Source organism: Micromonospora sp. Mcm103 (assembly GCF_024519755.1).
GTDB classification, from domain to species: domain Bacteria; phylum Actinomycetota; class Actinomycetes; order Mycobacteriales; family Micromonosporaceae; genus Micromonospora; species Micromonospora aurantiaca.
Genome location: NZ_JALJRJ010000030.1, coordinates 1 through 57,671 on the forward strand (window position 1 = coordinate 1; position 57,671 = coordinate 57,671).

52 protein-coding genes and 1 CRISPR repeat array (1 of these 53 running past the window's edge) are annotated in these 57,671 nt (G+C 70.1%); of the genes, 26 read left to right on the forward strand and 26 right to left on the reverse strand.

The window, feature by feature from the left end:
• The 9 genes from OC439_RS27725 to OC439_RS27765 form a co-directional block, all read right to left on the reverse strand.
• The coding region (locus tag OC439_RS27725) for a tetratricopeptide repeat protein (protein ID WP_262015993.1) at nucleotides 1–412 on the reverse strand (412 nt) is incomplete at its 3' end.
• A gap of 222 nt (nucleotides 413–634) precedes the next feature.
• Nucleotides 635–979, reverse strand: coding sequence for a hypothetical protein (locus OC439_RS27730; RefSeq protein ID WP_262015994.1), 345 nt, complete (start codon nucleotides 977–979; stop codon nucleotides 635–637).
• A gap of 59 nt (nucleotides 980–1,038) precedes the next feature.
• Nucleotides 1,039–2,175, reverse strand: coding sequence for a toprim domain-containing protein (locus tag OC439_RS27735; RefSeq protein ID WP_262015995.1), 1,137 nt, complete (start codon nucleotides 2,173–2,175; stop codon nucleotides 1,039–1,041).
• Nucleotides 2,176–2,202: 27 nt separating this feature from the next.
• Entirely contained in the window at nucleotides 2,203–4,038 is a 1,836-nt protein-coding gene (locus OC439_RS27740) for a type IV secretory system conjugative DNA transfer family protein (RefSeq protein WP_262015996.1), read from the reverse strand.
• On the reverse strand, nucleotides 4,035–5,462 hold the full coding sequence (locus OC439_RS27745; RefSeq protein ID WP_262015997.1) for a hypothetical protein: 1,428 nt from the start codon (nucleotides 5,460–5,462) through the stop codon (nucleotides 4,035–4,037). Before OC439_RS27745 ends, OC439_RS27740 begins: the two co-directional genes overlap by 4 nt.
• A gap of 22 nt (nucleotides 5,463–5,484) precedes the next feature.
• Nucleotides 5,485–6,975, reverse strand: coding sequence for an SCO6880 family protein (locus tag OC439_RS27750; RefSeq protein WP_262015998.1), 1,491 nt, complete (start codon nucleotides 6,973–6,975; stop codon nucleotides 5,485–5,487).
• Nucleotides 6,972–8,306, reverse strand: a complete 1,335-nt coding sequence (locus OC439_RS27755) for a hypothetical protein (RefSeq protein ID WP_262015999.1) — start codon at nucleotides 8,304–8,306, stop codon at nucleotides 6,972–6,974. The genes OC439_RS27750 and OC439_RS27755 overlap by 4 nt, the downstream gene beginning before the upstream one ends.
• Before the next feature lie 91 nt (nucleotides 8,307–8,397).
• Nucleotides 8,398–8,988 (reverse strand): hypothetical protein, encoded by a 591-nt coding sequence (locus OC439_RS27760; RefSeq protein ID WP_262016000.1) that lies wholly within the window; start codon nucleotides 8,986–8,988, stop codon nucleotides 8,398–8,400.
• A 159-nt stretch (nucleotides 8,989–9,147) separates the two neighbouring features.
• A complete protein-coding gene (locus OC439_RS27765; protein WP_227457385.1) occupies nucleotides 9,148–9,348 on the reverse strand; it encodes a hypothetical protein in 201 nt (66 codons plus the stop codon).
• Between the two features lie 259 nt (nucleotides 9,349–9,607).
• Between OC439_RS27765 and OC439_RS27770 the strand changes: the two genes are divergently transcribed.
• Together OC439_RS27770 and OC439_RS27775 are read left to right on the forward strand one after the other, a co-directional pair.
• A complete protein-coding gene (locus OC439_RS27770) occupies nucleotides 9,608–10,189 on the forward strand; it encodes a hypothetical protein (protein WP_262016001.1) in 582 nt (193 codons plus the stop codon).
• Nucleotides 10,190–10,209: 20 nt separating this feature from the next.
• Entirely contained in the window at nucleotides 10,210–11,235 is a 1,026-nt protein-coding gene (locus OC439_RS27775; protein ID WP_262016002.1) for a C40 family peptidase, read from the forward strand.
• A 1,401-nt stretch (nucleotides 11,236–12,636) separates the two neighbouring features.
• Here OC439_RS27775 and OC439_RS27780 read toward each other — a convergent pair.
• The 4 genes from OC439_RS27780 to OC439_RS27795 all read right to left on the reverse strand — a co-directional run bounded on the left by OC439_RS27780 (nucleotide 12,637) and on the right by OC439_RS27795 (nucleotide 15,861).
• Complete coding sequence (locus OC439_RS27780; protein WP_262016003.1) at nucleotides 12,637–13,524, reverse strand: oxygenase MpaB family protein; 888 nt, start codon at nucleotides 13,522–13,524, stop codon at nucleotides 12,637–12,639.
• Nucleotides 13,521–14,759 (reverse strand): MAB_1171c family putative transporter, encoded by a 1,239-nt coding sequence (locus OC439_RS27785; RefSeq protein ID WP_262016004.1) that lies wholly within the window; start codon nucleotides 14,757–14,759, stop codon nucleotides 13,521–13,523. The genes OC439_RS27780 and OC439_RS27785 overlap by 4 nt, the downstream gene beginning before the upstream one ends.
• Before the next feature lie 5 nt (nucleotides 14,760–14,764).
• A complete protein-coding gene (locus tag OC439_RS27790; protein ID WP_315985954.1) occupies nucleotides 14,765–15,241 on the reverse strand; it encodes an ImmA/IrrE family metallo-endopeptidase in 477 nt (158 codons plus the stop codon).
• Between the two features lie 98 nt (nucleotides 15,242–15,339).
• Nucleotides 15,340–15,861: a hypothetical protein gene (locus tag OC439_RS27795; protein WP_262016006.1), complete on the reverse strand. Its 522-nt coding sequence runs from the start codon at nucleotides 15,859–15,861 to the stop codon at nucleotides 15,340–15,342.
• 396 nt (nucleotides 15,862–16,257) lie between these two features.
• Here OC439_RS27795 and OC439_RS27800 point away from each other — a divergent pair, with 396 nt between their 5' ends.
• The 19 genes from OC439_RS27800 (at nucleotide 16,258) to OC439_RS27890 (ending at nucleotide 34,807) form a co-directional block, all read left to right on the forward strand.
• A complete protein-coding gene (locus OC439_RS27800) occupies nucleotides 16,258–16,845 on the forward strand; it encodes a hypothetical protein (protein WP_262016007.1) in 588 nt (195 codons plus the stop codon).
• The gene (locus OC439_RS27805; RefSeq protein ID WP_262016008.1) at nucleotides 16,839–17,711 is read left to right on the forward strand and encodes a hypothetical protein; all 873 of its coding nucleotides are present in this window, start codon (nucleotides 16,839–16,841) and stop codon (nucleotides 17,709–17,711) included. Before OC439_RS27800 ends, OC439_RS27805 begins: the two co-directional genes overlap by 7 nt.
• On the forward strand, nucleotides 17,708–18,388 hold the full coding sequence (locus tag OC439_RS27810) for an SAF domain-containing protein (protein WP_262016009.1): 681 nt from the start codon (nucleotides 17,708–17,710) through the stop codon (nucleotides 18,386–18,388). Before OC439_RS27805 ends, OC439_RS27810 begins: the two co-directional genes overlap by 4 nt.
• Nucleotide 18,389: 1 nt before the next feature.
• Entirely contained in the window at nucleotides 18,390–19,196 is an 807-nt protein-coding gene (locus OC439_RS27815) for a ParA family protein (RefSeq protein ID WP_209961275.1), read from the forward strand.
• Nucleotides 19,189–20,697: a CpaF family protein gene (locus OC439_RS27820; protein ID WP_262016010.1), complete on the forward strand. Its 1,509-nt coding sequence runs from the start codon at nucleotides 19,189–19,191 to the stop codon at nucleotides 20,695–20,697. The genes OC439_RS27815 and OC439_RS27820 overlap by 8 nt, the downstream gene beginning before the upstream one ends.
• Nucleotides 20,694–21,599, forward strand: coding sequence for a type II secretion system F family protein (locus OC439_RS27825; RefSeq protein WP_262016011.1), 906 nt, complete (start codon nucleotides 20,694–20,696; stop codon nucleotides 21,597–21,599). The genes OC439_RS27820 and OC439_RS27825 overlap by 4 nt, the downstream gene beginning before the upstream one ends.
• Nucleotides 21,596–22,453, forward strand: a complete 858-nt coding sequence (locus OC439_RS27830; RefSeq protein WP_262016012.1) for a type II secretion system F family protein — start codon at nucleotides 21,596–21,598, stop codon at nucleotides 22,451–22,453. Before OC439_RS27825 ends, OC439_RS27830 begins: the two co-directional genes overlap by 4 nt.
• Nucleotides 22,454–22,484: 31 nt before the next feature.
• Entirely contained in the window at nucleotides 22,485–22,685 is a 201-nt protein-coding gene (locus OC439_RS27835; protein WP_262016013.1) for a hypothetical protein, read from the forward strand.
• Nucleotides 22,686–22,768: 83 nt separating this feature from the next.
• Nucleotides 22,769–23,110 (forward strand): TadE family protein, encoded by a 342-nt coding sequence (locus OC439_RS27840; protein WP_262016014.1) that lies wholly within the window; start codon nucleotides 22,769–22,771, stop codon nucleotides 23,108–23,110.
• Nucleotides 23,107–23,541, forward strand: a complete 435-nt coding sequence (locus tag OC439_RS27845; RefSeq protein ID WP_262016015.1) for a TadE family protein — start codon at nucleotides 23,107–23,109, stop codon at nucleotides 23,539–23,541. Before OC439_RS27840 ends, OC439_RS27845 begins: the two co-directional genes overlap by 4 nt.
• Nucleotides 23,538–23,960 (forward strand): pilus assembly protein, encoded by a 423-nt coding sequence (locus OC439_RS27850; protein WP_262016016.1) that lies wholly within the window; start codon nucleotides 23,538–23,540, stop codon nucleotides 23,958–23,960. The genes OC439_RS27845 and OC439_RS27850 overlap by 4 nt, the downstream gene beginning before the upstream one ends.
• Nucleotides 23,961–23,980: 20 nt before the next feature.
• A complete protein-coding gene (locus OC439_RS27855; protein WP_262016017.1) occupies nucleotides 23,981–27,397 on the forward strand; it encodes a LysM peptidoglycan-binding domain-containing protein in 3,417 nt (1,138 codons plus the stop codon).
• A gap of 78 nt (nucleotides 27,398–27,475) precedes the next feature.
• Nucleotides 27,476–27,856 (forward strand): hypothetical protein, encoded by a 381-nt coding sequence (locus tag OC439_RS27860; RefSeq protein ID WP_262016018.1) that lies wholly within the window; start codon nucleotides 27,476–27,478, stop codon nucleotides 27,854–27,856.
• On the forward strand, nucleotides 27,853–29,208 hold the full coding sequence (locus OC439_RS27865) for a hypothetical protein (RefSeq protein WP_262016019.1): 1,356 nt from the start codon (nucleotides 27,853–27,855) through the stop codon (nucleotides 29,206–29,208). The genes OC439_RS27860 and OC439_RS27865 overlap by 4 nt, the downstream gene beginning before the upstream one ends.
• A 221-nt stretch (nucleotides 29,209–29,429) precedes the next feature.
• Entirely contained in the window at nucleotides 29,430–30,917 is a 1,488-nt protein-coding gene (locus OC439_RS27870) for a hypothetical protein (RefSeq protein ID WP_262016020.1), read from the forward strand.
• Between the two features lie 10 nt (nucleotides 30,918–30,927).
• Nucleotides 30,928–32,157 (forward strand): type VII secretion-associated serine protease mycosin, encoded by a 1,230-nt coding sequence (mycP, locus tag OC439_RS27875; protein ID WP_262016021.1) that lies wholly within the window; start codon nucleotides 30,928–30,930, stop codon nucleotides 32,155–32,157.
• 452 nt (nucleotides 32,158–32,609) lie between these two features.
• Nucleotides 32,610–33,179 carry a hypothetical protein gene (locus tag OC439_RS27880; protein ID WP_262016022.1) on the forward strand — a complete coding sequence of 190 codons (570 nt, stop codon included), beginning with the start codon at nucleotides 32,610–32,612 and terminating at the stop codon, nucleotides 33,177–33,179.
• A 9-nt stretch (nucleotides 33,180–33,188) separates the two neighbouring features.
• A complete protein-coding gene (locus OC439_RS27885) occupies nucleotides 33,189–33,494 on the forward strand; it encodes a hypothetical protein (protein ID WP_262016023.1) in 306 nt (101 codons plus the stop codon).
• A complete protein-coding gene (locus OC439_RS27890; RefSeq protein WP_262016024.1) occupies nucleotides 33,491–34,807 on the forward strand; it encodes a hypothetical protein in 1,317 nt (438 codons plus the stop codon). The genes OC439_RS27885 and OC439_RS27890 overlap by 4 nt, the downstream gene beginning before the upstream one ends.
• Nucleotides 34,808–34,967: 160 nt before the next feature.
• Here OC439_RS27890 and OC439_RS27895 read toward each other — a convergent pair whose 3' ends face one another.
• The 11 genes from OC439_RS27895 to OC439_RS27945 form a co-directional block, all read right to left on the reverse strand.
• Complete coding sequence (locus OC439_RS27895; protein ID WP_262016025.1) at nucleotides 34,968–35,555, reverse strand: hypothetical protein; 588 nt, start codon at nucleotides 35,553–35,555, stop codon at nucleotides 34,968–34,970.
• Nucleotides 35,556–35,633: 78 nt separating this feature from the next.
• A complete protein-coding gene (locus tag OC439_RS27900) occupies nucleotides 35,634–36,758 on the reverse strand; it encodes a hypothetical protein (protein WP_262016026.1) in 1,125 nt (374 codons plus the stop codon).
• Nucleotides 36,755–38,815, reverse strand: a complete 2,061-nt coding sequence (gene fxlM, locus OC439_RS27905; RefSeq protein WP_262016027.1) for a methyltransferase, FxLD system — start codon at nucleotides 38,813–38,815, stop codon at nucleotides 36,755–36,757. Before fxlM ends, OC439_RS27900 begins: the two co-directional genes overlap by 4 nt.
• Before the next feature lie 9 nt (nucleotides 38,816–38,824).
• Nucleotides 38,825–40,111, reverse strand: a complete 1,287-nt coding sequence (locus tag OC439_RS27910) for a lanthionine synthetase C family protein (RefSeq protein WP_262016028.1) — start codon at nucleotides 40,109–40,111, stop codon at nucleotides 38,825–38,827.
• Nucleotides 40,108–43,215 (reverse strand): lantibiotic dehydratase, encoded by a 3,108-nt coding sequence (locus OC439_RS27915; protein WP_262016029.1) that lies wholly within the window; start codon nucleotides 43,213–43,215, stop codon nucleotides 40,108–40,110. Before OC439_RS27915 ends, OC439_RS27910 begins: the two co-directional genes overlap by 4 nt.
• Before the next feature lie 97 nt (nucleotides 43,216–43,312).
• Nucleotides 43,313–43,471 carry an FxLD family lanthipeptide gene (gene fxlA, locus OC439_RS27920; RefSeq protein WP_187692502.1) on the reverse strand — a complete coding sequence of 53 codons (159 nt, stop codon included), beginning with the start codon at nucleotides 43,469–43,471 and terminating at the stop codon, nucleotides 43,313–43,315.
• Nucleotides 43,472–43,554: 83 nt separating this feature from the next.
• The gene (locus OC439_RS27925; RefSeq protein WP_262016030.1) at nucleotides 43,555–44,253 is read right to left on the reverse strand and encodes a GNAT family N-acetyltransferase; all 699 of its coding nucleotides are present in this window, start codon (nucleotides 44,251–44,253) and stop codon (nucleotides 43,555–43,557) included.
• Nucleotides 44,254–44,267: 14 nt separating this feature from the next.
• The gene (locus OC439_RS27930; RefSeq protein ID WP_262016031.1) at nucleotides 44,268–45,761 is read right to left on the reverse strand and encodes an APC family permease; all 1,494 of its coding nucleotides are present in this window, start codon (nucleotides 45,759–45,761) and stop codon (nucleotides 44,268–44,270) included.
• Between the two features lie 36 nt (nucleotides 45,762–45,797).
• On the reverse strand, nucleotides 45,798–46,535 hold the full coding sequence (locus OC439_RS27935) for a GOLPH3/VPS74 family protein (protein ID WP_262016032.1): 738 nt from the start codon (nucleotides 46,533–46,535) through the stop codon (nucleotides 45,798–45,800).
• Entirely contained in the window at nucleotides 46,532–46,765 is a 234-nt protein-coding gene (locus OC439_RS27940) for a hypothetical protein (RefSeq protein WP_262016033.1), read from the reverse strand. Before OC439_RS27940 ends, OC439_RS27935 begins: the two co-directional genes overlap by 4 nt.
• On the reverse strand, nucleotides 46,762–46,950 hold the full coding sequence (locus tag OC439_RS27945) for a hypothetical protein (protein ID WP_262016034.1): 189 nt from the start codon (nucleotides 46,948–46,950) through the stop codon (nucleotides 46,762–46,764). The genes OC439_RS27940 and OC439_RS27945 overlap by 4 nt, the downstream gene beginning before the upstream one ends.
• A 563-nt stretch (nucleotides 46,951–47,513) precedes the next feature.
• On the opposite strand from OC439_RS27945, the gene OC439_RS27950 reads away from it, so the two are divergent.
• Together OC439_RS27950 and OC439_RS27955 are read left to right on the forward strand one after the other, a co-directional pair.
• Complete coding sequence (locus tag OC439_RS27950; RefSeq protein WP_262016035.1) at nucleotides 47,514–48,749, forward strand: helix-turn-helix domain-containing protein; 1,236 nt, start codon at nucleotides 47,514–47,516, stop codon at nucleotides 48,747–48,749.
• A complete protein-coding gene (locus OC439_RS27955) occupies nucleotides 48,746–49,447 on the forward strand; it encodes a creatininase family protein (RefSeq protein WP_262016036.1) in 702 nt (233 codons plus the stop codon). Before OC439_RS27950 ends, OC439_RS27955 begins: the two co-directional genes overlap by 4 nt.
• Before the next feature lie 100 nt (nucleotides 49,448–49,547).
• Nucleotides 49,548–52,137: direct repeats of the CRISPR family, unit length 28 nt; unit sequence GGATCACCCCCGCGTGCGCGGGGAGCAG.
• Between the two features lie 335 nt (nucleotides 52,138–52,472).
• Here OC439_RS27955 and OC439_RS27960 read toward each other — a convergent pair.
• Complete coding sequence (locus OC439_RS27960) at nucleotides 52,473–54,572, reverse strand: N-6 DNA methylase (protein ID WP_262016037.1); 2,100 nt, start codon at nucleotides 54,570–54,572, stop codon at nucleotides 52,473–52,475.
• A 100-nt stretch (nucleotides 54,573–54,672) separates the two neighbouring features.
• Here OC439_RS27960 and OC439_RS27965 point away from each other — a divergent pair, with 100 nt between their 5' ends.
• Together OC439_RS27965 and OC439_RS27970 are read left to right on the forward strand one after the other, a co-directional pair.
• Complete coding sequence (locus OC439_RS27965; RefSeq protein WP_262016038.1) at nucleotides 54,673–54,843, forward strand: hypothetical protein; 171 nt, start codon at nucleotides 54,673–54,675, stop codon at nucleotides 54,841–54,843.
• Nucleotides 54,844–54,939: 96 nt separating this feature from the next.
• Nucleotides 54,940–55,575: a hypothetical protein gene (locus OC439_RS27970; protein ID WP_262016039.1), complete on the forward strand. Its 636-nt coding sequence runs from the start codon at nucleotides 54,940–54,942 to the stop codon at nucleotides 55,573–55,575.
• Here the strand turns inward: OC439_RS27970 and OC439_RS27975 are convergent.
• Complete coding sequence (locus OC439_RS27975) at nucleotides 55,532–56,836, reverse strand: serine/threonine-protein kinase (RefSeq protein WP_262016040.1); 1,305 nt, start codon at nucleotides 56,834–56,836, stop codon at nucleotides 55,532–55,534. The genes OC439_RS27970 and OC439_RS27975 overlap by 44 nt on opposite strands.
• 215 nt (nucleotides 56,837–57,051) lie before the next feature.
• Between OC439_RS27975 and OC439_RS27980 the strand changes: the two genes are divergently transcribed.
• On the forward strand, nucleotides 57,052–57,671 hold the beginning of the coding sequence (locus tag OC439_RS27980; protein WP_262016041.1) for a UvrD-helicase domain-containing protein. Its footprint extends 1,486 nt past the window's final position; the window shows 620 of its 2,106 coding nt (coding positions 1–620); it begins with the start codon at nucleotides 57,052–57,054; its stop codon lies beyond the right edge, outside the window.

The window sequence follows — 57,671 nt, forward strand, 5'->3', positions numbered from 1 at the left end:
TGCCGATGTTGGTGAGGGTGGTGGCTTCGCCGGCGCGGTTGCCGACGTCGCGTTGGATGGGTAGGGCTTGCTGGTAGTAGGTCAGGGCCTGCTGCCGGTCCCCCAGGCCGTCGTACACGAGGCCGATGTTGGTGAGGGTGGCGGCTTCGTTGCCGCGATGGCCGGCCTCGCGATACAGAGTCAGGGCCTGCTGGTAGTCGGCCAGAGCCTGCCGGGGTTGCCCCGTGGAGGATCGGGCCCAGCCCCGGTCGTAGAAGGCGCCGGCATCCGGGCCCAAGGTCAGGGTCGCGCTCGCGAGGGCCGCGACGTCGGCGAACCGGGAAGTGCGCAGCCACACCCGAGCCACCAGCCGCCCGACGTCTCGGGCGATGACCGGTTCCCGACCGGCCACCGCCAGCCGGTGCACCTCCACCGCCTGGGCGACCCTGACAGCAGGCCCACCGCGAACCAGAGGTTCCGGTCTCGCCGACCCTGAGCCATCCATCAAACCTGGCGCCCTCCTGCCTCGGATCCGCAATCCTGCGACATCGCACAGTCTCCGAACGGCACCTACCCCTGCTTCGGCACCGAGGCCGCTTCCGTCAACCGCTGCACCGTGCCAGACACTGAGTCCCGACCCCCTAACGCCGCCTGCTCATACAGCAATCACCTGCAACAGCGGCGATGTGGGCTCCGACCCGACCACCGACACCGACGTCTCCTCGACCAGCACCTCGACCCCGCCGAACCGCACCGAGACCACGAACGCCGCACCATCACCCATAGGCAAACGCACCCTGACACACCGCGTCATCATCAACAACCGCGAACCCGACAGCCAGCCCAGCACGCACAGCCCACCACCACACACCGAACGGACACCACACCCCGAACGACCACCGCCGCTCGCCCACAAGATCAGATGCACGCTATCGGCGGCAGGAGTGGTCGTGGGTGGACGCTCCGTCCGGACATCCAGGTTCACTACCCGTCCGGTCACCCGGCCACCGTCGTGATGGAAAGCGATCAGGCGACGTGCGTGGCCCGTGTGAGCAGGTGTCACCAGACTTCTGCGGCTGTGCCGAGGCGGAATGAGAGGCCATACAGCGATTCTTCGAGGTGCGTGAGCGCGGCGATTGCGACGGTGTCTGCCTCGGCACCAGTGAGGGCAACGATGCGTCGTCCGACTCGGACCGCCTCGTCCGGATTCGCCGCCTCGTACATCAGTGGCACCAAGGCGCGTACCCCAGCGCACCTGCCATCGATGTCCTCTAGCAGGCGTGGATGCCGCTCGACGAGCCGGGCCAGACGGTGATCCAGCACTGCGTCGAGCATCGGCCTTGCTCGTCGCTGCAACGCGGCCCGTAATTGGGCGCTCCCGTGCGGCCGTCGCAGCAGGTCCGCTGGGTCAGCGCCGGCAGCGAACTCAGCCACCAATAACGGCCCGGGTGGCCGTGGCTGCCGGAGCATCTGCCAGGCTCGGTCCACTGCGTCACGACCGGGCGGATCCGCATCGAACGCGGCAACAATCCCGTCTGCGGCGCCAGGCAGCTCTCGCAACATCCCGGCTTGGTGGTCCGTCAGCACGGTGCCGCCAGGCGCGAGGGCCACGGTTCCGGGTCGGCCAGACTTCGCGTAGGACAGCCACACTGCGAGGACATCCACAGGCCCTTCCACCAGGACCGGCGTCCACCGCGCATCGAGGCGGTCCTGCTGCTCCATCATCCCGAACAGTAGTCGTCCCTTGTCGTAGATCGCAGACTTAGGACTGTTGATGTACTTGGGCACACCGTCACCGGCGCCAGGGCCGGCGCGTCCCAGGAACGCCACCGCGTGCCCAGCTGGATCGCGCACCGGAAACACGATCCGGTCCCGAAACACGTCGACGAGCCGCCCCGATCGAGTGCCAGTCGACAGACCCGCACCGAGCAGTTCATCGTCGCTGAAGCCCACTGAACGCAGGTGGCGCGCCAGCGAACTCCAGCCGGGCGGCGCATACCCGACTCGCCATGGCCACTCCCGGTCAACGAGAACACCGAGACCGCGACCGGCGAGATACGCGCGAGGACCGTCAGCGCCGGCGAGCTGGTCGCGGTAGTACGACACGGCCGCTTCGACGGCCGCGATCAGCCGTCCGGGATCGAGCCCGAAGCCGCGTGTCGCAGAGGACGGGGGAGTGAGTCGAGGTTCGCCCATCGACTACCTCCGATGTCCAAGCTAGCTTCAGCGGTCCCACCCCCGCCAGGAGCGTTGCGCCATCCGAACCCGCCGTGCGGCGCGCGTGCGCTCCGCATGACGGGTCATCTCGGCCGTGGAAGCGGCGACGGCGCTGGTCAGCCGATCGGCGCTCGGCTCGTCGTACCATGGCAGCAGGTTGAGCATGGCCACCTTGACTCCGGTGGCGAACAGCAGCGCGGTGCCCTTCGGCAACGCCCGGATCCGTGCGGCGTCGAGGATCCGCTGCCGACGCACCGACGTCTGGTACGAACTGCGGCCCTGTCCGTCACGGCTGCGGGAGGCGACGGTGACGTCGTGTTCGCCGACGAGGCGGGACAGGTCTTCGGCGAAGCGTGCGTCGTCGATGCCGGCACCGACCAGCTTGACCGTGGCTGCGGACCACAGAGCATCCATGCCGTGTTCGCCCCAGACCCGGATGCCTTGGCGGTAGGACTGCAGGATGGTCAGCGGGATGATGCCGCGGCTGCCGAAGTGGCTGTACAGCTCCGGCAGGTCTCTGATTTTGCAGATGTTCGCGGCCTCGTCGAGGCAGGCGACGAGCGGTGGATCGAGCCGACCACCGTGCGCCTCGGCGACGGTGACCGCGGCGCGCAGCACCTGGTCTGTCAGCCCAGCGACGAGGGGTGCCGCCGCACCTGCGCCATCCTTGGACAGCAGGTAGAGCGTGTCGGTGCTCTCGACGATCGCCTCGACGTCGAGCGCAGGCAATGGCAGATCAGGTGGGGTGACCCAGGCCATGATGGTGGGATTGGCGAGGCATGCGGCGGCGGTGCGGGCGGTCTCGTAGAGCCCTTCTCGGGTCTCAGGAGCGCCGGCTTGCCGGCCGGACATGGCGCGGGCGGAGGCGCCGAAGCCATGGCTCTTGAGGATCGTGGCCGGCTCGCGAGAGGTGGAGTCCGACAGCCACGCCTGCACCGATGTCAGGGTTCGGCCCTCGATGGCGGCGGCGAGGATCAGCGAGGTGAGCAGGTCCAACGCGCCCTGGATCCAGAAGTCGTCGCTGCCGTGGGAGTTGCGTACCTGTTGGACGAAGTGGTTGGCCAGTCGGTGGGCGTCCTCGACGTCCTCTACGGCGGCGAGGGGGTTCCACCACCAGCTCTGCGGCACGTGGGCGATGGCCTGCGGGTCGAACACCCACACCCTGCCGTGCTCGGCGCGTGCGGTGGCGGTGGTGGCCCACAGGTCGGGTTTGTTGCTGGTGGCGAGTGCCGCCCCGGGCGCGTTGAGGATCGATTGCACGGCCAGTGCGGTGGTCTTTCCGGCGCGCGGTGCCATCACTGCGAGGATGACGTCTTCCCAGGTGGAGTAAAGCCGAGGTCTCGAGCCGCGCCGCCGTCGGTGCGCGCCGAGCACGACCCCGGCCGCCTCGGCCGGGATCTCCTTCGCCGGCACGTCGGCCAGCCCACGCCGCAGGCGGCGGGCCTTGGCGGCGACCGCCGGCAGCGTCATCGCCCGAACCTCGGTCACGCCGGCCAGCGACGGCAGCGGATCCTCCGCGTCGGGCTTGCGCCCCTGCCACCACATCGCCGCGACGGTAACCACACCGACCAGCACCAGCAGCAGCGCCGCGTAGACGACGCCGACCGCGGTGAGCGAGACCCCGGGCCACAGCGCAGCCCAGTCAGCACGCAGCAGGTGCTCCAGGTACGTGGACCCGAAGCCCATGTCAGCGCCAGGCTGCCCGGTCATGGTGGCGGCGATCTGCCCTGCCAGCCAGGACAGCCACATCAGCGCGATCACCGCCCACGCCAGGCCGAGCAGCATGAGCGGGGTGAGCGGGCCGCCGGCGGTGCCGCGGGGCTCGACCGGTCGGGTGCTCATGGCTGCACCTGCCGGATCGCCGCGTCGGTGTCGTAGAGCTCCCATTCCTCGCCGACGAGGGTCAGCGACACCGGCAGTCCGTTGCGCTCGCCGGTCTTGATCAGATATTTGCCCCGGCCCGGGTGCACGGAGCCGGCGAACCACGCCTCGGGCGCGGCCCAGGACGCCACCAGCTCCCGCTCAGGGCCGGACAGTTTGATGACGTCGTTGACGCGGTTCAGCTCGCGTGGCGGCAGGCCGGCGAGGATTTTGATGGCGGAGCGTTCGATGAAGCCCTGTGCCTTGGCGCGGTCCTCTGGTGTGGGGAGGGCGTCGAGGTCGGCGAGGGAGTGGGTGACCATCACGCTGGCCATGCCTCGCTGCCGGTTGAGTCGGGTGAGCGCGTCGGCGTGCTCGACCAGCCCTGATGCGCCGCGCAGTGCCCGCCACAGCTCGTCCATGACGCCGAGGTACTGCCGGCGCGGTGCCAGGCCCTGGTCGGCAAGCACGGAGGCGGCGTCGACCATGCCGAAGCCGTACGCCCAGGTGCAGAGCATCGCCGCGGCGACCAACTGGTCGCCGGCGGCGGCGACCTGGGAGATGTCGACGCTGACGGCCGGTGCGTCCAGGTCCAGCGCTTGGGTGGTCGGGCCGTCGAAGACCCCGCGCAGGCTGCCCTCGCACAGTAGCGCCAGCGTGGGCACGAGCTGGTCGACGCGGCGGCGGTACTCGCCGTCGGTGCGTGCCCGGGCCGCGGTCTGCAGTTCGTCGGCGCCGGCTTCGACCAGGCTGAGCACGTCGGTCACCGTCGGGTCGCGGTCGAGACGATCGGCGAGTACGTCGATAGCACGGCCGAGGATGACCTCTTCGGTGTTGTTTAGCGCCTGTCCGCGTACGAGGGCGCACAGCGCGAGCAGCAGTGACATGCGCCGGCCGCGGATCTCCAGCCGCAGCTGTCGGGCGTCGGCGCTGCCCATGCGGGCCAGTGCGCTGCCCAGCGGGCCGGAGTCCAGGGGGTTGAGCCGGTCCAGGCCGCGTCCGACCCGGATAACCTGCCCGCCGAGGTGCTCGACGAGCCGGGTGTAGTCAGGCTTGGTGTCGCCGAGGATCAGCGCGCTGGTGCCGAACCCGGTCATGCCGGTGATGAGCCGTTTGACCACGGTGGACTTCCCGACGCCGGGCTGCCCGAGGACGAATACACCGGGATTGGTGATGAGGCCTTCGCGGAGCCATTCGAGGGGGTCGAGGCAGACGACCTCGCCCCACAGCATGTGCCGTCCGATCGGCACTCCGATGGTGGGCGCCCCGGAGCCGGCGACGAAGGGGAACAGCCCGCATAGCTGGACGGTGGTGCCCTGGTACTCCATGCCCGGGGCGATGTGGCTCGCCCGGCCGGCGCCGGGCGCTCGCACGCCCCAGGCCGGGGCGGTAACGGTGCTCTGCATCGAGTTTCTCCTGGTGGTGAGGTCAGTGGGGCCAGTGGCGGGCCAGCTGCGGTGGGCACACGCCGCAGGGCAGGGTGGTGGCGAAGCCGGCGGCCTGGCTGGCGCGCAGCCGCCGTAGCCGGATCTTGGCCACGTCGGCGCGGGACTCGACGTCGGCTACGGCCCGCCCCAGATCCTCGGCGGAGACCACGGTGGTGGTGACGAACAGCGACATCAGCCCCACCCCGGAGCCGGTCGCCTCCTCGCGTGCGGTCTGCAGGGCCCGTTCCCGGTCGGCGTGGTCGCGGGCGGACTCGTCGCGCTTCTGCGCCTGGTGGTACGCCGCCCGGAACGCCGCGGCGTTGACCTCGCTCTCGACGATCCGCGCGGCCTCCCCGGCGGGGAAGGGCCGGTAGAGCAGCGACACCCGCTTCGGATACGGGCCGGGGGCGAGTAGCCGGGCGAGGACGTCGGCGTGCACGTGCTGACGTGGCGCCTCGTGCCACGCCCACGACACGGACGTTCCGGAGTCGTGGACGTACCGGTCGAGGTGCTCCTCGGCCATCACGGGTCCGGCGCTGTCCCAGTCCACCCACCGGCCCAGATCGAGCCCGGGCGTCGCCGCAAGCCGCGCGACGTCGCCGCGGGCGGCCGGGTCGAACGCCGTACGCACGATGGCCGAGATGGTGTCGGCGCTGGCGCGGTCGAGCACGGTCAGGCCGCAGCTGCCCACGGAGTCCTGCAGACCCGGCAGGGTGCGGCTGATCTCGTCCAGGGCCTCGTCGAGGTTCTTGGGCTTGCTGGGGGAGGAGCCGGGCTTGAACGTCACCGACACCCGGGTCTCCACGTCGGCGGCAGCCGCCGGGGACACCTCCACCAGCCGCTGCAGCACCCGCCGAGCCGACGCCGGCCCGTGCGGCACGATCCGACGGCTGACATGGTCAGCCAACCGGGAGCCCGGGTCCGGTGCGGTGTCCACGGTGACCGCGACGTGGTCGACGATCGGCAGATAGCCCAGGTTCGCCAGCCAGCCGCCCCAGTTGGCCACCCACGCCGCGCTCGCGTCCGGGTCGGCCAGCCAGGTCGAGGTAGCCGCGCAGCGCAGCGTCACCGTCATGGTGCCCAGCCGCTGGTTGTAGACCACCGCGTACCCGCCGCCGCTCTCGTCGGCGACGGTCAGCAAGGTGGTGGGCGCCAGCACGCCCGGCAGCTGCCAGGCGTGCTCGCCGGCCACCATCACCCCGGAGCGGTACGAGGTGTAGCCGCGGCTGGTGCCGACCAGCCACCGCAGCCGCTGGGCGATCACGGCCGACAGCGGCACCCCGTCCCACCGCAGCACCAGCAGTGCTACCAGCAGCGCACACGGGCCGGCGGTAACGGCCACCGCCCGCAGCCCGAGCGAGCCAGAGACGATCAACGCGGTGATCGCTACGAGCACCGTGAACGTCTGCATCGGCCCGAGGCCGAACAAACCCATGCCGCGAGCGCGCCGCCAGCCGCCGTACGTGCGTACCTGCGCTTGATCGCTGCTCACGACGGCGAGCTCCCGTCTCGCATCGCGGAGCCGGCGGTGTTCGCAGCGCCCTTTGCCACTGCGGTCCCGGCCTGAGCGGCCAGCACGGTGCCGATGACCACTGGTGCCGCCGGCCCGGTCGCCGCTCCCGCCGCACCGGCTCCGGCCATCCCCCCGGTAGCTGCGCTACCACTGACGGTAGCGGTAGTGCCGCTACTGGCCGGCCCTGTGGCTGCGGACGTTGCCGGCCCGGTCGAGCTGCCGGTGACGGTGCCGTCCATGACCTTCGGCGCGCTACCGCTCGTACCTCCGGGGCCACTCGTGGGTGCGGGTGCCGAGGGGACCGTTGCCGCCCCGCTCGGACCGCTGCCTCCACCGCTACCAGGTCCCCGCGAGTCGAGGTAGCGGGCGTGGTCGCCGGCGTTGTGGCCACCGACCGCACCGCGCACCGACGATGCGGCGTGTAGGCCGGCTGCCGCGCCGGCGCCGGCCATGCCGAGGCCACCGCCCGCGGACGCGACGCCACCGGTGAAGGTCGTGAAGAACTTCATCAGCGCGGGTAGGGCGATCACGGACAAGGCGAGCATGCCGAGGCCCATCAGCCAGTCGCGCCCGTTGCCGCGCATCATCACGAACGAGGTGGCGTATACCGACACGGCTGCTGGCTTGTACAGCGCGAGCGCCAGCGACCAGCCGAGGGTCTTGTTCAGCCACTGGCTCGTGCCCCGGCTGACGGATCCGGCCGCGGCCAGTTGCAGCAGCCCGGCCAGGATGACCACCGAGCCTTCGCGGAAGACCATCAGGATGGTCTGCACGACGGCGGCGAGTATGACCACGATGCCGACGAGGATCATCACGAACGGCGCGACCGCCGCGCCGGGGAGCAACACCCCTCCGAGCGCCGTGGTCATCGCCTCGTTGGGCGGCTTGTTGGAATCCTTGAAGATCGCCTCGTTGAGCAGCCACATGGAGTAGCTGTCCCCGGCCTTGAGGACCAGGTGGGTACCGGCGACGCCGATGCTGCCCCACAGCGCGGTGTTCCAGACGCCGCGTACGGCCTGCAGAAGCGGCTCGCCCCGGCGGCTGACGACGATCGTGATGCCCTGCCAGACCAGACCACCGACCAGAACCAGGACCGTCAGCGGCAGCATGAATCCGCGCAGCTGCTGCGCCGGGCCACCGGCCGAGTTGCATTGGGCCATCCAGTCGGAGGCCCATCGCCCTGGATCCGAGCCATTGGTAGGGCACAGATTGTTCGACGGGATCAACGTCCAGCTGGTCAGCAGGCCGGCGACCCACTCGATCCCCTCCCGGACCGCGTTGGCCAGCCCGTCGAGGACCGCGCCGACCATCGAGTCGCGGACCGCGGCACCCGGGTTGACACCGCCGACAATGACGCCGGAGCAGGTGGCGGGCAGGAACGGATTGCAGAGCGGCATCAGGTCACCCACCTACGCGGAAGGGAAGGAACGTCGCGGCATCGGCGTCCGACGCCGCCATCACGGTCTGCTCGAACGTCCCGCCGGCGGGCGCCAGCAGCGCCCAGTCGGAGCCGATCCACCGCACGCGCACCTCGGCGACCACCAGCAGGGGTACGCCGTTGGCGCCCGGCGCCCCAGTCAGCAGCCGCACGGCCGCCTCGTCATCCCGGTAGCTGACGATCCGGTAGCCCCGCAGGATGGCGTTCAAGCGTCCGAGAGGTTGCCCGTCCAGTTGTGCACGCAGCTCGTCGTACGCCTGCGCGACCTGGACTCGCATCGCGGCCGCATGCGGCCCGACCACCTGGTCGCGCAGCGTCGGTCCGAAGACGGCCGGGCCGACCTGCGGGTTGATGCGTACGACGATGTGCACGGCGGCGAGCAGCGCGCCGACCTGGTCGTGCGCGAACCCGCGCGCCTGCCCTCCGTTGGTGATGCGAGGACCGGAACGGCTCGACACGGGCACCGAGACACCGGCGACGTCGACCCACTCGAGATCGGTGAGCCTCTGCGTCTCGCTACCGGGGGTCGCGCCGGTGACGGCGAAGGTCGACATCGCGCGACCCGGGGGTGAGTCGGCAGGCCGGCTCGGGGCCGTGGTGGCGACAACGGCGGCGCCCACGGCAGCGCTGAGTGCCACCGCGGTCGGGCAGATGGTGGTGAGCCGGCGGCGCATGGCGCGGCGGGCGCGGTCGATGACGTCGTAGGTCATGGCTCAGCCCGGGATAACCGTGCCGACTACGACCGCGGCGACCGCCCCGCACGTCAACCCCGCCAGCACCCACGGGATGCCGGCGGCGCCGTCGGCAGCGAATGCCGACCGGTTGCGTCGACCGACGGCCATCATGATCCCGCAGATGAGCAGGCCACCGACGCCCGCCACGATGAGGATCCACTTCATCCAGCCGATGAACATGTTGCCGGCGCTCTCCAGACCCGGGGGAGGGAGAGGAGCCGGAGTCGGAGCGGCCAACAGCTCGGCCGCGGCGCCGGCGAGGTGGTGAGCAAGCACAGCAATCTCCTGACGGTCAGGACACCCGGGCGGGCGTCTGCCACGGACCCTGGCTAGGAGCTGCTGACGGCAGAGTTGATGCCGGAGTGGCCTTCTCCGCTACCGCTGCTGCTTGCAGCCGACGGCAGCGGTAACGGCCCCGACGGCCCGACAGGGTCGTGCCATGAATGCGCCACAACGAGTCGCGGCGGAAGTGATCATGGCGCTGGCCGTTACCGGCTGCGCTGCCAAGACCGAGCCGACACCGCCCGAACCGAGCGCTGGCGGCTCGTCCGTTCCCGTGCCGGCCATCGTGGCTGTCCCGGTGCCGCCGCCCACGCAGCCCGGCTTCTGGTATGTAGACCCGGGCCAGGTGTGCCAACGGTTCGTAATGTCCGTCTACAGCGCCGACACCCGCCGCGACGCGCGACCGGGCGACGCCTATCGGCGGGCCATGCGATTCGCCAGCGGCACCCTGGTCGGCCAGAGCGCCGCAGCCGACCATGACGGCCGTTGGACGACCTGGACCGCTCACCGCGCCTACATCCAGGCCCTCGTGACGCCCTTCGCCGACGTGCCACCGGCGGCCGAGGGCGGGATCACCGCTCGGCGGGCCTGCCAGGTGAATGCGACCCAGGTGGGAGAACGTGGCTGGCGCGGTCGGACCGAACACAGCGTCGTCTACTGCGCCCTGCGCCGCGGCGGCGCTGTCGGTCCAGGCTGGCGAGTCACCAGCTACGAGATCCGCCTGGCCGGCCTGCGATGACCCGCCGTTGGCTGATCATTGTGGGCGGACTCGTCGTTGTTGTGCTGGCGTCGATGGCGCTGGTCGTAATGGTCCCAGTCTCGATCCTGAACGCAGACCCCGCAATGGCCTGCACCATCAGCCCACCCAGCACCTCGCCCGATGCGACAGCCACGCCGCCGGTCTGGCCCGAGCAGGGCTCGTGGACCTCCGAGCAGGTCGCCAATGCCGCCGCCATCGTCGCCGTCGGCGCTGAGCTGAATGTGCCGCGCTACGGCTGGGAAATCGCCGTCGCCACCGCGATGCAGGAATCCACCCTGCGTAACCTCGGCCACCTCGGCGCGGACAACGACCACGACTCACTCGGCCTGTTCCAGCAGCGTCCCAGCCAGGGCTGGGGGACACCCGAGCAGATCCTGAATCCGCGATACGCCAGCCGGAAGTTCTACGAGCGCCTGCTCGACATCGACGGCTGGCAGACCATGCCCCTCACCCAGGCTGCGCAAGCGGTGCAGCGTTCGGCGTTTCCCGATGCGTACGCGAGGTGGCAGTCAGAGGCCGAGCAACTGGTGGCGGCGATCAGCGACGGCCTGGACATCGTCTGTACCAGTGACGGCGGTGACGGGATGCCGCCGGTGGACGACGAGGGCCTGCCGGAGGGCTTCATGCTGCCGGCGGACCCGCAGCTTCGGGCCGTTGTCGCGTTCGCGCTGGCCCAGCGAGGCAAGCCGTACGTCTGGGGCACCGAAGGACCCGACAGCTATGACTGCTCGTGTCTGATGATGGCCGCCTGGGCCAAGGGCGGTGTACGGATCCCTCGGGTGACCGCAGACCAGGTGCACATCGGCGTTGCTGTTCCATCGCTGGCGGCTATGCAGCCCGGTGATCTGATCTTCATCCCGGGCTCGGATGGCACGATGTCCCGGCCTGGTCACGTCGGCATGTACATCGGGACCGATCAAAGGGGCACGCAATACCTCATCCAAGCCCCGGGGACCGGCGACCGAATAAAGATCATCGCGGTTCAGATCTGGACTAGACAGGTGGCGGCAGTCCGCAGGCCTTAGCGCTGTAGAACCTTAACAACTTCGCCAAGGGCTGGAAGGCATGAGGTCTGTACGGAGAAGGCGGCGCGTGTGTCGCCCTGTGGCCGCTCCACGCTGGTCCTGCAAGACGTCAGATGGCTGGCGCGGCGAGCGGAGAGTCCGGGGCCGCCACAAACGAAAAGGGGAGTGGTTGAGGCTCACAGTCCAGCAGCCGCGACTGTCCGCGTCCAAGCGACACGGCGCAGTAAAGGCCACGCCGTGGCCCGCACGAGGGTTGCGGCGGGAACGCGGTCGCGTCATTGCGCCTCCGCCTATGCCCTCAATGACTCCAGGACGGTCTGGCTTCGTGGGCGCGTAGCGGTTCGTGGGTAGGTGCTCAAGGCTAGCCAGATGTCTGTCGACTCAGCCAAGCCGAGCAGAGAGCCTGCGGATCCCCTAGCGCCCGTACGAGCCGTCAAGGTCCGCTTAACGTCGCGCGTCAGGAGGCGACACCGATCCACTGTAGGGCGGATCAGAGACAGACGGAGGGCAGCAGTGTGCCGTCCGTCTGGCAGCCCAATGACCGACCGAGCAATCAGGGCTGTGTCATCGCCCTCGTAGGCAGTTCGTTTGGCGATTGCGTTGCTATCCAGGATTACAGCGGCTGCTGCCGGGTCCTTCGCGTTAGGTGCTACGGCCGTCAGCGGTCCACTAAATCTATCGATGCTCTCGCGTTTGCGCAGGTCAGAGGCTGTGTGTCGGCTGATGATGTCGTGTCGGTGATAGTGGTTGTCCTCGCCGTCGTTTGGTGATGGCGTCGCGAATCCCGGGTCGTTGCGGCGGCTGCTGGGTCTTTGGTGTTAGCGCTACTGCCGTTGGCGGCATATTGGCAATCCATCGAGCTTCTTGCATACAAGCAGCTCAGGGGCTATCCTTCGGCTGTTGGCGGGTCGGGTTCGCGACTGCTGGTTGCCCGCCTGCGTGATGCAGCGCAATGACGTGCTGTAGACTCGTCTACAGCTTCCAAAACAAAGGAGGGGCGCCGCCGAAGCGACGCCCCTGGTGGGGAAGTTACCGCCTGCGCGAGTTGCAGCTCGCTGCAAGCAACAAGATCAGCAGGATGAGGAGTCCGATCGGTAGATCGGGCTCCTCGCTGCTGGCAAGCGACTGCAGAGCAGACGCTGCCTCGCAGAGGAGAAGGAACTCGGCAAGCCGGTTCCCATCCCCGGGAGGATCTTGTTCCCCGCGTGGTTCGTTCATCGCAGGCCTCTCGCTCGGGTACCTCTCTACGGGTTCGCAGAGGGACCTGGACCCTGCGGGTCGCCGAGGTCGGTACGCCGAGTAATCGGACGATGAACTACACGGGTGACATCCTACGCGACGCAGGGGGCGGGTTACGAACCGGGCTCAGTCGGCTGAATTGATCTTCACGAGCTAGTCGACTTATCGGTTTTTGCGGCTTTTGCCCGCCCGGCTGGAGCTTGGGCCCGCCTCGGGCCCGAGCTTGCTGATCTCATACCCGTCGCAGTAGGTCTTGGTCTTGATCCCGTCGGCGAACAACGATGCCTTCGGCGGGGCCCCGAACGACCGCTGCAGCCGGGCCCGCAGCTTGAGCGCCACGTGCAGGCCGGCCCGGATCGGTCTTGCCGGTGCGTCAACCCGGGTCGCGCGCCGCAGCCGATCGTCGTACATGGCACTGACCAGCCCGTCGCCCAGCGGCGCGAGAAGCCGGGGGATCCGGCCGAGCAGCAGCGACCGGGTCGCGCGCTCGATGGCGGCAGCGTCGTCGTTGGGCGTCAGGTGCACAGCGTCGTACGCGTCGAACCAGACCTCGAGCTCCTCGAACGAGCCGGGGATGTCGCTGATCCCCATCCGCCGGCCTAGCTCCCGATAGAACCGGTACGTCGCCCGCCGTTCGTGGCAGCACGGCCGACGCCAGCCGTACCGCTGAAGCCAGCGCGTGGGGATGATGACCAGGCAGCCAAGGACGTATAGGTAGTCCTCATTGGGGATGTCGTAAGGGCGGTGAATCTGGTTGACCCGGCGCAGCGCGTCCCGGCCGCGTGGCTGGTCGAAGCCGTTGAGCACCATCTCGTACATCAGCAGGCCGGTGTCGTCGATGCGCTTCTGCGTGCGCTCGGTCAGCTCGCCGGTGGCGGTGTGCACCGCGGCGATGGCCGGGATGGAGAACGACCGGTTGAACGCGAGGTTCAGCCCGAGCTTCATGTCCCAGGGGAACTCCAGCCGCAGCATGGTCTGGTAAATCTCCAGCCAGTCGCGCTCGGGGTCCAGCGTGCGGATGCGGGCCAGGTTGGCGTAGCGCTTTCTCATCGTGCTGCATCTCCAACCCGGGGGTTCGCGGCATCCTGGGCGACCGCGAGCCGGGCCGCGACGAGCGTCCGGGCCACCACGGGGGATCGGGTGTAGGCGGTGGTGACCTGGGCCAGCCATCCGATCTCGCCGGCGTAGCCGCCTTCCGGGCGGTACAGCTCGTCGGCCGGCTGGGGGACCGCGGCCATGAGTCCGGCCCGGTGGCGGCGCAGGGCGCAGGCAAGGTGGGCCGCCTCGACGTTGGCTCGCTGCTCGTCAGCACTCATGCCGGCCTGCTCGGCGAACTGCTCGGCCAGCTCCGTCACCTTGACGTCCATGTACGGGCGAAGGGCCAGGCGGCTGTCGCGGATCTCGGCCACCCGGCGGGTCAGGGCGTAATCGATGTCGCGGGCGGCGCCGAGCGGTCGGCGCAGGCTGGGGTCGAGTTCGAGCTCCGGCAGGGCGGCGACGAGGTCGCGCCAGAGCGGTTCGAGCTGCCGGTACGAGCGGTAGTCGTCCCAGCGCCGGGTGATGGTGAAGATCGGGCCCCATGCCGGCATGGTGAGACCGATCATCATGAGCAGCGCGCCGATGGCGACAAGGACGGCGGCGATCTCCCGTTCGCCAGCCGGCTGGTAGCCGAACCAGTAGGCGATGAGGTAGACGATCTTGTTGGTGCTGTAGAGCAGCGCGAAGGCGGCGCCGACGGCGGTGAGGCGGAGACCGCGACGCAGCCACGGCCGCCCGCAGATGCGAGCGAATCGCCAGCACAGCCGGGCGATGTCGGTGCAGTAGGCGAAGAAGCCGACCAGCATGAAGATCAGCAGGTACGCGGTGACGGCGGGATCCCGCGCGTACTCGACGGTCAGGCGCACCGGCTTGTCGTAGGTGAGCGTGCAGGTGAACAGGGCGACCATGGCGAGGAAGGCGCTGCCGGTGACCCATACCCAGATCCGGCTGCGGGCTGCTGCCTTCGCCGGCGGTAGGGACAGGTGAAGGAGCATGTTCTCGGCGCTCGCGGCGATCGTCATGGCACAGCCGTGGGACATCACCTTGGCTAGGTTCGGTAGCCCGGACGCGTCGTCGATGCCGGCCGCGATGGGTGGGATGGCGAGCGTGATGCCGGCGGCGAAGGCGCCGAGCGCCACGCAGATCGCGCCGCGGACCTGACTCGGCTGCCGTCGCTGGAGCCGCAGCATGTAACCGAAGGCGAACCAGCCGGCGACCGCGCACACGGCGTACAGGATGGTGTCCATCTCGTCTACCAGTCGGGGTGTTCCAGCGAGTGCCGGAGTCGGCCGTACAACTCGGTGTGTCGGCTGTCCAGCGGCGAGTCGGGTTCGACGACGCGGCCGGCGCGTGCCCGGCGCAGCAGCAGTGAGCCGATCATCTCGGCCTCGCGTTCCTCGGCGGCTGCGTAGTTGCTCCGGCCGAGGCTGCGCTGGACCAGTTGCGGGTCCAGGTCGGGCAGGAGCAGTCGGGAGGCTTCCGGGTCCAGGATCTCGGTCGTCTGGTGGCCGGCGAGCAGATGCCCCAGCTCGTGACCGATGATCAGCAGTTGATGCAGGGGAGAGGTGTCCTGCTCGAAGAAGATGGCGTCGAAGTCGCCGGTCGGTACGCACATGCCGCAGACGGTGAGGGCGGGGAGCCGGATCGGCACCAGATGGATGGGTCGGCCACGCCGCTCTCCGAGCAGGTCGCACAGCCGCTGGATGTCGAACGGCTTCGGTATCTCCACCTCCGCGGCTATCTGCTCGCAGCGTTTGCGTAGACGGTGTAAGTCCACGTCAGGGTTCCCCCGCTCATCGGCGTACTGCCACCGAAGGATCAACACGGCTATCTGCGACCGTCTGGCGCGGTGTTGGTCTCGTCCGGGCCGGCCGCTTCGGCGACGGCGCGCAGACGGGCGACCATCTGCTCGATGAGCTGCGTGTCCCGCGCTGACAATCCGTTGTCGGCGAGTACCTGGCGCAGCGCCACCTGCTTGACGTCCATCCGACGCAGCTCGCTGAGCAGCGTGATCTGTTCCTGTATCCGTCGTGCCGCCGCGTCGTCGACGAAGTAGCCGGAGCTCACGCCGAAGGCGGCGGCCAGAGCGCGTACGTGGGAGGTGCGGGGGTCGCTGGCCACGCCGCGGCGCAACTCTCCGATGTAGGCCGCGCTGATCGAGACGCCGGTCTCGGCCGCAGTCGCGTTGATCTTGTCGGCGATCTCCTTGTTGGTGTACCGGCGGTCGGGCTCGTCGGACTCGCCGAGTTCCTCGGGGGTCGGCCGAATCCGGTCGAACAGGTACTCCAGCCGGGCGGCCAGGGTGTCGAGGGGTGGCAGCTCCTGCTCCACATGCCGATCGTCGACCATGACTATCACCCTCCAGCGACTAAACGACAGTGTCGCAGATGCAAGCGCCAACAAAACAGATGTTGACACATGCACGGAACGTGAGCGTATGCTCGCTCCTGCTTGGAGCAACGGGCGTTGAGTCACGACGCAATCCGCTCAACACCCGTTGTGTTGGCTGGTCAAAGCGACAGTTGGCCAGCCATAAGGGGGAGTCTATCGATGTCGGGAGCGAACTTCTCCCGGCACCGACGCTCGGAGGGGGACGCTGGGCTGCTCGGACCGGTCAATGTTCCGGACCGGGCACCCCAGGGTCGGTTGCCGCGCTAGCGGCAAGGAGCCGCTCCTCCGCACCTGCCGGCAGCGTGGCCGCGACAGGAGCCCAAGCCGCGTCCGTCACCAACGGGAGGCATCACGTTGACCGCAACGGTAAGCAGGAGCCGCCGGGCTGACGTCCGCGCTACCGCCTGGCTCGCCGTCATCGTCGTTGCCGGCCTGGCCGGCTGCGGTAACGACAACCCGGACGCGACGCCGAGCCCCACGGCGTCATCGTCGTCTGCAGCGCCCTCGTCGACGGCCGGCGCCGAGAACACCGCAGCCAGTGCTGCCGCGCTGGCGGCCTACCGGAACTACGTTCGGGCCTACGTCACCGCGTCGAACAAGGGTGACTACAACGCCAAGCTCGACAGGTTCGTGGCCGACCCGGCGTTGCCGACCGTGCGCCAGGACCTGCTGATCAAGTTCCAGCAGGGACTGATCACGGAGGGCGAACCGTCCTCGACACCTGCGGTACGCAGTGTCGACACGAGCCGCCGTCCCTTCACCGCCGAGATCGAGGACTGCTTCGACACCGGCACGTGGGACGTGGTCTCCAAGAAGACCGGCAGATCGGTACGCACCGAGGGCCAGGCCACGAGGTACGTGGTGACCGCCAAGGCGGAGCTGTTCGACGACGGTCAGTGGCGCATCCGGGAGGTCAACGCCCAACGGGAACGGCCATGCTGATCCGGAGGCTCGTGGCACTGCTCCTGGCGGTCGGCGCCGGCGCGCTGCTGGCGCCCGACGTCGCACACGCCGACTACGAGCACTGCGACGCGCTGGGCAACTGCTACTGGGTGGTGGAGAAGCCGGGCACCGGAGGCGGCGGCAACGACGGCGGTGGTGACAGCGGCGGCGCCGGGCAGGGCTGCCGCTACGAGGGACGGACCGTGCCGTGCGTGGTCGACAGCTTCGGGGTGTGGGACGGGTCCTGCTACGTCAGGCGGGTTCCGCCACCACCCGGCGGTCGGACCGATGGCTACTGGAGCATCCGCACCTGTGGCGTCTACGGCGGCATCGCCTCGCAGACGACGGCCTGGTCGCCGGAGCCGCCCGCCGGCATCCTGCCCAGCTACCAGGAGCTGGCGCAGCGAGCCATCGCCCAGATGAACCTCGACGGTCCCGACATCGGGATCGCCCCGCGCACCGACGGCGCCGGCCTCGTCGGGCTGCCGATCTGGCTCTGGAACCGGGTGAGCCCGAGCACCTGGGGACCCGTCACCCGTTCGGCCGCAGTGCCGGGACGGTCGGTTACCGCCACCGCGCGGGCGCAGAAGGTCGTGTGGGACATGGGAGACGGCCAGTCCGTCACCTGCACGAAGCCCGGCACCCCGTACCAGCCCTCGTTCGGCAACAGGCGGTCGCCGGACTGCGGATACGACGGCTACCGGCAGCCGAGCAGCACCCGGCCGGGCGGCCGCTACACCGTCACGGCCACCACGACGTGGCTCGTCACCTGGAGCGGCGGGGGGGGCAACACCGGCTCCCAGTCCATCGACCTGTCCTCAACCGCCACGATCGACATCGACGAACTGCAGGTGATCACGTCATGACCAGTGCGCCGCCCAAGGCCGGCCGCACCGCCTCGTCGGTCGCTGCCCCGTATGCCGTGCCCCGCGTCGCGCCACAACGTCGGTGGCGGCCGGCGCTGGTCTGGCTGGCCGTGGCGCTGGTCGCCGCCGGCGGGCTGATCGCGGTCGCCGTGCTGCGCAAGGTCGGCACCACCGCGGAGTACCTGGCGGTGAACACCACGGTGGAGGTCGGCTCGGCCATCGAGCGGTCGGACCTGAGCACGGTGCGGATCACCGTCGACCCGGCCCTCAAGCCGATCGAGGCGAGCGCCGCCGACCAGATCGTCGGCAAGTTCGCGGCCGTCGCGCTGGTGCCCGGCACCCTGTTGACGCGGGCCCAGCTCACCGACCGAGCTGTACCCGGGGAGGGCAAGCAGCTGGTGGGCCTCAGTCTGCCGCCGGAGCGCCTGCCCGCCGATCGCGTCAAGCCCGGCGCCGCGGTGCTGCTCGTCGTGACCGCCGACAGCGGCCCAGTCCCGAACCAGCAGCCGAACGCCACCGCGCCGATCAGCATCAGCGCCACTGTCGTGGACGTGCACGCAGGCATCAGGGAAGGCACGACGCTGCTCAACGTCGCCGTGGCCGAACGCGACGGGCCGCTTATCGCCTCACGCGCGGCGGCCGGTCGGATCGTCGTCGCCCTGATCACGGGAGGCTGACGTGGCGATCATCGCGATGGTCTCGGCCAAGGGCTCGCCCGGCGTCACCACCATGGCACTCGCCTGCACGCTTGCCTGGAGAGAACGCACGGTGCTGGCCGAGTGCGATCCCGCCGGCGGCAGCGTCCTCAGCGGCTACCTGTCCCGCCTCGAGATCCCACCCGTCGGCCTACTGCCGCTTGCCGCGGCTGCCCTCCGCGACCAGCTCGCCGAGACGTTCGCCGACCAGCTCGTCGACCTCGACGCGCGGGATCCGGGCCGACGACTCCTCCTGCCCGGCATCAACGACGCGGTCCAGTCCGGAACGCTGCGACCCACCTGGGAGATGCTGAGCGCGCACTTCGCCGACCTGGAGCGCGGCGAGCCGGGCTACGACGTCATCGCCGACTGCGGGCGGCTGGCCACCAACGCGCCGCCGTGGCCGCTGCTGTTCCGCGCCGACCTCGTGCTGCTCGTCGTACGCGCGGCGACCCTGCGCACCATCGCGCCGGCCGTCGGCGCGGCGGAGTTGCTGCGGCGGGAGCTGACGCAGCACGGCCAGGGGACGGGAGCGCTCGCCTTGGCGCTGATCGGTGACGGCCCCTACGGCCGGCGGGAGATCGAGCAGCGGCTGCAACTGCCGACGGTGGTCGAGCTGCCCGACGACCGGCGTACCGCCGAGGTGCTGAGCGACGGCGGCGGTCGGCTGCGCGGCAGCCAGCAGCTGCTGCGCGCCGCAGCGAGCGCCGAGTCCGCCGTACGCGAGGCGATCGCGCGGCGGCGCGTACACCTGGCTCCGACAGCATCGAGGGGGAGTGGCCGTGCCTGACGAGCGCCGACACAGCCGCCCGGCCCGGCCGGCAGCGGTCGACCGCGTCGCCGCCAACGGCCACCGCTGGCCGACCAACGGCACGTCCCCGGAAGCACCTCGGCTGCCGGCCGTTGATCAGCCGCAGACCATCGACTACGCGGCGGTGCGAATGCTGCGCGCCCGGGTCAGCGCGGAGCTGACCGCGGTGCTTCGGGAGACGCCCAACGTCTCCACCGAGCACCGCCAGGCCGAGGCGGAACGCATCGCGGCCCGCCTCGTCCGGGAGCACGTGGACACGCTGCACCAGGCCGGCCAACCAATCTCGCAGGCGGAGGAACATGCGCTGCTCGACGCGGTCGCCGCGGACATGTTCGGCCTCGGCCGACTACAGCAGCTGCTGGACCGGCCGGACATCGTGAACATTCACATCCTCGGCTGCGACAACGTCCGGATCGAGCACACCGACGGGCGGATCACGGTCGGCGAGCCGGTCGCGGAGACCGACAAGGAACTCGTCGACATGTTCCAGGTCCTGGCCATGCGCGCCGGCGCGACCGAGCGCTCGCTGTCCTCGACCAAGCCGTGGCTGGACATGCAACTGCCCGACGGCAGCCGGCTCACCGTCCTCATGCAGGTGTCGGTGCGTCCCTACGCGGCCATCCGTCGCCACACGCTGATGGACGTCAGCCTGGAGGATCTCCGCGACCGGTACGGCGCCGTCGACGACCTGATCTGCCGGTTCCTCAAGGCCGCCATGGCCGCCGGTCTCAACATCATGGTCGCCGGGCTGGCCGACGCAGGGAAGACCACCCTGCTACGCGGCCTGGCCCAGGAGATCCCCGACCGCGAGCAGTTCGTCACCCTGGAGGAGTCCCGCGAGCTCGGTCTGCACACCACCGGGCGGCACCGCTGGGCGATGAGCCTCGAATCCCGGGAGGGCCACGGCTCCCGAGGCGCCGACGGTCGGCCCGCCGGCGAGGTCACGATCATGGACATGATCCCGCTGACGCTGCGGATGTCCGTGCAACGGATCATCGTCGGCGAGGTCCGCTCCCGGGAAATCGTGCCGATGCTGCAGGCCATGGCCACCAGCAAAGGCTCCCTCTGCACCATCCACGCCCGGCACCCCCGCGCCGTGATGGACCGCGTCATCGAGCTGGCCCTGCAGCACGGGCCCGAGATGACCGCCGAGCTGGCGCGGCGGATGGCTGCCGGCGCGATCGACCTGATCGTGTACGTCAGCGTCGAGGACGAAACCAAGCTCGGCGGCCGCAAGCACCGGTACGTCTCCGACGTGCTCGAGGTGGGCGGAATGAGCGGCGACCAGCTCGTCACCACCCAGATCTTCGGCCCGGGCCCGGACGGACGCGGCGTGCCACGGCACCTGCCGGAACGGCTACGCGAACCGCTGCTGCGGGTCGGCTACGACCCCCGCCAGCTCACCGGCTACATCCAGCAGGGCGAGCACAACCACGGCGCCTGGAGCAGCCAGCTCGACACCCTGGCGAGGCGGCCATGAGCCCGCTCGACCTCGCCGCCGTGCTGGCGGGCATGCTCGCCGTCTCCGGCGCAGTCGTCGGCGTCCTCGGCGTCGTCGGGACCACCCGGCCACCCCGGCCGCCATCGGCGCTGCACCAGCAGGCACGCCGCTGGTGGACCGGGTCGGGACGCACCCGCCGGGAACAACGCGCCCACCAGATCAAGGTGGTGACGTCGGTCGTTGCCGGCGCGCTGACCTGGCTGCTGACCGGTTGGCCCGCCGCCGGCGTGATCATCGGCGTCGCCGTTCCCGGCGTACCGTGGCTGTTCGCCGCCGGTCGTGCCGAGAAACAGGCCGTGGCCCGCCTGGAAGCCGTCGAGGCCTGGACCCGCCGCCTGGCCGACATCGTGGCCCGTGGCATCGGCCTGCAGCAGGCCGTCGTTGCGACCGCCGCGACCGCGCCGCAGCTCATCGAGCAAGAGGTCCGTGACCTGGCCGCGCGTCTGCAGGGCAGCGGCGATCCGATCGCCGCGCTGCAACAGATGGCCGACGACCTCAACGACTACACGGCCGATCAGGTCATCGCGCCGTTGATGCTTCACGTCACGGACCGCGGCGAAGGCCTGCATGAGGTGTTGAACGCGATCAGCCGGTCCATCGCCGCCGAGATCGAGATGCGCTCGACCGTCGACGCCAAGCGCGAGGGCCCACGCTTCGCCGTGCGGTTCCTGACCGGCATGACCGTCCTGGTGCTGGCGTACGGGGTGATCAACCCGCACTACCTCCAGCCGTACGGCAGCGTGCTCGGCCAGCTCGTGCTGCTGTTCCTCGCCGGCCTCTACGTCGTGCTCATGACCTCGGTACGCAAGCTCAGCCTGCCGCCCCGGCGGGAGCGGCTGCTCCCGCCTGCCGAGGTCCAGACACTGGGAGCGACGGCATGACCAACGGCTACGTCACCGCCATGGTCATCGCCGGCGGGATGACCGGCCTCGGGGTGTTCCTGCTGGTCGTGCAACTGATCCCCGCCCCGCCGGCGCTCGGCCCCGCACTCCGCCGCCTCCAGCCGCTTACCTCGACGAACACCCCGGCGGCCGGCGTCAACTGGCTCCGGCGCCGGTTCACCGTGCCGCACGCCGACCTGCGGCTGCTGGGCCGCAGCACCGACCAGTACTTCCTCACGCTCGGGCTGTCGGCGCTGTTCTGCCTCATCCTGCCGGCGCTCATCACCATCGCGGTCGCGGCGCTACGCGTACCGATTCCGGTCGTCATCCCGGCGGGCGGGACTGTCGCCGCCGCGCTGGCCGGCGCGGCGCTGGCCCACCGGGAGGTCGTCGCCAAGGCCGCCGTCGCCCGCGCCGAGTTCAGCCGCGCCATGTGCACCTACCTGGACCTCGCCGCCCACCAGGTCCTCGGCGGACACGGCCCGGTCGAGTCGCTCGACCGCGCCGCCAGCGTCTGCCACGGCTGGGTCTTCGCCCGCATCCGCGAGGCCCTGCTCGGCGCCCAGCTGCAGCTCCGACCGCCGTGGGACGAGCTGAAGGCCCTCGGCCGGGACATCGAGGTCATCGAGCTCGGCGACCTGGCCGACATCATGCGCACCGCCGGCAACGAAGGCGCCAGCGTCCACCAGACGCTGCGCGCACGCGCCGACTCGATGCGGGACCGGATCCGCACCGACGCGCTCGCCCAGGCGGAGCTACGCACCAACAAGCTCGACATCCCCGCCGCCGCGCTGATCCTCGTCCTCCTCGTCCTCATCGGCTACCCGTTCATGGCCCGCCTGTTCGTCCGCTGACACCGGCACCACCCACACGGAGGGAACCGCCATGCACACCATCCACGACGTCCTCGCGCAGCTGGCCACAAACTGGCAGCGCATGACCGACCCGGCCGAGGCCGAGCGCGGCGACAGCCCGGTCGGCACCGCCGTCATCACCGCGATCCTCGTCGCCGGTGCCGTTGTCGTCGGCGGGGCGATCGTTGCCGTCGCCAACGGCTGGGTCGCGCTCATCCCGACGCAGCCGTGACGCAGCCCCTGGCCACCGCCCGTCCGCGTCCCACCCGGCGCGGGCGGGCCGCCCGGTGGCACCACGATCGGGGCAGCTCGCCGGTGGAGTTCGCCGTCATCGCGCTGCCGATGCTCCTGCTGACCTTTGCCGTCGTGCAGACCGGGCTGGTCTACTTCGCCCAGTCGATCGCGCTGGGCGCAGCCACCCAGGGCGTGAACGCCGCACGGGGTTACCAGTCGACTGCCGCGGCCGGTGAGGCACGTGCCGCCGCCTTCCTCTCGACCGCCGGCGCGGGCCTGGACGACCAACAGGTCGTCGTCACCCGCACCGGGTCGGAGGTGCGGGTCACCGTCACCGGTGAGGCAATCACCGTGTTTCCCGGGCTCAACTGGACGATCAGCAAGACCGCACACGGTCCCGTCGAGCGGCCGACCTCGCCATGAGCACCCGGCGGAACCGCGCGCAGCGCGGCTCGGTGAGCATCGAGATGGCCGTGGTCGCACCGGCCATCCTGGCGCTGTTCGCCGGCGCCGTCATCGGCGGTCGGGTCAACATCGCCCGCCAGGCGCTCGAGGCTGCCGCGTACGACGCCGCACGCACCGCGTCGCTGGCCCGTACCGCCGGCGAGGCGAACGAGCAGGCGACGGCCGCCGCCGACTCGACGCTTGATGCGCAGGGGCTGAGTTGCACCAGCCTGGAGGTCACCATCTCCACTACCGGGTTCGAGGTGCCGGTCGGGCAGACCGCCACCGTCACCGCCACGGTCAGCTGCACTGCGACGTTCTCCGACGTCGCGCTGCCCGGCATGCCCGGCACCGTGCCACTCGAGGCCTCCTTCACCAGCCCGCTCGACACGTACCGGAGCAGAACGTGACCACCCTCCGCCGACGCCTGCGCGGCGACGACGGCCGGGTCACGGTCTGGTTCGCCGTCCTCGTGCCCGCCTTCCTCGCCCTGATCGGCCTCGTCGTCGACGGCGGCGCCAAGGTGCGGGCCTACCAGCGCGCCGACAACATCGCCGCCGAGGCGGCCCGCGCCGGCGGGCAGGCGATCAAGGCCGGCCAGGCGATCGACGGCGGCAACAAGGAGATTGAGCCCTCAGTCGCCGCCGACGCCGTACAGGCGTACCTCGACGACCTCGACGGGGTCACCGGCTCGGTCACCGTCGACGGCGCGCAGCAGCTCACCGTGACCGTCACGGTCACCTACAACCCGATCCTGCTCGACCTGTTCGCCGGGGGAGCAGGCACGACCGTGACCGGCCGCGCGACCGCCACTTTGGTCGCGCAATAGCAGCCCGCGAAGGAGCAACAGTGGCACGCACCGCACCCGCCACCGGCCGCGGCCGGCAAGTACTCGCCGGCGTCGGCGCGCTCGCCGTGGTCGCGGTGACCGCTGCCCTGCCCGCGCTGCTCATCTGGGCCGCCGGCAACCCGCTGCCCCGCCTGGGCGGGTGGCTCTCGACGCTTACCGACGCTCCCGGTGCTGCCGCCGGGCAGTTCTGGCAGGCGCTCAGCAGCCGGGACGACGGGGACCTGTTCCTGCAAACGTTGACGCTGATCGGCTGGATCGCAGCGCTCCTGGCCGCGTGGACCTGGGTCACCTTCCTCGTCGCCCTGGTGGTGGAGACTGTCGCGCAATTGCGCGCACGCCGTCGGGGACAGGTGCCGCGCAACGCCGCCCGGATCCCGGGGGCACGGTTCCAACAACGCGTGGCCGCCGCGTTGATCGCGGCCATTCTCGGCGCCATCGCCGCGCCGACCCTGGCCTCCGCCGCCGCGCCAGCCGCCCTCACCACGCCGGCGGTGGCCGCACCCCGCTCCGACCACGTGGTGGCCAAACCCACCGCGCCGGTGGACGCCACGACCACCACCGGGTACGTGGAACATCCGGTCGAGCGCGGCGAGAGCCTGCTCGACATCGCTGAGGCGTACAACGTGCCCTGGCAACGCCTGGCCGAGGCCAACCACGGCCTCGCGCAGCCGGACGGCCGCAGCCTCCAGCCCGGCAACACCCGGGTGTACGCCGGCTGGACGCTCCGGATCCCCATCGTCGCGTCCCCGGTGGCCAGGACCGTGCAGGCACCGGGACGGCTCGTCTACGAGGTGGCGCGCGGCGACTGGCTGGCCGGTGTCGCCGAGCGTTTCCTCGGTGACGCCGACCGCTACCCGGAACTCGTGGCCATCAACTCCGACCTTGAGCGGCGTGACTACCGGTTCCCTGACCATATTGAACGCGGGTGGCGGATCACGCTGCCGGCGGAGGCTCGCGATCGCGGCGCCGGCGACCACGCCCGGGGCCGGGTCGTTGTCGATAGCCGCACCCGGCCCACCCCGAGTGCTCCCGAAGCCGGCAGCGAGCCGGCGCCGAGCGTTCCGGAGACCGAGGCCGAGGGTGAGCCGCCCTCCTCCCGTTCGCCGGACCGCGGCGGGAGCGAGCCGATCCCCCCAACTTCATCCGCGCAGGCTCGACCGAGCGATGCTCCGACGCCGCCCACTTCAGCCAGCTCGTCTTCGACGACTGCACGTCCAGGCGGCGAGGCCGGGGCGGCAGATCCGGCACGCGAGCCCGGGCCGGCGGGCGACGACAGCGCCAGCGACGCCATCGTGTTGGGATCACTCGCCGGAGCGGGCCTGCTCTCGGCGCTGTTGCTGACCGCAGTGTTCCGCCGTCGACGCAGTCAGAGGCAGCACCGCCGGCCCGGCCGCCGACTACCGCACCCTCGCGGTGGCGCCACGGAACGCATCCTGCGCGTGGCCGAGCAACCCGCCGACGTCGACCGGCTCGACCTCGCCCTGCGCAGCCTCGCCGCGGCGCTGGCGGAGCGGGAACAACCAGTGCCGGACATCGCCGCTGCGTGGATCGTCGACCAGGCCGTCACGCTCGTGCTCACCGAGCCCTGTCCTCAGCCACCCCCACCGTGGGTCGAGGACGGCGCTCAGTGGACCCTGCCCGGGGACGCGGCCGTGCCTGCCGTCGCCGAGCAGCTCGCACCGCTGCCCACCCTCGTTGCGGTAGGATCGCAGCCCGGCCGGCATCTGCTGCTCGACCTCGAACGACTCGGCGAGCTGACCATCGCCGGTGACGGTGAACAGACGGCTGCCCTGCTGCGCTACCTGGCCTGCGAACTCGCCTGCAACACCTGGTCGGACGATGTCGAGGTCATCATCGCCGGCTTCCCGGCGCCGGAGACCGAACTGCTCGTCGCTCTCAACCCGGACCGCGTCCGCGCGGCGTCGTCGGTTCACGAGGCCGTCCCACGGCTGCGACGGCGGGCCGCCGCGGTGACGGCCGGCCTGCACGCGTCCGGGGCGCCCGACACCCTCGCCGGTCGCCTCACCGACGTCGGCGAGGCCTGGGCGCCCCAGGTGCTGCTCGTCGCCGAGCCCGACGAGGACGACCTCGACGTGCTCCACGAATTCGGAAAGGAGCTGCGCGGCGTCGGCAGGTGCGCCGTCGCCGTCGTCAGCACCACCGGCGCCCTCACCGCCACCGCCTCGAGCACCGTCGTTCTGGACGAGGAAGGCCGGCTCCGCCTCGCGTTGCCATACCTCCAGGTCGAGGGGGCACCAGCCGGCCTACCTGTACGCGAACTGGAGCCGCTCGTCGAGATCATGGCGCAGGCCCGGGCGGCGACTGACGAATCGACTCCGCAGGCCCCGGAGCCGGAGGAGTGGGCGGAGGACAGCGACGCCGCCGGGTCAGTGCTTGACCTCCTCACTGGTGGCGTGCCAGCGACCCCGAGAACGGCCCCGGCCGAAACCCGCCTGTCGGCACCGGCGGATCCCATCGTCGCCATACCTACCCTGGACCGACCTCGCACAGCCGGCGTCACCCCGCGCCGAGAGGTCACCGCTGCGATCCGCCAACGACGCCGCCAGGCTGACCCGGATCTCGACACTGATCTGCGGTCCTGGCGCGAGCAGGACCCGACGCGCCCGCGCGTCAGCGTGCTCGGGCCTGTCGTCGTTGACGCGCCCGGCCCAGTTCCGGACCAGCGTCGGCGCTTCCACGGCGAGCTCATCGTCTACCTCGCCCAGCGTGGCGCCCGTGGAGCCTCCGCCGAGCAGCTCACCGACGCACTGTGGCCCGACCAGCAGGTCAAGGACGCCAGCCGCCGGGTGGCCATCACGCGAGCCCGCCGCTGGCTGGGCGAGGCGCCTGACGGCACTTCCTGGCTGCCCGAGATGGGCTCCGATCGGCTCTATCGACTGCGCAACGGCTACCTGCTGGACTGGCATCTGTTCCGCCGACTGCGCAGTCGCGGCGAGAGCCGCGGAGTGGCCGGCGTCAAGGACCTACGCGCCGCGTTGGAGCTCGTCCGAGGCGCACCGCTCGACGGCGCCGAGCGCGCCTACGCCGTGGGCACCCGCAACCCGTTCACCTGGCTGCCCGAGTCCGACATCTACCCGGGTCACCTCACCTCCGCGATCGTGGACACCGCGCACGAACTGGCCGAGCTGTACCTCGATGCCGGTGACCCGACCGGTGCTCGGTGGGCCGTACAGCAGGCCTGGCTGGCCGACCCGGAGCGCGGCGACGACGGACCGTGGCACGACATCATGCGGGCCGCCCACGCCGAGGGACACACCGCTGAGCTGCGGAATCTGCTGGGCGAGCTGATGCGGGTCCGCGAGGCCGAGGTGCCGGAGGACCTGGCCCCTGCCACGTACGCCCTGCTGCGCGAGCTTCTGCCCGATCTGCTTACAGCCAGCACCAGCAGCGGATGACGCGAGGCTTGCAAACGACCCCAGCTGACCGACCGATTGGAGTGGACGACCTTGCTGACATCGAATCAAGCCCACGGCATGGACTACATCGAGGCGACGAAGGAGCTGTGCGCCGACAGCGCGCATGCCTGGGACGACACCACCGCAGCCGGTGCCGTCCAGCTTGCGATCGAGGCATGGAAGCGCCTCTCCGGGACCGACATCGCCTGGGACCACTTCGGCCTGGAGATGCTCGACATCCGTGCGCGGCTGTACGCCGACCACGATGACGTGGTGGTCGACGCCGCGGCGCCGGCGCGCGACGACATCGAAACCCGCCACGCAGTCGCGACGCTGGTGGAGCACCTTGCCCGCTATCACGAACACCTCGCTGCCAGCGGCGGTGATGACCTTGCCCTGCGGCTAGACCACGACGCCGCCGCCCAGCAGCTGCGACGCGCGGCGGCGGCTCTGGCATGACGATCGGCCACTGGCACAGCAGGGCCGACCGGGCACTGCGCGCCGCGGCCACGGCGATGCGTCAGCATCCGCCGGATTCCGCAGCAGACATCAACGCGGTGGTCAACGCCCGGTCCGCTGTCTACGCGCAGCTGATCCGGGCAACCGAGCTGCTGGCCGGGGGCCGTCCGGCGGTGGAGGAACTGGATCGGGCCGGTGCCACGGCACTGATGACCAGGCGCGGACAGCGACTTACCCAGTTCTACGCGGGCCTCCGCGCAGCCGCACTTGTCGACCGGCAGTTTCCCCTGTCCGGCAGCAGGGTGAGCGCTGAACCGGCACGGTCGCTGCGCCGTGCCGCGAACGCCGTCGGCGTGATCGGTGACATCCTCGCCTGCCACGTGCCCCCAGGTCAGCGGCCTTCGACCCCGGAGGGGTTTGCGATCCGGCGAGGAGGCGGCGTTTCGTCCGGCCTCGCTGACGTCGCCAGGCTCACGTCGGGCCTCGTGGTGCTCGACATGGCGTTGCCCGGATGGCTCGACCACGGACGAGGGCATCTGACCGAGATCTACCGTCCGGTGGCGGAGGCCGCCCGGTGGACGGCGAACAGCGGCCTCGCCAGGACAGCACGAGCTCTGGTCGTTGCAGGTAAAGGGCAGCCGTCCCTGCACGGGCTTGATGTCGCGCGTTCGCCGCTCGATCCGGCACCCGACATCCGTACCGTTGACGACGCCGTCGCGGCCGTCGCGGCCGCGCGTAGCTGGCTGTGGCAGCACCCGCAGCAAGTCGCCGGAGTTCACCTGCAGCTCGGCACTCAGCTCGGCTTGGCCGTGCGCGTCGCCACCAGCGCCCCGACGAAGGTGGACGGTTGGCGGCGTGCCGCCATTGCCGCTGCCGAGTTGCGGGCCACCCCACCGGTCGGTCCGGCCCGCGACGCTGCCGGGGAACTGGCGGAGGCGTTGCGGTGGACACGGTCGCACCTGACAGACGGGGCCGACGGGAAAACCCGGGAGCTCATGCGTCTGCATGCCGAGCTGCCGTTCCTGGCTGCGACCCTGCACAGAGGGCTATCCGCAGCGGTGCGCCGTGGTGACCTGTTCATCAAGGCCGAGGGCGCCCTGACGCGTCCGGCTGGCTCACTCGTCTTCCGTGCCGTCGAGCGGTGGCGACCCGCCAGGAGCCACGATGATCTGGTCCAGGATCTCGGCCGAGGACTGCTGGAGCGTCTTGACCTGGAGAACGCCGACGATCTCGGGAGGGCTGCGGCGCGTGCTTTCCCTCGCCCACCCCGCCCTCGGTCTCAGATCGACCAGTCCTCGAACCCGCCGACGGTCGAGGCGACGCCGAGTCGAGGTCGTGGGCGGTCACGCTGAGCCCGGCCGGTAACGGACCGTGCCTGTGGCTGCTCTCTGGATTGGATCGACTACTGTAGGCTCTCGTCATCTCGGGGGAGGGCGTTCAGTGGTGCAATTCCAGCTCGTGCCGCGGCCGTGCATCGCCGTCGGTCTAGGAGACAACCCGATTCAGATCGTCCCTCTGCAGTCGAGGTGCTGGGTCATGCGCCCGGCCTCCTCCCAGCCTGAGGGGGTCGGCCATGGGCACCTGGGAGCAGTGCGTACGTGAGGTGACGCTGTCGGCGGACCCGGACCTGGTCGGTGAGGTGGGCGTCGGCTGGAACAACCTCTCCACCACCCTGGGATACCTACGGGATGCGTTGGTCGGACGTTCCTTCGTCGGTCCGATCGCGTCGGGCGCCGTGCGTCCACACACCGATGGACTGCCCGGCCTGCTCGCCGGCTGGACCGGCAGCGGAGGCGACGCGTACCGCGAGCACCTGAGCGACATCGGCCGCAGCATCGAGGACCTGATCACCATCGCGAGCAACGTCGGTGGCGCGCTGTCGCGGATCGAGGGTGACATCCGTAAGGCGGTTGCGAGCATCCCGATTCCCCTGATGGACGATTTCGGTGTCAACGAGTGGAGCCTGCCCAACGGCGGTGAGCTCGACGACGCCAACGACGGCGAGAACGCCTCCGGCTTTTTGGCTGCGCTGCGGGCGGACTACCGGACCGATCCTTCGTCGTACGCCGACGGCGCCTTCCGGGAGAAAGCCGACGACCTGGAGGCGACGATGAAGGTCGACGGCCGGGCCGGTGACCAGAAGCGGGGCGGCCTGTGGGATACCAGTTCGCACTTGAACAACTGGTACCGGGACAACCAGCAGGTGGCCAACAGCGCAATGGCCCCGCTGCCGCAGGCACTGGAGACCGAGCGGCCGCGGCTCGACGTACCGGAGTTCGACGAGCGTGGCAACTCTGACGGGTTCCGTCCTCGCATTCCTCCGTCTGGCGACACCCCTGCCGGATTGGACGGCGGCGTCGGGGCAGGCGGCGCCCCCGCAATCGGTGGTGGCTCCGGGTACGGCGGCGGTGGGGCTTCCCTCGGCGCTACGGGCATCAGCGGTGGAGCCTCCTCCGGTGGTAGCCATTCCTCGGTCTCAGTGCCGTTGACCAGTGGCAGCTTTGGTAGCGACCTCGCCGGCGGCGGCGAGGGCACCGCTCCTTCGCCTCGGGCCGGCGATCCGGTCGCGGACCTGGGTCTCGGCACCAGCCTGGCCGGTGCCGGCGGACCGATCGCCCTCGGCGGTGGCCCCGGCGGTTCGCCGATCCCGGGTCTCGGCGGCCACAGCCCGCTCGGTATCGGAGCCGGACCCGGGCTCGGTTTGCCGAGCGGGATCGGCGGCGCCGGCTTCGGTGCCGGGGGTGGGCTCGGCGTCGGTGGGGGTGGTCCCGTCGTCGGCGGTCAGATCAGCCCGGCCGGCATCCCCGGCATGGTCGGCGGTGGCAACGGTCGAGTCCCGCCGATGACCAGCGCCGCCAGCGCCCTGCGTAACGCCGCCGGTGGTGGTCGTGCCGGCACCGGTGCGGGCGGTTCGCGTGGCAGCGCCGGCGGAATGATCGGTGGCGTCGGACGGGAGAGCGGCGCCGAGGACGACGGCGCCGGTCCGGAGTCGTTGTGGTTGACTGAGGACGGCGATCCGTGGGGCCGTGATGACACCGGTTCCCCCGGCATTCTGCGATGAGGACGGACAGATGAGCGTGAATGCCGGCATGCTCCGGTCGGTCGCGGCCGGCCTGCTGAGCGTGCTGCTGGTCGGTGCCGCCGCCCAGCCTGCTGTCGCCGCGCCGCAGCGGGCGGAGCAGTGGTACCTGGACGAGCTTCGCATCGACCAGGTGCGCAAGCTGTCGACCGGTCGCGGCGTGATCGTCGGGGTGGTGGACAGCGGCGTCGACGCCACCCACCCGGACCTCCGGGGCCGGGTGCTTCCCGGCGGTCGCAGCTTTGGCGCGACCGGGGACGGTCGCGCCGACGAGGACGGTCATGGCACTCATATGGCCGGCATCATCGCGGCGACGAACGCGGCCGCCGACGGTGTGGACGGGATCGCCCCAGGCGCCAGGATTCTCCCTATCAAGATTAAAAAGGGCAAGGGACGGGCCAGCAGTCAAGCGGTGGCCCAGGGCATCCGGATGGCCGTCGATGGCGGAGCCACGGTGGTCAACGTGTCCGTCGGCGGGGCGGCTGCGGCATCGCCGGGGGAGAAGGAGGCCATTACGTACGCCCTTGCAAAGGACGTCGTCGTGGTCGTCTCCGCCGGCAACATCGCCAAGGGTGAGAAGGCCGTCACCTCGCCGGCCAACATTCCCGGCGTCATCGCGGTGACCGGCACGACCCGTGGCGGAGCCTTCTGGTCCGGCTCTGTGCAGGGCCCGGAAGCCGCGGTGTCGGCTCCTGGCGACGGCATCTTCAACATCGGCCCGAACCACGGCTACGGCTGGGGCGACGGCACTTCGGACTCCGCCGCCATCGTCTCCGGTGTTGCGGCCTTGATCCGGTCGAAGTACCCGGATCTCGACGCGGCAAATGTCATCAACAGGATCATCCGGACGGCCCGTGACGCTGGCCCGGCGGGTCGTGATCCGCAGTACGGCTTCGGTCTCATCGACCCAGTGGCCGCGTTGACAGCCGACGTGCCGGTGGTCTCCGAGAATCCCTTGCTCGGCCCGACGCCCCCGGCTACCGGTGCGGACCAGGCAGCCGGGGACGACAACTTCGACGTCACCAGGTATGGCGACCAGGGTGGCCCGAGCGACCAGCAGGTTGCCGTGATCGCCGGTGGCGCCGGCCTGGTGGTTCTCATCCTGCTGATGTTGACGATCTTCCTCATCTGGAACCGCCGACGCCACAGGGCCGAGGAAGCCGTACGCCACGACCTGGCTGATGAGCTGCCCTCCGCGGGATTCTCTCGCCAGTCGCATTGATCCGTCATCGTCGGGCGGGCCGATGCGGGCGCTGGTGGACCGATCTGCGGCGATCACTCAGGGCGGCGAGGCGGTGACACGCGTTGATAGGGTCGTCGCCATGGTGGCGTTGCGACGGAAGGACGCATCCGTCGCGCGTGCGCACAACCTGAGCGCAACGTCTGACACGACCGGGCAGAGAGGACAAACCCGATGATTCCCGGGTCGCGAGAGCCAGCTGCTCCCGAGGCCGCGAACCATAGTCATGACGTCGATGTCCATTCGCCTGACCGGTCCGTTCGCATCGCTGCTTCAAGGCGGGGTGACATCGCGGTCGAGGTCGACGGTCTGCACCGGCACACGGACGAGTCGTTGGCCCGCCAGGTGAGAGCCGCCGCCAGGGTCGCATTGGCGTCGCTGCAGCGGCCGGTACGTGAGGTGGACGCGCCGGTACGCGACCAGCGGTCCGGTTGGTGAGCGGCCCCATGAGCAAGAAGGCGCTGATCGCCGCGGCTGCCGTTGCCGTCGTGGCGCTCGGCCTGGTCGGTCTGTGGCGCTGGGGCCCGCTCGGCGACGACGCAGCCGTTCCGTCGTGCGGTGATGTGGCCGACGCCCTACCGGAGATGGTGTCCGGGTCGTGGACGCTGACACGTACCGAACCGAAGCGCGATGTCGACCGGTCCCGGGTGCGATGCGAGTTCGACTTCACATCGGCCGACCAGGCCTACCGGGGCAGGATCCTGCTGAGCCTGATCGAGAGCGACGACGAGGCGTTTCTCCGCAGCACGGCCACGTCGGGCCCGTGTGACGGTGAGGCGGTCCCGAACCCGAGCGCGCCCCGGTACGAGGTAGCCCGCTCCTGCGCACAGCGGATCAACGACAAGATCTTTACGAGTGTGCTCCTGGCCTCCGACCGGCGCTACGCCCACATCCTCGCGGACTTCAGCAGCCCTGATCGTCCGCTCGAGCAGGTCATCGCGTACACGAACACCAGCGCGCAGCGCATCGCCGACCGGGCTATGACCCTCAACGCCACTGACTAGGAGCAGGCTGTGGGCAAGCTGGAGCGCTACTTCGATGACGTGGCGCGGATCAGGGCCGAAGGTGTCTCCACCAACGGTTGGGTGACGGTCGTCCGCGGCCACGACGGGGATCTCAAGGTCGACATTCGGCCCGGCATGCTGCGCCGGTGCAGCCCGGACGAGGTGGCATCGGAGATCCGCACGGCCCTGCTGGCCGCAGTGGCTGATCACCGCCGGCAGTACCGGCAGTTGCGCGTCGACTACTTCGGCTCGCCCGTCGGGGTGGAGCTGTTCACGCCGGCCGAGTCACCGTACGGGGAGAGAAGCAGACCATGACCACGGACACGTCGGCTCTGCGGGTCGAGTCCCGGGCGCTGGTGGCCTTCGGTAAAGAGCGGTACGAGGATGCCGTCACCTACAGCGCCGTGCGCCGCTACCTCGGCGACATCGGAGCCATCCCGAGCGCGGCCTGGGGCACGCTGGAGGGCATCTCCGACAAGCTCAACCGGGATTGGGCGACCGCCTTGGGTAGCCGGTTGTCCGAAGCGAACATCGCCCGTAACGAGATGGAGCGCATCGCCGATGGACTGATGCAGATCGCCGCCGACTACGAGGGCACCGATCTGGACATCTCCACTGACTTCGATGTATTCAACCGGGACCTGGGCCCGTACCTGCCGCTCGGCGACGGGTACGGCAACAGCGTCCGTGTGCGCCCGGGCGGCGCCGGCATCCTCTCCCAGCCCCACGACCGCAGGCTTCCCGACGACCAGCCGGTGTTGGTGATCCCCGAGGGCAACGACCGGCTCGGGGCCACCCGCAACGAGCGGCTGCCGCGGACCCGGGAGGTGGAGGAGCCGATCACCATCGGCAGCACCGACGGCAACAACCTCGGCTTCACCGGGGGCCGGACCACCTACTACGAGAACGGTGAGGGTGACCGTCTCGACACCTTCATCCACGAGCACCGCGACACGCTGCTCCAGTTGGAGGCGATCCTGATCGAGCTCGGCACCGGCGACCGCCTTCCCCTGACCGATCTGATGGTCCACGCGTGGCGTTCAGCGCCGAAGGTGATCTGGAACCGGGCCGACCTCGTGCACTCGGCCGCCGGCACCTACGCCGAGCTGCGGGCCGAGATGGACGCTGAGCTGAAAAACCTCAAGCTCTACTGGGACGGCAGCGCCGCGCAGGCGTTCGGCCAGTACGCCGATCGCGCTTCCGCCTACCTGCTCCAGCTCGAGACCCACGCGCGGTGGCTGGCTGAGGAGGGCAAGAAGGCCGCCAGCATGCTGGAAGGACTGCGCAACGCGTACGCCAGCCTCGGTTACCAGCACATCGGGACGCTCATCGACGTCCTGAAGGGTTACATCGAGGCCGTCAACGGGCTCTTCTCGTCGTGCTCGAACCCGGAGGCGGCGGTGCAGAAGGCGGTGCAGGAGTTCGTCACGTTCCTGTTGGTCGCGGAACGCCAGTACGTCGAAGCGATGGCAGACCTGATCAAGATCGACGAGCAGGAACGCAAGGAACGGCCCGACCTCGGCACCCGCGGCCACAACACGACACCGTTCCCCCAGGCGGAGGTGGGCGGCACCGCCTGGCTGAACGGTGGCGGCTGGAGCCCTAAGCCCGACCGGCCGGCAACCTGACGTCGACGCCGTGGCCTGGGAGGTCGGGGAGCTGCGATGGCGCACCAGCAACCTCGGTCTGGCGGACAACGGTCAGTACCGATCGCCGGTTGTTCTGGCTTCACGATCCGACCTGCAAGGAGTCGGAGAGTGACTTGGGCAGCCACGACTCGCCGGTGACTCAGACGACCGGATCACTAGCCACCGCGGTTTTTCGATCCTCGGGCCTCTCGGTCAGCCACTTGGACATCTGCCACTCGTACGGCGCCGAGGACTCGTCGAACTTCACACCCAGATCCCGGCGAGCCGCAGTGTAGAAGCGACCCCGTGCTTGGCCGGTAGCCCGAACCGCCTCGTTCCACGTCAGGTCGCTGGTCTGGCCCAGCGCCAGTCGCATGAGGCGAAACGCCACATCGTGCCATTGGCGAGCAGCTGCGACCACAGCATCGTCGCCCAGCATCAATACCGCCTCCCACCGGGTCGTCCGTTCCTCCTCCGCCATGAGGAGATCTGCTTCGGTGATCTCTCCACCGAACCAGAAGTCGTCCTCATAGACACCCCGTTTGGCAGCGAGGCGCACCGCGACGGAAATGACCCGCTTGACGGCATGGGCGTAGTCCGTGTACGCGGCTATCCGCCGCTCATCCCAGCGAGCCGCCTGCTGACGGCGCCAACGACTCCGCTCCTGGACTGTCGTTGTGATGTATGTGGCCAGCGCACCGATGAGTACACCGATAAGGGCGGGCAATTGCAGCAGGAACAAGCGCATGCCGGATCCAATCTCGGAGAACATAGAAGGTGCTCAGTGTGTCCGGTCGGCACAACCCGTGGAGGGCCCTCGCTGTAGTCAGATCTCGACGCCAGAGGGATCTTCATCCCCTTGCGGACAGCTGCTCAGCAAGGTCGCGTGGCACAGGGCCAGGGGTCTCGAGAGACGCTCCTCCACCCGTGCCGGTAATTTCCCGAGGTCGAGGCCGCCGTTCAGCACGATCCCCGCAAGCTGCACTGCCTGGCGGTGGCTGATGCCTGCCGCCATACCCTGGTGGCGGAGGATCTCCTGAGCGACTCGCGCATCGCCCCAGGCGGCGCAGTTTGCGACCAGAGTCGCAGCGAGACGCAGCAGCGGTGCATCCGCTGTTCCGCCGGCTGCGTCGATGAGCGTCATGCCGAGGCGGGCCTGGAAGATGGCGAGAGGCCTCGCTGGCTGCATTCTGAGGTAACCGTCCACCGCAAGCCTCAGCTGTCCCTCGGAAGACCTGTCACACAGGTAGGCCAGGCATGCGGTGACTGCGTCCTCCCAGGGTTCGCCAGGGGCGGTCTCCGCGACCATCGAGCGGGCCGATGCGGTGTCGCCAGCCGCCAGGCGGGCGATGATCGCCACCTGGCGTCCGTCGAGCATCCGCTGGCCGATGCCATGATGTCGATCGAGATGTTCATACGCCTCGCTCCACCGGCCCGCGCTGGCCAGCGCACGGGCACCCTCTGCGACGAGCACGCTCCACAGCCATCGCCTGACCTCGCGGTGGTCGTCCTCACCGCGAGTCAGCCGGCGCGCCGGCAGCGCCTGGCCGTCGATCACCGCGTCCGTCCGTGACGACACTGCCTCGAAGAGACTCGTGAGGAGTCGAAGGGCGGCGTCGCCGTCGCGGTCGCGAATGTGCAGCCGAGCGAGATTGACCAAGGGCTCCAGCGCGTGGCGTGCCGCCTGCGCGTCCAGAGGAAGGGCCTGCAGGTACGCGGCGGCATGCTCGTGGCACCACCGACGGGCCAGATCCGGCTGGCTGCAGTCCGAGGCGAGGAGAGCGGCCTGGTTGTAGACGGCCGAGGCCGCGGCTCGGTCGTCCTCTCGGGCGGCGCGATCCGCCAACGCGCACAGATCGTCGATGCGGGCGGCCAACGGTCCGGCGATGGGCCGTGGTCGCGCGACCAGTGGGAAGCGCCGAAACAGCGCGCTGTCCGACTCCACGGTCACTGCCAGGTGACGGTGATGGGGTGCTGCGGCCGGGGAAGGACGAAGCGTCCGGCCGAGGGGTCCGCCTCGACGGGAGCGTCGGGGATCTCGAAGCGGACGCGCCGGGAGCGATAGGTGGCATTCCAGACGCGGATCTCCTCGCTGACGAGAGCCGCGAGACCTGCGCCGTCCGGGCCATGACCGATGACGCCTACCTCGTACAGTCTGCTGTCGCCGGGTCTGGTCGGCGTTGGCCTGATGGTGAGGTAGGCGAGGTCGGCGCCGCGGGTGGTGGCCATCGCGCCCCACGGGAACATCGGGGTGACGGCGCCGCGTTCGATGGCTGCGGGTTGGACGTTCATGCGCATGATGGCGTTGTCGAGCCGGCAGGCCAGCCAGAGGTCCATCCACTCGTACGGCACCATCGGTGGGAAGAACACGTCTGTCCAGATCTTGCGCCGCTCGGTGTCCAGCACGCCGGCCAGTGCCGCGGTGTCGACGTCCTGTTCCTTGTGCACCTGCAGGATCACGTCCTGCTCCGGTGTGATCGGTACCTGCCGGCGGGCGTCGTCGCCGATGCCGCGCAGCGGCATGAAGACGGCCAGCTCGCTGCCCTGGTCGCGCCATCCGCCGTCGTGCCGCTGGAAGATGATCGAGCGGGAGGCGGCGCCACGCAGGCGCAGCGGTACGACGAGTCGCCCGTCCGGGGCGAGCTGCTCCAGCCACGCTGTCGGGGTTTCGTAGGCGCCGACTGTGGCGATGATCCGGTCGTAGGGTGCGCCGTCTGGGCAGCCGAGCGCTCCGTCGCCGAGGATGACGTCCACGTTTGTGACGCCGGCCGTGGCCAGGTGCTTGCGGGCCCCGTCGACGAGGTCCTCGTCGACGTCGAGGGTGACGACGCGTCCGTTGTCGCCGGTGAGGGCGGCGAGCAGGGCGGCGTTGTAGCCGGTGCCGGCGCCGGCTTCCATGACCCGGTGGCCGGGTCGTACGTCGAGTTGTTCGAGCATCATGGCCACGATTCGTGGCTGTGAGGCGGCGCTGATGGAGGCGCCTCGGCCGTCGGTCTTGGTGTAGACGGGAGCGTCGGCGTAGGCCTGTTCCAGTGGTACGCCGGGTAGGAACAGGTGCCGCGGGGTGGCGCGGATGGCGGCCTCGACGCCGGGCGTGCGGATGATGTTCTCGGCGCGAAGTGCGTCGGTGAGCGCGGCGCGCAGGTCGGCGGGTTCGCTGGTCACTCGATCGACGCTAGTGCTCGTGGGCGTGGGTTCTGCGATCGACACGGTGCTCCTCGTGGTGTGGTGGAAGACGTTGCGGACCGCGAGCGCGGCGAGGGTGGACTGGTCCTGAACGGACAAGCCAGATCGGTTGGCGTGGAAAATGACGTGGTGTGCGATGACGGCGCGTAGCCCCCGTCGGAGGTGGCCGTGTCGGGCGAGGTCGGCGAGTGCCTGGCCGGCGGTTGCGAAGGCGTCGAGCCATGGGCCGAGGCCCACGAGTGGTCCGCCTGTCTTCGCGAGGCTGTGGGCGTCGACGGTCATGAGCCGATTGATCGCTCGGGCCAGTTCGGCGGCCCGCTCTGGCACTGCGAGGCCGGGGGAGGGCCGGAGGTCGGCGACCTTCGCCCAGGTGTCGCCCTGCTCGTACCAGTCCAGACCGGCGGCGCGCATCAGGACGCTGCACAGCAGCACGGCGAGCTCGCGCCTTCCCAGCGTGGTGGCGGGAGGCAGGTCGAGTAGCAGGTGCCGGCTGTCCTGATGAAACAGCTCGTGGGCTACCTGCATGCCGGCCGACCCGCCGAAGGCCAGGGTCTCCGGTTCGTAGACGCCTCGGGTCCAGTTGGTGATTCGGTCCTGGCCCGCGAGTGTCTCCAGCAGGTCCTCGACGCGGTGGGAGGTCGGGTCGTCGGCAAGGTAGCGCCACCGCCAGGCGGGGTACTTCCGGACGTACCACCACCCGTGCAGCACGCTCTCGTCCTGCGCGGCGGCCAGCGCCGGGGCCAGGACGGAGACGGCGACGTCCTCGGCTGCGGTGGGGTCGGGGAACTCGACGGTGTACTGCCGCCAGGCGGGCGTTGGCATTCGACGTCCTTACGTCAGGGGATGGGCGATGGGGGCGGTGAGCAGGCAGGCGTCCCAGGAGCTGGTGTGCGCGCCCGCGCTGCTGCAGCTGAGGGCGGCCAGCGCGACGCCGGCGGCGCCTTCGAGCAGGCCGGGGCTCGCGGCGACCAGGGCAACTGCGGTACGTCGAGGCCCGGCGCCGCCCGGGTCGAGCGCGCCGAGAAGCCGAGGGACCAGCACGCCGAGGGTCCCGGCGGTGTCGGGCAGGGCGTCGGCGGCCATCCGGTGCGCGATGTGGGCCAGGCCGGCGTGGCCGTGGCAGAGCGACGGGTCGGTGGTCGCCGCGAGCTGGCACGGGTCAGCGAGAGCGCGTACGAGTGCGTCTTCGGCGGCGGCGCGGCGGACGGGATCGTTCAGGGCCAGGGCGGCGAGTTGCTGGGCGCGCGCCAGGCCGGCGGTGCCGTAGCACCAGGACGGCCGCTGCACGCGGTGGACCTCGGCGCGGTCCGCCCGGAGTTGCGGTCTGGTGATCCAGTACGGCCAGAGCGGACCGGCCGTGGAGTCGTGGCACCATCGGTCGAGCCAGGTGCAGATCGTTGCGATGGCAGCGGTCTGACCGTCGACGGCAATGCCGTGCAGGGCCGCGAGCGCCAGTAGCGCCAAGGGTCCGGCGATGCCGTGGGCCGTGCCGTTGTTGCCGTGTCCGCCGGGGAAGCGGGAGTCGGCGCGGCCGGAGGGCCCGCTGCCGGTCCACCAGCCTGGTAACACCTCGCTGCCGGCGCGGAGTGGCTGCGTCAGCCGGACCAGATATCCGAGCACCATGGCCAGCGCCTCACTGTCGGGTGCTCGGCGGAGCAGGTAGGCGCCGATCCCGGCGAGCCCTCGGATGGCGTCGAACTCCGCGAGCGCCGGTAGTTCCCCATCGTCGATGCGGGCGTGCGCGGCGGCCACGCGGCGCCGGGCGTCGGCGACGATCGCCCGGTCGAGGTCGTCGAGCGCGCGGGCGTAGGTGCCGGGCTGGTGAGCGGCGGCGCAAGCGAGGACGTGGGCCAGCGCGGGCGCGCCGTGGAAGGGGTGGCTGTCGGCGCCCGTCGTTACCGGGCCGCTGCTAGCGGCGGCGAGCCAATCATGAGCACGTTGCCAGGGCCTTAGCCGTGCCGCTGCCAGCTCGACGTGGAGCAGGGCGATGCCGGGTACGCCGAGGGCGAGTGACTGCTGCCACCAGGGTTGCCGGATCGGCAGCCGTGGGTCGTCGGGATGGGCGAGCAGATCGGCGACTGCGACAGCGAGGTCGTGGCTCTCGTACGGAAGGGTCATGGCCGGCTCCGGGCGAAGTAGGCCAGGGCAGCGGCGCGGGCGAGGTAGCGGCACCGGTCCTCGTCGTCGAAGTCGATGCCGACCGCGCGGATGTAGTGGGCGTGCATGAGGGAGCCCAGGACGTCGTCGCTGTTGATGCCGTCGGTGTGCGGTCCGGGTAGGTGGGTCCGGTAGACGGCGAGGGCGATGTCGCGGTTCTTCCAGGCGTCGACGATGGCGGTGCCGCCGGGGACAGCGCGCAGTGCGGCCCAGTCGTCGCCGGGGTGGGCGAGTCGTACGGCTTCGTGGAACAGCGGCCGCTCGACCGGCTGCGGCGCGGTCGGGGGTATGTGGTCGATGAGCCAGCGCATGCCGGCGTCGACGTTGCCGGTGTAGGCGACGGGGATAGCGGCGATCTGCGCGGCGACGAGTGCCTGTCGGCGCGGGCGGACGGGCTGGCGTAGCTGCGTCAGGACGGCGTGGGAGTCGGCGATGAAGACCGCCTCGGCGGCCTGCATGGCCGCACCGGATCCCCACCGCCCGGTCTCGGGGTAGGAGGTGGCGTACTGGATCTCCCGCAGCAGGCCACGTCGGCGTAGGTCGTCGGCCCATGCGCTGACACGTCCGGCGGCCGGTCCGAATGCCGACGGGTCGGGCAGGGCGATGCGGAGGCGGAGGTGCTGTTCGGGGTCGCGGAACCGGAGGAACCACCAGTCCGGCGGCACCTCCCACTCGGAGAGGAGTCGGGGTAGGTGCTCGGCGAGAAGGAGGTCTTGTCGGCGGACGTCTCCGTAGAGCTTGGCGAGCAGCAGCGGAGAGGCGGCAGGGCTCAGGCCTTGGTCTCGTCCGATGACGCGGGCCGGCGTCGGTGTGGGCAGGGGCGGCCAGGGTGGTCGCTCAGTGGCGTGCAGCGTCAGGATGACCTCATGCGGACGGCCGCCGGACCAGCCGAGGTCCTGCGGGGTTGGTGCTTCCACGAGGACCGCTCGCGGTGCGGCGAGTAGGTGAGTGCGCAGCAGGACGCGGTGCGCGGACTCGTCGAGGTCCAGCGGCAGACGCCGGTCGGCTTCAACCAGCTGCACCAGGCGGGGCAGGCGCCGGCGTGCCCGCCAATGGTCGAGGGCGTCGTCCCAGGCGTACCAGGGCTGCCGCCGGTCGGGCAGCTCGATAGCTTCCAGCCGCCAGGTGGCGGGGGCGAGGATCGCGCGCCCGTAGCGGATGCGGGGAAGGAACGGCAGCTTGGCCCGGGCGGCGGCGCCCCAGTCGAAAGCGGTGACCTGGGCGCACTGGGCGCGGCCGAGTTCGATGAGGAACCGGGCCAGTGGTGGGGTGTGGGTGCGCAGGTTGAGCGCGTGCATGCCGACGGCTTCGAAGCGGTGGCCCTGGTTGGGTGCAGCGAGGTACATGCGTCGGCCGTCGCAGCCCACCGCCAGGTCGTCGACGGTGAGTACCGACCGGTTCGGGCGCCGGTGCTCGGCCAGGCTGATGACAGTGGGCAGGATCTGCATGGCGCGGGTGACGTGGGCGGTCGCGGGATCCAGCGGCGGGAACGACATCTGGGCGGGCACCGTGTCGTGATCGGCGGTGGGCAGGTCGGTCAGGCCGGCGGCCAGCTTCGCCGCGTCGACCGCCCGCAACACGCTGAGGAACCGGCCGGTGAGTCCCCCGGCGCCCCGCGACACGGAGGTGACCTCAACGGTGAACCTGCCGCGCGCCAGGTCGGCGTCGCCGGCGGCGTGCACGCGGACGCCCGTCTCCAGGTGTGCCGGCAGCCGCAGCCGTGGCGGCCCCAGCTCCAGTTCTGCGATCAGCTCCTCGTCGAGCAGCACCTCGTCCGCGCCGTCCAGGGCGGCGCGCTGGGCGAGGGCGAGGAGCAGCTCGTCGCGGCGGGACAGGGGTGATCGTGGCTCGTCTGCTGGGGTGCCGGGGTATCCGTCGGGGAAGCCGATGCCGCTGTCCGGGTCGACGACGTCGCGTACCGGCACCAGCGAGCCGATCCCGTACCGTTCGTAGAAACGCTGGTGGTAGGCGCGCCAGGCCGCGGTGCCGTAGGGGTGGGCGCTGAGCCGGGTCAACGCCAGGGCGGCGCGTTCCACCTCCCGCGCCACCTGATCGGGCAGCGTGACCGACGCGTCCAGCCGGAGATCCACCGCGAGAGGCTCGTGGACGGAGACGCCGAGGGCACGCATCCGGGAGGTCACCTGGGCGCGGGCCTCGCGGCCGTCCGCGCCTTGGGCGGTGCGGTGGCGTCGTAGCGCGATGTGGATGTCGCGCAGGGCGCGGACCAGGTCGGCGACCGCCGCGATGCCGCCGGCATCGACGTCGTCGAGCTGGAGCAGCAGGTACGCCAGGGCGTCGGGTTCCGTGCCGGGCGCGCGCAGGCTGGTGATCAGCGCGCCGCGGGTGATCAGCTCGGCGAGCATCCCCTCAACGGTCGCCGGTGCAGCGCGCGGGAACGCGGCACACAGCTGCGCGGACAGTGCTTCCACCCGGATCGGGGCGTGGGCGGCGGTGATCGCGGCGCGGACCGGCGCGGTGTACCGCAGCGACACCTCCACAGCCGTCGTGCCCTGCGGTCGGGCGTCCGGCTGGTAGGGCAGGACGAGCCGGTCGTCGCGTACCGTCATGGTGTTGTTCGCGACCACCGGGAGCCGGGCGACCAGGTCCGGGCATCGTTCCAGGTGGGTGATCACGTCGGCGAGCCACGCGGCGCCCGCCCGGGCGACGGCCTGGTGTGCGGTGCCCCACCGGCTGGGCGAGCGTGACCCGAACACGGCGGGTGCCACCCCGGCGAGGAGACCGAACGGGGTCGGCCGGCCGCGTAGGCGCTGCGTGTAGCGGACGACCGCCTGGATAACCCGCCGGGTCTCCCGGACGGTGAGGGCCTCGCCGGCGCACAGCCTGGCGACCTGCGCGGCGAGTACCGGGCTGGCGTGGCTGATCGCGTTCACGACGGTCTCGTTCGTCCACACCTGCCGCAGCCATGCCACCCAGCCGGGGACGAGAGCGTCGCGTGGTTCGGTCAGGTCGGGCCACGGCGGCAGGTCGATGTCGGGGTGGGCGGCCCCGCGGACGAGCGCGGCACCGGTCGACCGGTATGCCGGAGAGCCTGTGGGAGAGCGCACGCTGCACCTCGGGTGGATGTCGGTCGGGGTGCCGGCCGGCGCGGAGAATTGGGGCGTGTTGCCGCGCCGGCCGGCCTTTCGGGGGAGGGTTCGTCGGTCAGGCGACGTTTGTGGTGCAGGCGGTGCAGGTGCTGCCGCAGCCGTCGTCGGTCAGGTTGACCAGGCCGGCGACGTCCGCCACCTCCAGCAGGCTGACGTCCAGGTCGAAGTCCCCGCCGTCGGTGGCCGTGGTCTGCTCCGCGGTGCTGGTGGACATGTCTTCCTCCCATCTCGAGATCTCCCCGGGCCGCGGTGACCCGAGGTGGTGCCGGGTGGCCGCGTCCCGGTGACGCGTCACCCCTACCGCCCGATGCGGACGGAGCTTGAAGCGGCAGTCGGCTGGGTTCGCCGACGTGGTCGTTGCTCGGTGTCGGGAAACGCCGCCGTGCCGGCGGCTCCGGCCGGCCCGCGCCACATCCGCCAGATCGTGGGTCCGCTGATGGGCAGGATCAGCGGCGGTCCAGCCCGGTAGCCGAGCCGCAGGTACAGCCTGCGGTTGCGCATGTTGCTGGCCTCCAGGTAGGCGGGCAGCCCCAGCGCGTCGAGCCGGCGGTGATAGCTGTCGAGCAGGGCGGTTCCGACGCCGGAGCTCTGTTGGTCGGGGCTGACCGCCACGTACGCGAGGTAGTGGTGCGGTTCGCGGGGGTGGAACACGTCGAACATGGCCTCGATGAGGGTGAACTTCGGCGCGTACGGTCCGGTGGCGGCTTCCACCGCCGCCTGGTGCTCCGGCGGCGCCGCGGGTGGAGGTACGGGCCAGGCGTACCAGATCGCGACGGCGGACCGGTCGGTGGTGGTGTCGACGTGGCCGTGGGCGAGACCGTGACGCAGGACGAGGGTGAAGTACCGGCGGTAGACGGCGCGACGGTCGTCATGGTCGGGGACCAGCCAGTCGGCGACCGGCCCGTCGAAGAACGCGTCGACGAGTACGGAGACCAAGGGGTCGATGTCGGCGGGAGTGGCGCGACGGATGCTCACGCCGGTGCTGGGGACGGTCATGGTGAGCTCCTTGTTCAGACCGGCAGGCGGAAGCTGTCGGTGCGGCGCAGGGGCGCGGTGGCGCTGTCGGCGCCGAGTCCGATGGCGTCATAGACCTGCGGCCGCGTTGCGCGCAGGACCAACGCCCAGGCGGTGCCGGCGAGGGCGGCGATGGCGTAGGTGGCCGGGAAGAGCCAGCGCAGCGGTGAGTGCGCGTCGACGCCGAGGAGGATGTCGAACTCTCGTAGCGTGGCGGCGAGGAACCCGGTCAGCGTGAGCGTGGCGAGCAGCGGCGCGACGAACGCCGGCCACCAGCCTTCGCCGTGGGCGATGCGGGCGAAGAAGCCGATCACGGCGGCGGAGGTGATGGTCATGAGGATCAGGACGCCGAGGCCACCGGTCACCGTGACCCAGAAGAACAGGTGCACGATCGGGTCCGCGCCGGCAGTGGTGTAGGCGATGAGGACGATCACCGCGAGGACGCTCTGCAGGATCGAGCCGACCTTCGGGGCGCCGGTGCGGCGGCTGGTCCGGCCCAGTACGCCGGGCAGGACCCGCTCGCGGCCGAGAGCGAACAGATACCGGGCGACGGTGTGGTGGAAGCTCAGCAGCGCGGCGAACAGGCTGGTGATGAACAGGACCCGCCCGACGGTCACGATGCTGGACCCGAGGTGCGGTGAGACGAGGTTGAAGATGAGGTCGGTGCCGTCGGTGCGGGCCGCATCGACGATCCTGTCCGGGCCGGTGGCGACGGACATCGCCCAGGCGGACAGGCCGTAGAGCAGGCCGGTGGCGGCCACCGCGATGTAGGTGGCCCGCGCGACCGTCCGGCGCGGGTCACGGGTCTCCTCGGAGAACACCACAGTGCCCTCGAAGCCGACGAAACCCGTGATGGCCGTGACCAGTGCGGCTCCGATACCCGCGGTGAGGATGTGCGACGGGGCGAGGGTGTCGAAGGTGACCGTCCCGCCGGCGGGGTGCCCGACCATCACCGCGTCGAAAACCAGCGCGACCGCGCACTCGGCGACGAGCATGACCGCCAGGACCTTGCCGTTGAGGTCGATGCGCAGCACGCCGAGCACGGCCACCACGGCCCACCCGATCAGCGCCGGCACCCACCAGGTGACGTGCAGGCCGTACTGGTCGCGCAGGAACGTCGCGAGGACCGCGCCGAACCCGCCGTACAGGCCGATCTGCATCGCGTTGTACGCCACCAGCGCGACCATTGCCGCGCCGACACCGGCCGGACGGCCGAGCCCTCGGGTGACGTAGGTGTAGAACGCGCCGGCGTTGACGATCCGTCGGGACATGGCCACGAACCCGACCGAGAACAGCGCCAGCACGGCGGCGACGACAAGGTACGCCACCGGAATACCCGCCACGCCGGTGACCGCGTAGCCGGTGGTCGCACCGCCGGCGACCACCGTCAGCGGCGCGGCGGCGGCGATGACGAAGAACACCACCGAGGGGATCCCGAGCCGGCCGCGCGCCAGAACCTCGGAAACAGTGTCAGTAGTCGAATGCGACATCAGGTCTCTTTCACGAAGAGTGGATGGGTGTTGCCGTCAGGAGGTGCGGTGGCTCAGCACCGTCCCGCCGACGACGCTGCCGAGATCGGCGAGCAGGTCACGCAACGGCGGCCACGACTGCTCGACGAGCTGACGAAGGTGCGAGCGCACCGCCGGCGACGCGCCGTCGAGCAGCGTCGTGTCCAGCTGGGTGTGCAGCGCCAGGCCGGCCAGGGCGAGGTCCACGCCGTTCAGGCTCCGGCCGTTGCGCAGGTGCTGGGACAGCCGCGCCCACGACCAGGCCGCGGTGTTGATGTCGGTCGGCACGTACAGGGTCCGTTGCCGCCAGAAGGGGCCCGCCTGCTGCGGCCGCACCAGGCCCGACTGCCACATCCGCTGGGCGACCTGCTCGTAGGCGGACGAGCCGAGGAAGGCCAGCCACACCCGGGTCGCGGTGTGCTGCTGCTCGGCCGCGATCCGGTCCAGGACCAGGTGCTGGAGCCAATCCTGCGGCGGCCGGATGTCCGTGACGCGCACGTGCCCGCGCTCGAATGTGATCCGCCCGCCGTAGTAGAGCTCGACGAGCAGCCCAGCGGCCAGGCCGTGCGCCAGCGCCGAGTCGAACAGCCGAGGGCGACCGGTCCGGTCGTCGTGGCACATGAAGAAGAACTCGTCCGCGATCCGGTTGGTCCGCTCGGAGGCGGCGCCGGCGGGCACCGGACGGGGGACCGGGACAGGCTCGGAACGGACATACGGGGCGGCGTGCTCGTCAGCGGCGCCGAGGGCTGGATTCACCGCGGCCGGCCTTCCTGAATCGTGTCGTCTACGGGGTCGAGAAGCTGGAGCTGTACGAGGAGGCGACGGCCACCGGGATGACGGGACAGCTCCTCCAGCGCCCACTCGTTCTGGCGACATACGCCGTCGTGGCACTGAAAGCAGGCTCCGCCCTCCTTGTGGGCGAGCACGGTCCGGCGAGCCGCGTCGAAGCGGTTGACGGGACGGTCGCTCTCCTCGGCGCCGGTCACGGGGCGGGGTCGCGGCAGGGCAGCGAGGCGGCGGAGGTGCGCAGCGCGGACCGAAGCAGGCGCCTGCTGCTGCATTCGTGGTCCGGCTCGTCGCGAAGCCGGGCGAGCATCGCCGTGCTGGCGATGCCGAAAGGCGCGAAAGACTGATGATCCTGCCCGGAGACGAACCATTTGATACGCGTCATTCCGTCACCTCCTCGTGGGATGCGCGGCCGGGCCTCTCCCGGCTCCGACTACGCACCTCGGTTGCTGGGTGCAGGGACCATTCGAGCGCCGGAGAGGCGCCGGTCCCGCACTTGCTGGTGCCTGACCAGCCAACGAAAGGTGGATCGGTGTCGGGAACGGTCGGGATTGGATCTACGACACTGCGTTGACATGCTCGGTCTACTGATCAGGAGGGTCCTACTCCTGGAAGTCGACCGCGCCTGCGGCGAGACGCTTCAGGGCTGGCTGCCGTGCCGATCGGCACGTTGAGCGACGGAAAGAATGTCGGAGGATTGTCGGAATCCGCCGACCCCCTTACCGACAACCCCAGTGACGGGATCCCCTGAAATCCGTCACGATCCGACCAACAACGCGCACGCTGCTCGTCGTCATCCGGGACGAGGGCGCGGGAACATCAAGGGCCATTCGCTGGCGGCCGGAGCGCATAGGCTACTGGCAGGCTGTTGAGTTCCAGCTCGACCGAGGAGCAGCGTCGCTTGCTGCCGACATTCGCAACCGCTGAGGAGAAGGGTGCCAGCTGCCGATGAGCGACGTAGACGGTTGGCGGACGCTGGGCGTCCGGCTAGCGCAGCTTCGACGCGCCGCCGGCTACAACCAGCACTCCTTCGCACCCCTGACTGGCTACGCCCGCAGCACGATCGCGAACGTCGAAACCGGCCGGCAGAGGGCGCCGCGTGAGTTCTGGCAGCGCTGCGACGAGCTCCTCGGGGCAGCCGGCTCACTGCTCAGCCTCTATGACCAGGCGATGCGCCAACAGCAGGCTCCGCCTCCCATGCCTGAGGAAGCGGAGCTCGAAGCCGTCGACACGCATGCTGCGCCCACCGCGGTGGCAAGAACGTCGACGAGTCCTGTTGACCCCGCCATCGTGCCGCACTGGATGAGCATGCTCCGCATCCTCGCCGCTTCCCACGACGCGTTCGGCCCACGTCGGCTCCACGACGTCGTTCGGGGTGAGCTGAACATCATCCGAAGGCATCGCGCGGGCTCAGCCGGGCAAACCCTGCGGGAGCTGCTGCGGGTCGAGTCGCGGTGGGCGGAGTTCGCCAGCTGGACCGCCGACAACCTCGGCGACAGCCAGGATGCAGCGTACTGGTTGCGGCAGTCACTATCGATGGCCCGAGAAGCGGCTGACGGCAGGATGGCGACCTACGTCCTCATGCGGCAGGCGCAGCGCGCTGTCGAGAGAGGGGACAGCGCCCAAGCTATCGCCCTCGCCGAGTTCGCCGATGCCAGGAAGGAGTCGACAGCCCGTGATCGGGCGCTGTGCGCTGTCCGAACCGCCCAGGCCGCCGCGCTCGCTGGACAACGAGCGCGCTGCCAATCCGCGCTGCAGAAGGCGCATTCGCTGGTAGGAGCTGCCGACGGTCTCGACGACCCAGACACCATCGGCCTGCACTGCACCCGCACCTACGTGCTGGCGTACGAAGGGCAATGTCATCTGATACTGGGCCAGGCGAAGCAGTCCATCGCTATTCTTGAAGCTGTGCTGAGGGCCTGGCCATCCGCGTACCGGCAGGACGAAGCGCTCGCCCGCGCCTGGCTCGCAACCGGCTACGCGAACCTCGGTCGAGTGGATGAAGCTGCTGACCAGGGCGAGCAGGCGCTCACTATCGCACTCGATGCCGGATCTATCCGTCTGATCAAGGCGCTGAGTCGTGTGGAGCACGAGCTCAGGTCTCGACGAGTGACGGATGAGTCGCAGCGTTTCCGCGACCGACTTGCCCTTGCGGATCAAGTAGTCGGCAGAATGGGCCAGTGAACCTATGGACCACAGCAACGACCACGGAGGCCGGCCGCCACGCCGCATCAGTAGCCGTTCTGCCAGTCGGCAGCTTTGAGCAGCATGGTTCCCACCTCCCGCTGGCCACGGACACGATCGTCGCCAGCGCGATCGCCGCAGCCGTGGCTGATCGCTACGATCTGCTGCTACTCCCACCGATCACGATCTCCTGCTCACACGAGCACGCCGCCTGGCCCGGAACGGTGAGCATCTCCGCACGCACCCTAGACGCGATCATCACCGATGTGAGGGAGTCGCTTCAGCGCTCGGGCGTGGAGCGCCTCGTGATCGTGAACGGTCACGGCGGGAACTACGTGCTCTCGAACATCGTGCAGCAGGCCAACGTCACCGGACCTCAGCTCGCGCTATTTCCGAATCGGACAGCCTGGGAGACTGCATGCCAGCATGCCGGCATCGTGAGCACCCTGCATGACGACATGCACGCCGGGGAGATTGAGACCTCGATTCTGCTTCACGTGGCGCCGGAGACTGTGCGCGACGGCTACGAGCTGGGCGATCACGTCGCCGAGCATCCGCACCTGCTCACGCTTGGAATGGGCGCTTACACCGAGTCCGGGGTGATCGGACGTCCCTCACTCGCAGCGAGTGGCAAGGGGCAGCGGATCGTTGAAAGCCTGAGCGCTAGTTTCCGGAACACATTGGACTTGTTGGTGTAATACCTGCATCTTGGAGGAACAGAATTCGACGTGGTGAACGATTTAGCCCTGTGTGCGCGGGGAGCAGTCGCGGCGCTCCGCGTTCCCCGTCTCGGACGGGGGATCACCCCCGCGTGCGCGGGGAGCAGGCGCTGGCCGGCCTGTTCCTGCTCGATGAGCAGGGATCACCCCCGGGTGCGCGGGGAGCAGTGCACGGCCGGCCAGGCCTGGCCGCGGTTGTCGGGATCACCCCCGCGTGCGCGGGGAGCGGATCTGCCCCTCGACCGCGGTGATCGTCTTGCCGGGATCACCCCCGCGTGCGCGGGGAGCAGGCGAACGGCTACTTCACCCCCGCTGTGGAGGGGGGAGCACCCCCGCGTGCGCGGGGAGCAGGTCGGCAGGTGCGTCGACCACGCGCCGTCGCGGGGATCACCCCCGCGTGCGCGGGGAGCAGGCCACCGCCGGCGGCACGTACACCGGGCTGGACGGATCACCCCCGCGTGCGCGGGGAGCAGCCGCCTGCGGCTCGCCGGCGAAGCACCCCGTCAGGATCACCCCCGCGTGCGCGGGGAGCAGGTGGTGGACGTGAACGTGAACGGCGGAACGATCGGATCGCCCCCGCGTGCGTGGGGAGCAGGCGCTGGAGCGCACGGCCGACGTGCTCGACCGGGGATCACCCCCGCGTGCGCGGGGAGCAGAGCACCGTCGGGTCGAGCATCCGCATCGGGTCGGGATCACCCCCGCGTGCGCGGGGAGCAGGGGACCGCGGAAGGCGGTCCAGGCGTACCTGGAGGATCACCCCCGCGTGCGCGGGGAGCAGGTCAAGGAGACGTACCGGCAGACCATCGGCATGGGATCACCCCCGCGTGTGCGGGGAGCAGACCGTCACCCCCGACCCGGCGAACCCCGGTCGCGGATCACCCCCGCGTGCGCGGGGAGCAGTCATCGACTAGGCGGGCCATCCAGTCGTACATGGGATCACCCCCGCGTGCGCGGGGAGCAGTCCGCCGGCCGGTACGTGGTGCAGGTGGAGGCGGGATCACCCCCGCGTGCGCGGGGAGCAGTCCGGGGTGCGCTACTCCCCCGAGGCGGGCTTCGGATCACCCCCGCGTGCGCGGGGAGCAGTTCCTGGTCCTGTCCGCGCTGGCCGGGATCGCGGGATCACCCCCGCGTGCGCGGGGAGCAGGGCACCTCCAGGGCGCGAGCCGCAGCGGACACGGGATCACCCCCGCGTGCGCGGGGAGCAGACCAGACCACCAAGGAGGCCTGATCATGTTCGAGGATCACCCCCGCGTGCGCGGGGAGCAGATCCGGCGCGGGTTCCAGCGATTGCCCTGGACGGGATCACCCCCGCGTGCGCGGGGAGCAGGCCGCGGTGAACTGGGCCCGCGCGTACAAGGAGGGATCACCCCCGCGTGCGCGGGGAGCAGCTGCACCTGCTCACCCCGGCCGACACGCCGTTCGGATCACCCCCGCGTGCGCGGGGAGCAGGTCCGGGAGCCGGGCCGCTGCCGCTGCGGGCGGGGATCACCCCCGCGTGCGCGGGGAGCAGAGCGCCGCCCCCTTGCCCGCGCCGGCCGCGTCCGGATCACCCCCGCGTGCGCGGGGAGCAGCTCTCCGAGCCTGTGGAGCCGGACGCGGAGTCGGGATCACCCCCGCGTGCGCGGGGAGCAGGGTGCCCGGGCGCCCTACATGCCGTGGCTCGACGGATCACCCCCGCGTGCGCGGGGAGCAGAGCGGCGACTCGTCGCACCTGTTCCACACCCACGGATCACCCCCGCGTGCGCGGGGAGCAGGCGGCCATGGGCGGGTTCGTCGTGTGCGTGGCGGGATCACCCCCGCGTGCGCGGGGAGCAGACCTCGATCGGCGTGGCCGGCGGGGTGGTCGGGGGATCACCCCCGCGTGCGCGGGGAGCAGGCGTTCGCCGAGATCGTGCCCGAGAACTGGAAGGGATCACCCCCGCGTGCGCGGGGAGCAGGTGTCACCGGCCAGGGTGCCCGCCCACGCCACGGGATCACCCCCGCGTGCGCGGGGAGCAGGTTTTCTGAGTGCTGGCTGTGAATGGTTGACCTGGATCACCCCCGCGTGCGCGGGGAGCAGCCCGGCGGCAGGGTGCGGACGAGCTTCACCCACGGATCACCCCCGCGTGCGCGGGGAGCAGCATGAGCCGCGCGACGAGGTCGACGCCGGGGACGGATCACCCCCGCGTGCGCGGGGAGCAGGGCATCGGTGCGGGCCAGGCCGTGGTCGACGCCGGATCACCCCCGCGTGCGCGGGGAGCAGTTGAACGGGATGGTCTTGCCGCCGGCGGGCACCGGATCACCCCCGCGTGCGCGGGGAGCAGGTGGCGGCGCCGACGATGCGGTACACGGCCCGGGGATCACCCCCGCGTGCGCGGGGAGCAGTCGCGCACGCGGACAGTCAGGCGACCGGCCACCGGATCACCCCCGCGTGCGCGGGGAGCAGGCCGCGGGCTCGCGCGCACCTCCGCGGGCATGGGGATCACCCCCGCGTGCGCGGGGAGCAGGGCCAGCGTCCACTCCTTGTCGACACCCATGACGGATCACCCCCGCGTGCGCGGGGAGCAGGATGCCCTTGGTGTCGGCCAGGTCGATGAGCGCGGATCACCCCCGCGTGCGCGGGGAGCAGAGCGTCGCCTTCAGGCTGGCGATCTGTTCGTCCGGATCACCCCCGCGTGCGCGGGGAGCAGACTACTTGACCTGCGGCGCTAAAGATCGACTCCTCGGATTTCGTTCACAAGGGCCCGCAAGATCATCCTTTCGGCGCCGGCTGACCATAGGAGGCCGGTACTCGCAATAGAGTAGTTGGTTCGGCCGACCCAGGGCGAGCGGCGGACACGACGACGACTGGCGGTAACAGGGGGCGCGCCCAGGCGCTGACGTCCTGGTAGGGGCTGCCGATTAGCCAAGGGGGGCGATGTGACGTGTGGAGCCGTCGCACCAGCGTGCTGAACTCTGGGACACGTCGGACTGCGGCAGCTGCCGGCGAAGCCGTTCGCCGCGGCCTCTGGAGCGCAGCCGCTGTCTATCGGCAGGTCTCCTCGATGTCGGGGAGTTCGAGGTTCCCGCCGAAGAGGTTGTCGCCCACTTCCCGCGCCAGTGCCGCTCCGGCCTTCGCAGTCTCTTCAAGGGCCGTACGGAAGTCGACGAGCTTTCGGAATGCCTCGCCGTATGCCTGCTGCTGGGCCAAAGGAAGCACCGGGATGGCTAGGCGCTTCACGTCGATGCGCACCGAGCCGGTGGAGGCTCGGCCGGCGACCCGCACGTTGTCTGTAAGGGACAGAACACCCGCGATGAACCAGGGGTCGAAGCGGGCGTTGTCGACGCGTACGAGCTGAACCCCTGGGCCCAGTGCCGCGCCGATCTGCTCTGTCGTGGCGACCCGTGCATGCACCTTCGTGCCGATGGCTGGCATGAGTATGTCGCCGGCGTGAACCAGTGGCGATGCGTCGTCGGCGTCACGGCTTGTTGATCCACTTGCGGGGCTTCCGCTGATGATGTCGGCGGCGGTGAGCACCGAGGAGGTGACGGCGCTATGACTGGCTTGTCGGCGGCTGGTCGCGCGAAACACGGAGATACTGCCCGAGCGGATCAGATCGGCAATGTCGGCGTGCGGCGCAGCGCGTAACGGTGCGACCTGCGCACCTCGTACCGGGGGCAGGTGGTCTCGCAGTTCACCCAGCAGCCGTTCGAAGCCTTCGATCCGGCGGATGATCTCGTTTGGATCGGTCGGCAGCGTGCTGGCGCGTGGCAGGTAACGCTGGGGCGTCAGGTCGACTTGATCGTCAAGCGTTTCGATGACGGGTACGGTGCGGCACACCCCCGGTTCGTCGACATGCTCACCTGACAGGTACGCATGCCAGGCCGGCTCCACGGTGTTGAGGAGGGTGCGGTCGGGCAGTGCGGCTGTGGTGTCGACGACCAGAAGACCGCCGGTTGGTGGCAGATGAGCATCGGGTTGCGTGAGGACCCAGATGTGCAGACCGATGGCGGTCGGCGGCATGAGGCCGGCTGGTAGGGCGACAACGGCGCGAAGAGCCCCGCGGCGGATGAGCTCGGCACGGACGCGGCGCCCGGCGGGACGCGACGCAGCGGCAGGTGGCATGAGTACGACGGCGGTGCCGCCGGGTGAGAGGTGGGCCAATGCGTGCTGGACCCAGGCTAGTTCGGGCTCGGTGCGCGGAGGTAGCCCGTAGACCCAGCGAGGATCGTAGGCGAGCCGATCATGGCCCCAGTCGTGGATGCCGAACGGAAAGTTGGCTACCACGACGTCGGCTCGCAGATCGGTGAACGCGTCTGCGAGCAGACTGTCGCCCACATGCACCACCGGTGGACCACTGGGGATCCCCGCCTGTTGAGCGCGTAGTTGGACGAACCAGAGACGGAGAAGCGTGATCAGCGCGTATTGAGGCTTGATCTCCTGCGCGTAACAACGTACGTCGTTGCCTGCTCGCAGCGCCTTGTCGGCAGCCATGCGCAGGAGCGACCCGGTGCCGCTGGTGAAGTCGAAGATCCGGGCGCCGGAGCCGGTGAGCGCAAGCATGACCTCGGCGACGCTGTCGGGGGTGCCAGCCAGTCCGGACATCGAGTTGGCAGAAGTGACATACCGGTTGTGCAGATATTCGAAGGCTGCTTCCGGAGCCTGCTCCGTGGCGAATTGCCGCACGGCTTCCAGTACGGCGGCAAGTTGTGGTGTCCACTTTGCGGGTAGACCTTGGTCGATGGCGTCGGCGAGGTTCTTGTCCAGGGCACGTAGGCGGGCGACGAGGCGCTTCGGGTCAGGCAGTGCTTCCTCCGCCGATTCGCCCTGCCGGCGCACGAGGAGATAGGCGCCGGCGATGGCGAGCGCGTCGGTCATCTCCGCCGCCGGCTGGTAGCTCTCGATGTGTTGCCAGGCCCGTTCTCCGGCATCCGCCTGGTGTAGTCGTCCGTGCTGGAGCAGCCACTGCTCGACCTCATGTGCGTCGAAGGACGGGCTGCTCGGGGTGCCGCCGATGGGGGCCGGGAAGTCGGCGTACCTGCGGCGCCAATTGCTGACCGCCGCACGGCCGACGTTGGCGAGCCGTGCGATGCCGCTGGCGGTCAGGGTGGTCTGTCCGCGGAGCGGGTCAGCCTGTGTTGTCACACGTGAACGCTACCATGCGGGCAGGGCTTGTGTATCGCGTTCACAGCCGCTACTTTGCTCCATGTTTGATTACATCCATCCAGGTTCGTGGGAGGACCCAATGCCACGTCGCGGACGCAGCACGACCGTCGGAAAGTTCGCCAAGCTGTACCAGGACCGCCGGGTCTCCGAGATCCGCATGCTCGGCGAGTCGATCCGTCTGGAGCAGCGGATGGCGTCGCCGGAACGCACCGTCGAGCCCTCGATCTCGGAGCTCATCTCAGCCCGCTGACCAGCCCTACCGCTACATTCACCGTCTACTTGAGGAGGACCATGAACACCTTTGTTCGCAGCCGTCTCGTCAGTCGCTTCGACATGCTTCCCGCCAGTGGAATACCTGCTGGCTGGCGCGCATCGCTACGGTGGTCGCGCCGCCATCTCTATCGATACGCTTGCGCGGGTTCGTCTTGACCCGGACGTCGGTCGTGCTGTGGCCCAGGCGTACATGGCGGCGCCGACGTGTGAAGAGCGTGCCTTCAAGTCTTACGCCGCGTTCTGCCGAGAGACAGTGCGTCAATATCACTTCCTGGTCGGCCGAGTCGAGTTCGGCGGCCTCGGATTGGCCGTGCGCGTCGTCGACGATGATCCGTACACGTGCGCCGAGGCCATGGCAGCCGACCTGCGGCGGCGTCGGTTGAGAGTGTGGGCGAGCGCGGCGAGCGGCAACTCGCACCCCTACCTCAGCGACGGGGAGAACGACATGTTCCGCGCGGTCCACGACGCGTTCGGGCATGCGGCCAGCGGTCGCGGCTTCGACCGTCACGGGGAGGAGGCGGCCTGGATGAAGCACGCGTCGATGTACTCGGCGCTCGCCCGGCGTGCCATGACGACAGAGACGCGAGGGCAGAACTGCGCACAGATATTCCACTACCAAGGGGCCCGATTTCCCGAGCAGAAGGCAGCTCTGCTGCCGTCGGCGTTCAGCGACCCCGGCCGCCGGCCGATCCTGATCGGGAACCAGTAGCCGTCTTGATGTTGCCGAGCTGTGCGATCTCTTGGCGCAGCTCCGCAACGATCGCGTCGTCGGACGCGGCCACGCGGAGGCGGTCCTGAAGTAGCTTCTCCAACTGCCGGCGCGCTCGGTCGTGTTCGCCGAGGGGAACATGGGCCAGCGCGGCGCGGCGCCGGAAGTCGAGGACCAACTCGTGGCCGTCACCGTGCCGCTGTGCGACATCGTCGGCGAGTTGTCGCCACGCTCGAGCGGCGGCGCGGTGTTCCCCGGTCTCCTGGAGGCGCTCAGCCTGCTGCTTGGCCAGGTCGGCGTCCCATTCGCTCTCATCGGCCAGCGGTCCCGCGGGCGCCGCCGTCGAAGTTGTCGACTGGCCGAGGACGGCAGCGTAGGCGCGTACGGGATCGATGCCGTCGGTGACGACTCCGGGCAGAGGTGGAAGGTTGTCGGCCAGCACTACGAGCGCGCGGTACGTCTCGGCCGCGCTCGTCGGCCGATCGTGCGGACTGACCGCCATCAGCGAGTAGATCAGGTCGTCGAGCTCGGCCGGAACGTCGGCGCGGAACTCGGTCGCCCGCGGCGGGGGGTCCCCCAGCTGGCGATGGACCGTGGTCATGGTGGTGAGGCCGTCGAAGGGCGCCCGGCCCGTGAGCACGTCGAACAACGTAGCGCCCAACCCGTACAGATCGGTGCGATGGTCGACAGGGCTGTTGGTGACCTGCTCCGGAGCCATGTAGCCGATGGTGCCGAGGCTCTGGCCCGACTGCGTGATACGCGAGTATCGCTCGTCATCTCGCATCACGGCCAGGCCGAAGTCGAGGACCTTGACGGCGCCACTGCGGTCCAGCATGACGTTGCTCGGCTTGATGTCCCGATGAACTAGATCGATGCGCTGCGCGGCAAGCAAGACGCTGCTGATCTGGGCGCCAATGGCAGCTACCCACGCGATCGGGAGTGGGCCGTGCTCGGCGACCAGGTCCGACAGTGTGATGCCATTGATCCTTTGGAGAACCACGAAGGGCCGGCCGTCGTGCTCGCCGATGTCGTAGATGGCGGGTATGCCAGGGTGGTCGAGCCGGGCGGTCAGAAGCGCCTCTCGGCGAAAGCGACGCACCAGGTCCGCTTCCAGGGCACCGACGACCTTGACGATCACCGGACGGTCCAATAAGGCGTCACGGGCTGGCCAGACCTCGCCCATCCCCTTGTGCGCCAACGGATACCGGCTTACCGCGTACCGACCCTTGAGGCACTCGCCCGCCACCACGTTCGTCAGCATAGCCGCCGTCCACACTCCAGCGGACTAGCGACATCACCGTGAGCGTCGGCTACAAGACAGACGCTTGCAAACGCACTTCACAAGTGCTCTACTGGCGACGAGTGTGAGCCGGATGGATGTCTCTCCCGGCGAGCCGCGGTCGCCTGCTCAGGTCACGGGCGGCTGCAGGGGTGCACTGAATCCTGTTCGCCGATCCATACCGGGGGAGAAACGATATGGCTGAGTTGGCCATCGACAGGGGTTTTCTCCCCGCATACGCCAAACTCGATCGCCGCGTGCAGCGCGCCGTCGACGCGGCCATCGGAAAGTTCGCGCAGCACACCCACGCCGGGATGCACCTGGAGAAGCTCACCGGGGCACGAGACCCAAACATCCGTACGATCCGCATCGATCAGTTCTATCGCGGAGTCGTGGTCGCTCTCGGCGCGCAACGCTACGCGCTGCTGAACGTCCTGCCGCACGATGACGCGATCGCCTTCGCCGTGAGCCGACGCTTCACCGTCAACCAGGCGATCGGCGTCCTGGAGATGCGCGATCAGGCGGGCATCGAGGAGTTCGCCCGCACGACCTCGCACGAAGACCCCGGCAAGGGCCTGTTCGTCGACGTCTCGATCGCGGACCTGACACGACTCGGCGTGGACGAAGACCTTATCCCGCTGCTGCGGCTCATCACCACCGACCGGCAACTCGAGAGCCTGGCCGGGCGGCTTCCTGACGTGCAGGCCGATGTCCTACGCGGTCTTGCCAGCGGACTGACTGTCCAGGATGTCTGGATCGAGTTGGCCGACCGGATCGTCAGCGGCGTGGACACCGAGGATCTGCTGGCAGCTGCCCG

Bases quoted from the DNA above. Each gene is read 5' to 3' on its own strand.
- OC439_RS27735 (WP_262015995.1), bottom strand. From the start codon at position 2,175: ATGGGCGAACCTCGACTCACTCCCCCGTCCTCTGCGACACGCGGCTTC.
- OC439_RS27740 (WP_262015996.1), bottom strand. From the start codon at position 4,038: ATGAGCACCCGACCGGTCGAGCCCCGCGGCACCGCCGGCGGCCCGCTC.
- OC439_RS27745 (WP_262015997.1), bottom strand. From the start codon at position 5,462: ATGCAGAGCACCGTTACCGCCCCGGCCTGGGGCGTGCGAGCGCCCGGC.
- OC439_RS27755 (WP_262015999.1), bottom strand. From the start codon at position 8,306: ATGGTCGGCGCGGTCCTCGACGGGCTGGCCAACGCGGTCCGGGAGGGG.
- OC439_RS27760 (WP_262016000.1), bottom strand. From the start codon at position 8,988: ATGTCGACCTTCGCCGTCACCGGCGCGACCCCCGGTAGCGAGACGCAG.
- OC439_RS27765 (WP_227457385.1), bottom strand. From the start codon at position 9,348: ATGTTCATCGGCTGGATGAAGTGGATCCTCATCGTGGCGGGCGTCGGT.
- OC439_RS27770 (WP_262016001.1), top strand. From the start codon at position 9,608: ATGAATGCGCCACAACGAGTCGCGGCGGAAGTGATCATGGCGCTGGCC.
- OC439_RS27780 (WP_262016003.1), bottom strand. From the start codon at position 13,524: ATGAGAAAGCGCTACGCCAACCTGGCCCGCATCCGCACGCTGGACCCC.
- OC439_RS27785 (WP_262016004.1), bottom strand. From the start codon at position 14,759: ATGGACACCATCCTGTACGCCGTGTGCGCGGTCGCCGGCTGGTTCGCC.
- OC439_RS27795 (WP_262016006.1), bottom strand. From the start codon at position 15,861: ATGGTCGACGATCGGCATGTGGAGCAGGAGCTGCCACCCCTCGACACC.
- OC439_RS27805 (WP_262016008.1), top strand. From the start codon at position 16,839: ATGCTGATCCGGAGGCTCGTGGCACTGCTCCTGGCGGTCGGCGCCGGC.
- OC439_RS27810 (WP_262016009.1), top strand. From the start codon at position 17,708: ATGACCAGTGCGCCGCCCAAGGCCGGCCGCACCGCCTCGTCGGTCGCT.
- OC439_RS27825 (WP_262016011.1), top strand. From the start codon at position 20,694: ATGAGCCCGCTCGACCTCGCCGCCGTGCTGGCGGGCATGCTCGCCGTC.
- OC439_RS27830 (WP_262016012.1), top strand. From the start codon at position 21,596: ATGACCAACGGCTACGTCACCGCCATGGTCATCGCCGGCGGGATGACC.
- OC439_RS27835 (WP_262016013.1), top strand. From the start codon at position 22,485: ATGCACACCATCCACGACGTCCTCGCGCAGCTGGCCACAAACTGGCAG.
- OC439_RS27845 (WP_262016015.1), top strand. From the start codon at position 23,107: ATGAGCACCCGGCGGAACCGCGCGCAGCGCGGCTCGGTGAGCATCGAG.
- OC439_RS27860 (WP_262016018.1), top strand. From the start codon at position 27,476: ATGGACTACATCGAGGCGACGAAGGAGCTGTGCGCCGACAGCGCGCAT.
- OC439_RS27865 (WP_262016019.1), top strand. From the start codon at position 27,853: ATGACGATCGGCCACTGGCACAGCAGGGCCGACCGGGCACTGCGCGCC.
- OC439_RS27870 (WP_262016020.1), top strand. From the start codon at position 29,430: ATGGGCACCTGGGAGCAGTGCGTACGTGAGGTGACGCTGTCGGCGGAC.
- mycP (WP_262016021.1), top strand. From the start codon at position 30,928: ATGAGCGTGAATGCCGGCATGCTCCGGTCGGTCGCGGCCGGCCTGCTG.
- OC439_RS27890 (WP_262016024.1), top strand. From the start codon at position 33,491: ATGACCACGGACACGTCGGCTCTGCGGGTCGAGTCCCGGGCGCTGGTG.
- OC439_RS27895 (WP_262016025.1), bottom strand. From the start codon at position 35,555: ATGCGCTTGTTCCTGCTGCAATTGCCCGCCCTTATCGGTGTACTCATC.
- fxlM (WP_262016027.1), bottom strand. From the start codon at position 38,815: ATGCCAACGCCCGCCTGGCGGCAGTACACCGTCGAGTTCCCCGACCCC.
- OC439_RS27910 (WP_262016028.1), bottom strand. From the start codon at position 40,111: ATGACCCTTCCGTACGAGAGCCACGACCTCGCTGTCGCAGTCGCCGAT.
- fxlA (WP_187692502.1), bottom strand. From the start codon at position 43,471: ATGTCCACCAGCACCGCGGAGCAGACCACGGCCACCGACGGCGGGGAC.
- OC439_RS27925 (WP_262016030.1), bottom strand. From the start codon at position 44,253: ATGACCGTCCCCAGCACCGGCGTGAGCATCCGTCGCGCCACTCCCGCC.
- OC439_RS27930 (WP_262016031.1), bottom strand. From the start codon at position 45,761: ATGTCGCATTCGACTACTGACACTGTTTCCGAGGTTCTGGCGCGCGGC.
- OC439_RS27945 (WP_262016034.1), bottom strand. From the start codon at position 46,950: ATGACGCGTATCAAATGGTTCGTCTCCGGGCAGGATCATCAGTCTTTC.
- OC439_RS27950 (WP_262016035.1), top strand. From the start codon at position 47,514: ATGAGCGACGTAGACGGTTGGCGGACGCTGGGCGTCCGGCTAGCGCAG.
- OC439_RS27965 (WP_262016038.1), top strand. From the start codon at position 54,673: ATGCCACGTCGCGGACGCAGCACGACCGTCGGAAAGTTCGCCAAGCTG.
- OC439_RS27975 (WP_262016040.1), bottom strand. From the start codon at position 56,836: ATGCTGACGAACGTGGTGGCGGGCGAGTGCCTCAAGGGTCGGTACGCG.